This window comes from Streptomyces aurantiaciflavus (genome assembly GCF_049808595.1).
Lineage (GTDB): Bacteria > Actinomycetota > Actinomycetes > Streptomycetales > Streptomycetaceae > Streptomyces.
In genome coordinates, this window is the sequence record NZ_JBNCAQ010000001.1 from 115,343 (window position 1) to 173,013 (window position 57,671).

The 57,671-nt window shown below is 70.4% G+C and carries 40 protein-coding genes and 2 tRNA genes (1 of these 42 cut by a window edge); 9 read left to right on the forward strand and 33 right to left on the reverse strand.

All coding sequences use genetic code 11. From position 1 onward, the window contains the following. Positions 1–139 precede the first annotated feature (139 nt). A complete protein-coding gene (gene rpmA, locus ACPT94_RS00470; RefSeq protein WP_189937709.1) occupies positions 140–394 on the reverse strand; it encodes a 50S ribosomal protein L27 in 255 nt (84 codons plus the stop codon). Positions 395–408: 14 nt separating this feature from the next. Beyond that, a complete protein-coding gene (gene rplU / locus ACPT94_RS00475; RefSeq protein WP_004931419.1) occupies positions 409–729 on the reverse strand; it encodes a 50S ribosomal protein L21 in 321 nt (106 codons plus the stop codon). Positions 730–991: 262 nt separating this feature from the next. On the opposite strand from rplU, the gene ACPT94_RS00480 reads away from it, so the two are divergent. From ACPT94_RS00480 to ACPT94_RS00495, 4 genes are all read left to right on the forward strand, one after another. Next, a complete protein-coding gene (locus tag ACPT94_RS00480) occupies positions 992–1,594 on the forward strand; it encodes an acyltransferase (RefSeq protein ID WP_360340853.1) in 603 nt (200 codons plus the stop codon). A 212-nt stretch (positions 1,595–1,806) separates the two neighbouring features. Then, the gene (gene wecB, locus ACPT94_RS00485; protein ID WP_360340850.1) at positions 1,807–2,910 is read left to right on the forward strand and encodes a non-hydrolyzing UDP-N-acetylglucosamine 2-epimerase; all 1,104 of its coding nucleotides are present in this window, start codon (positions 1,807–1,809) and stop codon (positions 2,908–2,910) included. Positions 2,911–3,104: 194 nt separating this feature from the next. Then, entirely contained in the window at positions 3,105–4,349 is a 1,245-nt protein-coding gene (locus tag ACPT94_RS00490) for a glycosyltransferase (protein ID WP_360341003.1), read from the forward strand. After that, the gene (locus tag ACPT94_RS00495; RefSeq protein ID WP_425244774.1) at positions 4,346–6,490 is read left to right on the forward strand and encodes a glycosyltransferase family protein; all 2,145 of its coding nucleotides are present in this window, start codon (positions 4,346–4,348) and stop codon (positions 6,488–6,490) included. Before ACPT94_RS00490 ends, ACPT94_RS00495 begins: the two co-directional genes overlap by 4 nt. Before the next feature lie 108 nt (positions 6,491–6,598). Here the strand turns inward: ACPT94_RS00495 and galE are convergent, their stop codons facing one another. The 19 genes from galE to ACPT94_RS00590 form a co-directional block, all read right to left on the reverse strand. Then, a complete protein-coding gene (gene galE, locus ACPT94_RS00500; protein WP_425244775.1) occupies positions 6,599–7,576 on the reverse strand; it encodes a UDP-glucose 4-epimerase GalE in 978 nt (325 codons plus the stop codon). 83 nt (positions 7,577–7,659) lie between these two features. After that, a complete protein-coding gene (locus tag ACPT94_RS00505; RefSeq protein WP_425244776.1) occupies positions 7,660–8,943 on the reverse strand; it encodes a nucleotide sugar dehydrogenase in 1,284 nt (427 codons plus the stop codon). A gap of 9 nt (positions 8,944–8,952) precedes the next feature. Next, the gene (locus ACPT94_RS00510) at positions 8,953–10,665 is read right to left on the reverse strand and encodes a glycosyltransferase family 2 protein (RefSeq protein ID WP_425244777.1); all 1,713 of its coding nucleotides are present in this window, start codon (positions 10,663–10,665) and stop codon (positions 8,953–8,955) included. A gap of 110 nt (positions 10,666–10,775) precedes the next feature. Continuing rightward, on the reverse strand, positions 10,776–11,795 hold the full coding sequence (locus ACPT94_RS00515; RefSeq protein WP_360340835.1) for a Gfo/Idh/MocA family protein: 1,020 nt from the start codon (positions 11,793–11,795) through the stop codon (positions 10,776–10,778). Further along, the gene (locus ACPT94_RS00520) at positions 11,792–12,907 is read right to left on the reverse strand and encodes a DegT/DnrJ/EryC1/StrS family aminotransferase (protein ID WP_360340832.1); all 1,116 of its coding nucleotides are present in this window, start codon (positions 12,905–12,907) and stop codon (positions 11,792–11,794) included. The genes ACPT94_RS00515 and ACPT94_RS00520 overlap by 4 nt, the downstream gene beginning before the upstream one ends. Before the next feature lie 464 nt (positions 12,908–13,371). Further along, the gene (locus tag ACPT94_RS00525) at positions 13,372–17,619 is read right to left on the reverse strand and encodes an Rne/Rng family ribonuclease (RefSeq protein ID WP_425244778.1); all 4,248 of its coding nucleotides are present in this window, start codon (positions 17,617–17,619) and stop codon (positions 13,372–13,374) included. A 273-nt stretch (positions 17,620–17,892) separates the two neighbouring features. Continuing rightward, positions 17,893–18,702, reverse strand: a complete 810-nt coding sequence (locus ACPT94_RS00530; protein ID WP_360340826.1) for a TIGR03936 family radical SAM-associated protein — start codon at positions 18,700–18,702, stop codon at positions 17,893–17,895. A gap of 48 nt (positions 18,703–18,750) precedes the next feature. Beyond that, positions 18,751–19,854: a hypothetical protein gene (locus ACPT94_RS00535; protein WP_425244779.1), complete on the reverse strand. Its 1,104-nt coding sequence runs from the start codon at positions 19,852–19,854 to the stop codon at positions 18,751–18,753. Between the two features lie 128 nt (positions 19,855–19,982). Beyond that, complete coding sequence (locus ACPT94_RS00540; RefSeq protein ID WP_425244780.1) at positions 19,983–21,932, reverse strand: TIGR03960 family B12-binding radical SAM protein; 1,950 nt, start codon at positions 21,930–21,932, stop codon at positions 19,983–19,985. An 85-nt stretch (positions 21,933–22,017) separates the two neighbouring features. Further along, positions 22,018–23,598, reverse strand: coding sequence for a CYTH and CHAD domain-containing protein (locus ACPT94_RS00545; RefSeq protein WP_425244781.1), 1,581 nt, complete (start codon positions 23,596–23,598; stop codon positions 22,018–22,020). 291 nt (positions 23,599–23,889) lie between these two features. Beyond that, positions 23,890–25,089, reverse strand: coding sequence for a rod shape-determining protein RodA (rodA, locus tag ACPT94_RS00550; RefSeq protein WP_360340782.1), 1,200 nt, complete (start codon positions 25,087–25,089; stop codon positions 23,890–23,892). Further along, the gene (mrdA, locus tag ACPT94_RS00555; RefSeq protein ID WP_360340779.1) at positions 25,086–27,356 is read right to left on the reverse strand and encodes a penicillin-binding protein 2; all 2,271 of its coding nucleotides are present in this window, start codon (positions 27,354–27,356) and stop codon (positions 25,086–25,088) included. The genes rodA and mrdA overlap by 4 nt, the downstream gene beginning before the upstream one ends. Before the next feature lie 248 nt (positions 27,357–27,604). Then, the gene (gene mreD / locus ACPT94_RS00560; RefSeq protein ID WP_360340776.1) at positions 27,605–28,273 is read right to left on the reverse strand and encodes a rod shape-determining protein MreD; all 669 of its coding nucleotides are present in this window, start codon (positions 28,271–28,273) and stop codon (positions 27,605–27,607) included. A 13-nt stretch (positions 28,274–28,286) separates the two neighbouring features. After that, complete coding sequence (gene mreC / locus ACPT94_RS00565) at positions 28,287–29,228, reverse strand: rod shape-determining protein MreC (protein WP_360340773.1); 942 nt, start codon at positions 29,226–29,228, stop codon at positions 28,287–28,289. 163 nt (positions 29,229–29,391) lie between these two features. Beyond that, complete coding sequence (locus tag ACPT94_RS00570) at positions 29,392–30,411, reverse strand: rod shape-determining protein (protein ID WP_030779466.1); 1,020 nt, start codon at positions 30,409–30,411, stop codon at positions 29,392–29,394. A 1,010-nt stretch (positions 30,412–31,421) separates the two neighbouring features. Continuing rightward, positions 31,422–31,835, reverse strand: coding sequence for a nucleoside-diphosphate kinase (gene ndk, locus ACPT94_RS00575; RefSeq protein WP_189941963.1), 414 nt, complete (start codon positions 31,833–31,835; stop codon positions 31,422–31,424). A 64-nt stretch (positions 31,836–31,899) separates the two neighbouring features. Further along, complete coding sequence (locus tag ACPT94_RS00580; RefSeq protein WP_360340769.1) at positions 31,900–32,265, reverse strand: DUF4233 domain-containing protein; 366 nt, start codon at positions 32,263–32,265, stop codon at positions 31,900–31,902. Between the two features lie 8 nt (positions 32,266–32,273). After that, positions 32,274–33,794 carry a bifunctional tetrahydrofolate synthase/dihydrofolate synthase gene (gene folC / locus ACPT94_RS00585; protein ID WP_425244782.1) on the reverse strand — a complete coding sequence of 507 codons (1,521 nt, stop codon included), beginning with the start codon at positions 33,792–33,794 and terminating at the stop codon, positions 32,274–32,276. A 139-nt stretch (positions 33,795–33,933) separates the two neighbouring features. Further along, positions 33,934–36,558, reverse strand: a complete 2,625-nt coding sequence (locus ACPT94_RS00590) for a valine--tRNA ligase (RefSeq protein ID WP_425244783.1) — start codon at positions 36,556–36,558, stop codon at positions 33,934–33,936. A 136-nt stretch (positions 36,559–36,694) separates the two neighbouring features. Here ACPT94_RS00590 and ACPT94_RS00595 point away from each other — a divergent pair, with 136 nt between their 5' ends. Continuing rightward, the gene (locus ACPT94_RS00595) at positions 36,695–37,663 is read left to right on the forward strand and encodes a hypothetical protein (RefSeq protein WP_360340760.1); all 969 of its coding nucleotides are present in this window, start codon (positions 36,695–36,697) and stop codon (positions 37,661–37,663) included. 65 nt (positions 37,664–37,728) lie between these two features. On the opposite strand, the gene clpX is transcribed toward ACPT94_RS00595, so the two are convergent. From clpX to ACPT94_RS00620, 5 genes are all read right to left on the reverse strand, one after another. Continuing rightward, positions 37,729–39,018, reverse strand: a complete 1,290-nt coding sequence (gene clpX / locus ACPT94_RS00600) for an ATP-dependent Clp protease ATP-binding subunit ClpX (protein WP_189941968.1) — start codon at positions 39,016–39,018, stop codon at positions 37,729–37,731. 193 nt (positions 39,019–39,211) lie between these two features. Then, positions 39,212–39,892, reverse strand: a complete 681-nt coding sequence (locus ACPT94_RS00605; protein WP_360340756.1) for an ATP-dependent Clp protease proteolytic subunit — start codon at positions 39,890–39,892, stop codon at positions 39,212–39,214. A 52-nt stretch (positions 39,893–39,944) separates the two neighbouring features. Next, positions 39,945–40,553 carry an ATP-dependent Clp protease proteolytic subunit gene (locus tag ACPT94_RS00610; RefSeq protein ID WP_055623941.1) on the reverse strand — a complete coding sequence of 203 codons (609 nt, stop codon included), beginning with the start codon at positions 40,551–40,553 and terminating at the stop codon, positions 39,945–39,947. 502 nt (positions 40,554–41,055) lie between these two features. Next, positions 41,056–42,459 carry a trigger factor gene (tig, locus tag ACPT94_RS00615; RefSeq protein WP_360340753.1) on the reverse strand — a complete coding sequence of 468 codons (1,404 nt, stop codon included), beginning with the start codon at positions 42,457–42,459 and terminating at the stop codon, positions 41,056–41,058. A 192-nt stretch (positions 42,460–42,651) separates the two neighbouring features. Beyond that, positions 42,652–42,728: transfer RNA gene (locus tag ACPT94_RS00620), tRNA-Pro, on the reverse strand. A 167-nt stretch (positions 42,729–42,895) separates the two neighbouring features. Between ACPT94_RS00620 and ACPT94_RS00625 the strand changes: the two genes are divergently transcribed. Continuing rightward, a tRNA-Gly gene (locus ACPT94_RS00625) sits at positions 42,896–42,966 on the forward strand. A gap of 90 nt (positions 42,967–43,056) precedes the next feature. Here ACPT94_RS00625 and ACPT94_RS00630 read toward each other — a convergent pair. Continuing rightward, entirely contained in the window at positions 43,057–43,251 is a 195-nt protein-coding gene (locus tag ACPT94_RS00630) for a hypothetical protein (RefSeq protein ID WP_073491582.1), read from the reverse strand. 410 nt (positions 43,252–43,661) lie between these two features. Here ACPT94_RS00630 and ACPT94_RS00635 point away from each other — a divergent pair, with 410 nt between their 5' ends. Then, positions 43,662–44,804 carry an acyltransferase family protein gene (locus tag ACPT94_RS00635; protein WP_360340749.1) on the forward strand — a complete coding sequence of 381 codons (1,143 nt, stop codon included), beginning with the start codon at positions 43,662–43,664 and terminating at the stop codon, positions 44,802–44,804. Positions 44,805–44,880: 76 nt separating this feature from the next. On the opposite strand, the gene ACPT94_RS00640 is transcribed toward ACPT94_RS00635, so the two are convergent. From ACPT94_RS00640 to ACPT94_RS00655, 4 genes are all read right to left on the reverse strand, one after another. Then, complete coding sequence (locus tag ACPT94_RS00640) at positions 44,881–45,159, reverse strand: hypothetical protein (RefSeq protein WP_360340746.1); 279 nt, start codon at positions 45,157–45,159, stop codon at positions 44,881–44,883. A gap of 71 nt (positions 45,160–45,230) precedes the next feature. Beyond that, positions 45,231–51,341 (reverse strand): DNRLRE domain-containing protein, encoded by a 6,111-nt coding sequence (locus tag ACPT94_RS00645; protein ID WP_425244784.1) that lies wholly within the window; start codon positions 51,339–51,341, stop codon positions 45,231–45,233. Positions 51,342–51,914: 573 nt separating this feature from the next. Then, positions 51,915–52,367: an HD domain-containing protein gene (locus ACPT94_RS00650; protein WP_425244785.1), complete on the reverse strand. Its 453-nt coding sequence runs from the start codon at positions 52,365–52,367 to the stop codon at positions 51,915–51,917. A 19-nt stretch (positions 52,368–52,386) separates the two neighbouring features. Next, positions 52,387–53,571, reverse strand: a complete 1,185-nt coding sequence (locus tag ACPT94_RS00655) for a SpoIIE family protein phosphatase (RefSeq protein ID WP_360340737.1) — start codon at positions 53,569–53,571, stop codon at positions 52,387–52,389. 163 nt (positions 53,572–53,734) lie between these two features. Between ACPT94_RS00655 and ACPT94_RS00660 the strand changes: the two genes are divergently transcribed. Continuing rightward, positions 53,735–54,997, forward strand: a complete 1,263-nt coding sequence (locus tag ACPT94_RS00660) for a GNAT family N-acetyltransferase (protein ID WP_360340734.1) — start codon at positions 53,735–53,737, stop codon at positions 54,995–54,997. A 25-nt stretch (positions 54,998–55,022) separates the two neighbouring features. Here ACPT94_RS00660 and ACPT94_RS00665 read toward each other — a convergent pair whose 3' ends face one another. Together ACPT94_RS00665 and ACPT94_RS00670 are read right to left on the reverse strand one after the other, a co-directional pair. Beyond that, positions 55,023–55,832, reverse strand: a complete 810-nt coding sequence (locus ACPT94_RS00665) for an Fpg/Nei family DNA glycosylase (protein WP_360340731.1) — start codon at positions 55,830–55,832, stop codon at positions 55,023–55,025. A gap of 301 nt (positions 55,833–56,133) precedes the next feature. Further along, positions 56,134–56,619 (reverse strand): ribose-5-phosphate isomerase, encoded by a 486-nt coding sequence (locus tag ACPT94_RS00670; protein WP_360340728.1) that lies wholly within the window; start codon positions 56,617–56,619, stop codon positions 56,134–56,136. A gap of 228 nt (positions 56,620–56,847) precedes the next feature. Between ACPT94_RS00670 and ACPT94_RS00675 the strand changes: the two genes are divergently transcribed. After that, a protein-coding gene (locus ACPT94_RS00675; protein ID WP_425244786.1) for an amino acid permease crosses the window boundary here: on the forward strand, positions 56,848–57,671 show its 5' portion. Its footprint extends 631 nt past the window's final position; only the first 824 of its 1,455 coding nucleotides appear in the window; it begins with the start codon at positions 56,848–56,850; its stop codon lies beyond the right edge, outside the window.

Below are 57,671 nucleotides of genomic sequence, written 5' to 3' on the forward strand. Positions count from 1 at the left end.
TGGGGGAGTACGGGTGTTACTCGGTTACTGCCGGGTCGACAAGCGAACGTACTGCTTGCTCAACAAGCGAAAGGCGGACCCGCCTTCCCGGAAGGGAAGTGAGGTCCGCCTCGCGAAAAGATCGAACGACTCGCTCGGGTCAGGCGACCGGAACGATGTTCACGACCTTGCGGCCACGGTGGGTACCGAACTCCACCGCACCGGCCTGCAGCGCGAACAGCGTGTCGTCGCCGCCGCGGCCCACGCCGGAGCCCGGGTGGAAGTGGGTGCCGCGCTGGCGGACCAGGATCTCACCCGCGTTGACGACCTGACCGCCGAAGCGCTTCACGCCGAGCCGCTGGGCGTTGGAGTCGCGACCGTTCCGGGTGGACGATGCGCCCTTCTTGTGTGCCATGTCTCCTCAGTCCCTTACTTCGCAGCCGCGGGGATCTCAGTGACCTTGATCGCCGTGTACTGCTGGCGGTGGCCCTGACGACGGCGGTAGCCGGTCTTGTTCTTGTAGCGCAGAATGTCGATCTTCTGGCCCTTGTGGTGGTCCACGACCTCGGCCTGGACCTTGATGCCGGCCAGCACCCACGGGTCGCTGGTCACAGCGTCGCCGTCGACAACGAGCAGGGTCGAGAGCTCGACCGTGTCGCCAACCTTGGCGGTGGAAATCTTGTCAACCTCAACGATGTCGCCGACAGCAACCTTGTGCTGGCGACCACCGCTGCGCACGATGGCGTACACGCGGATCTCACTCTCTCGCTCGGGAACGGCACCCCCGCAGTCCAGCCGTCCGGGACGAACACGGACGGCCTCTCCCAGCCACCGAGGTACCCGGGAGGAAGAGGTTTACGGGGATGTGGCACGTCTGTGGACACGCCGACGGTCAAGGTTACGGGGCGGGTGTTCGGGGGTCAAACCGGGCCGGAGCCCGCTGCCCCGCCGGGCCGGCGCCCCCCTCCCCCGTATGCTCGCGGGGCGAAGCCGTACTGCGGAAGGCGAAGAAGTGAACTACAGGGTCCAGCCCAGCGCCCAGGTCGACGAGAGCGCCGAGATCGGCGCCGGGAGCAGCGTCTGGGACCTCGCACAGATCCGGGAGGGCGCCCGGCTGGGTGAGGGCTGCGTGATCGGCCGTGGCGCGTACGTCGGCTCCGGTGTGCGCATGGGCGACAACTGCAAGCTGCAGAACTACGCCCTGGTCTACGAGCCGGCCGAGCTCGGCGACGGTGTCTTCATCGGTCCCGCCGTGGTCCTCACCAACGACCACAACCCGCGCTCCGTCGACCCCGAGGGCAAGCAGAAGCGCGGCGGCGACTGGGAGGCCGTCGGTGTGAGGATCGCCGACGGGGCGTCGATCGGGGCGCGGTCGGTGTGCGTGGCGCCGATCAGCATCGGCCGCTGGGCGATGGTCGCCGCGGGCGCCGTCGTCACCAAGGACGTGCCGGACTTCGCGCTGGTCGTCGGCGTCCCCGCCCGTCAGGTCGGCTGGGTCGGGCACGCCGGTGTCCGTCTGGTCGAGCGGGAGGGCGAGCCGGGTGTGTGGGAGTGCCCGCAGACCGGGTCGCTGTACGTGGAGAAGGACGGGGTGCTGGTCGAGCGCTCCGCATAGAGCGTCCCGATTTCCCCCGAACTAAACACAAGATTCACGAAAACGTTATGCGGTGGCCCGAACAAGGGTTCCTGCCCCTCTGACCACGGCGTAAACACGGCATGAACACGTCCCGGCCCCCGCAGCCGGCCCGGCCCGCGGGCCTGGTCGGGGCCGCCCGTTGCCTACCATTCCCTTTACCGAGCAAGCCCCACCGAGAAGAAGAGTGCTCAGTGAAAGTCATCAGCATCGTCGGAGCCCGACCTCAACTGGTGAAGCTCGCCCCCATCGCGGCGGCCTTCGCGGAGACTGAGCACGAGCACGTGATCGTGCACACCGGGCAGCACTACGACGCCGACCTCTCCGACGTCTTCTTCTCGGGCCTCGGCATCCCCGACCCCGACGTGCACCTCGGCGTCGGCTCCGGCAGCCACGGCGTGCAGACCGGGGCCGTGCTCTCCGCGCTGGACCCGGTCCTGGAGCGCGAGCGGCCCGACTGGGTGCTCGTGTACGGCGACACCAACTCCACCATCGCCGGCGCGCTGTCGGCCGTGAAGATGCACCTGCCGGTCGCGCACCTGGAGGCGGGCCTGCGCTCCTTCAACCGGCGGATGCCGGAGGAGCACAACCGCGTCCTCACCGACCACTGCGCCGACCTGCTGCTGGCCCCCACCGAGGAGGCCGTGCGCCACCTCGCGAGCGAGGGCCTCGCCGACCGCACCCGCCTGGCCGGCGACGTGATGGTCGACATCTGCCTGCGCATCCGCGACCAGGTGCGGGCCGGCGAGTTCCCGGCGCCCGAGCTGCCCGAGGGCATCGACCCGGCGCAGCCCTTCCTGCTGGCGACCCTGCACCGCCCGGACAACACCGACGACCCCGAGCGGCTCGCCGCGATCGTCGACTCGCTCGCCAAGCTGCCGGTGCCGGTGGCGCTGGCCGCGCACCCGCGGCTGGTCGCCCGTGCCAAGGAGCACGGCATCGAGCTGGCCCAGGGCAACCTGCACGTCGGCCGCCCGCTGCCGTACGCGAGCCTGGTCGCCGCCGTGCTGGCCTCCGTCGGTGTGGTCACCGACTCCGGCGGGCTGCAGAAGGAGGCGTTCCTGCTGGAGCGCATCTGCACCACCATCCGCCCCGAGACGGAGTGGGTGGAAACCGTCGACACGGGTTGGAACGTCCTTGTACCCGACCCGCACACGCTGTCGCCGCAGGAGTGGGCCGAGACGGTGACCCGTCCCGTGCCGACCGCCGACCCCGGCACGCCCTACGGCGACGGCCGTGCCGCGCACAACGTCGTCCGGCTCATGGAGGAGTGGAAGGGGGGCAGCCGGCCCGCCTGACGCGGTCTTCGAGGTCGTGGCCGTCCGCCTGGCGGGCGGCCACAAGCGACCCACAGTCCGCGCATGTCAGCGTGCTAGCGTCAACTGCTATGTCATCGTCTCCCCCGTCCGGTCCGCCTGCGGAAGGCAAGCGGCCCCACGTCATCTACCTCGCCATCGGCTTCCCGCCGGCCGCCAAGAGCTCCACGTATCGGATGCGTGAGACCGCCAACCAGTTCGTCAAGGTCGGCTGGGACGTCACGGTCGTCAACATCGCCCGGGAGTCCTGGGAGCTCGACTCCGGCATCGACCTCTCCCTGCTGGAGCAGGTCGACCCCCGGGTGAAGATCGTCGAGCTGCCGCTGGCGCGCGAAGACCTGGAGACGGACATCCGCCTCTACGACGAGGCGCGTGCCCTCGACCCCAACGGCTGGGTCGCCAAGCTCCGCCGCCGCCAGACCAAGACCTTCCCGGAGCCCAACTTCGGTGAGTGGCGCGGCGACCTGGAGCAGGCCGTCCTGCGCATCCACCGGGAGCACCCGGCGGACCTGCTGCTCGCCAGCTGCGTGCCGTACGTGAACCTCGCCGCGGCCTGGAAGCTGTGGGAGGACGAGAAGGTGCCGTACGCGGTGGACTTCCGCGACGGCTGGTCCATCGACGTCATCGACGGCGTCGAGGCCTTCGCCCGGGACTCCGAGGAGGGCCGCTGGGAGCAGAAGGTCCTCGACCACGCGGTGTCCCTGTGGGTCGTCAACGACCCGATCGCCGAGCACTACCGCAAGCGCTATCCCGAGTTCGCCCACCGCGTGCACGTCGTACGCAACGGCTACGACGCCGACAGCTCGCCGGGCCGGGTGCACAAGCCGGACCGCGAGTCCGGTCTGGTCTTCGGCTACCTCGGCACGGTCAACTTCACCATCCCGCACCTGGAGACGGTGCTGAACGCCTGGCGTGCGGCCCGTGAGAAGGAACCGCTGCTGGCGAACGCGCGCTTCGAGCTGCGCGGCCACATCGGCAACGGCGCCAACCGCGGGGCGAACCGGCACGCAGAGGTCCTCAAGGAGGCCGAGGCCGACGGCGTCTTCTTCGGCGGCCCCGCCGCGAAGGCCGAGGTCGCGTCGATCTACGCCGGCTGGGACGCCATGGTGCTGATCCTGATCGGCGGACGGTACGTCACCTCCGGCAAGGTCTACGAGTACATGGCGACGGGCCTGCCCATCGTGTCGGCGCACGCCGTCGAGCACGACGCCTCCAACGTGCTGAAGGGCCACCCGCTGTGGACGGGCGCGCCCGGCCTCGACGTGGAGGGCCTGACCGAGTCGTTCATCAAGGCCGCGCACATGGCGGTGGAGACGACCGACGAGGAGCACGCCGAAGCGATGGCCCACGCCGACCAGTTCACTCGTGAGGCGCTGATGTCCGTCGCCGTCAAGAACCTTGTCGAGGAGCTCGCCAAGTGACCGAAGTCCTGCTCGTCGCCACCGACCGGCCGCAGTTCGGCGTCCTGGCCTCCACGGTGCGCAAGTTCGAGGCCCTGGGTGCGCGCGTCTACCTGGCGGGCAGCTTCCATCTGGAGGCCGAGGGCATCCCCGAGGAGCTCGCCAAGGTCGGGCTGGCCGGCCTCCACCAGCTGCCGCGCAGCCTCAAGCACCGCAGCCAGGCGCTGCGCCGCCGGATGGGCAAGTCGCCGCGCGGGCTGCGTCTGTGGATGCAGATCGGCCGCGACTCGTGGCTGCGCTCCCGGGCCCGCAGGGCCGACGTGCTCGTCGCCCTGGACCCCTCCGCCGTGTACACGGTGTGGCGGCTGGCCGAGTACAACCGGACCGCCCCCGCCAAGTTCGGGCTCGCGCCCGCGCTGAAGGCCGTGGAGGAGCTGAAGGAGCAGGGCAGCGCCGCCGCCCGCCGTTCCTCCGTCCTGCCGCCGCTGCACGCCATCACCCGCGATGTGCGCCGCAGCGTCGACAACCTGCCCGCGCAGCTGGTGCGGGCGGCCACCCCGCGGCCCGTGATGCGGTCCGGCGTCGGCGCCCGTCTGTGGCGCTCGGCGGTGACCGCGCCCGGCATGCCGATAAGGGTGCGCGCCGCGACCTCGCGGTACGTCGCCGAGGGCATGCAGTGGGCGGGCCGCACCAGCGGTGCCGCGCTGACCCTGGCGGACGCCGCCGCGAAGATCCCGGACCTGAAGCTGCGCTCGGACCTCTACTACGAGGGCGCCATGCAGGAGATCCGCAAGGGTCTCAGCCCTCGCAACCTCTCCAAGGCGGTCGCGGCCCATCTGGCGTACGCCGACGCGGAGTACGCCAAGGGGCGCACCGACGAGGCGGCCGAGGCGATCAACCGGGCGCTGTTCCTGCACTTCCACCGGGTGCTGCACATCGACCAGCTGTCCTCGCCGCTGGCGAAGGACGCCGACGGATTCGTCGCCCCGCTGTACGCCTCCAAGGCGTACCAGGCGCTCAGCCGCCCGCGCGGCCGCAAGGTGCCCGCGGCGCCCGCGCCCACCGACCGCCCGCTGCGGCTACTGGTGGCGACGAGCGCCAACGACAACTTCCTGCACCTGATCAAGGAGCACTTCGCCGACCACCCCGGCGTCGAGCTGCGCTACCTGGACCTGGCCGCGAACAAGCACCTCAAGCGGATCTCCTGGGCGGCCCCGAGGATGCTCAAGGACCGGCTGGCCGACGGTGCGAGCGACTACCAGGAAGAGGTGGACCGCCTGATGCGCCCCTACCTCGACTGGGCGGACACGGTCTTCCTGGAGTGGGCGGCGGGCCCGGCTGGCATGCTCACCACGATCGACCCGGGCGACACCCGGATCGTCGTACGCCTGCACAGCTACGAGGCGTTCACGCGCTGGCCGCACATGACGGACTTCTCCCGGGTCGACGACCTCGTGTACGTCGCCCCGCACGTGAAGGACCTCACCACCTCGCTCGTGCCGATGCTCCGTGGTGAGCAGGCCCCGCGTGTCCACGTCCTGGACAATGCGATGGACCTGTCGGGCTTCAACCGGCCCAAGCCGTCCGAGGCCCGCTTCAACCTGGGTCTGGTCGGCATCAGCCAGGTCGCCAAGGACCCCAAGTGGGCCGTGGACGTCCTGGAGCGGGTCCGCAAGCACGACGAGCGCTACCGGCTGATCCTGGTCGGCGGCGACATGGACCCGAAGACCAGCCAGGCCACCCGCGAGTACCGGCGCGAGTTCGACCGGCTGATCGCCCCGCTGGAGGAGTCCGGCGCGGTCGTGAAGCTCGGTCCGACGGACGACGTCCCCTCGAAGCTGGTCGAGATCGGTACGATCCTCAGCTCCTCGGTGCGCGAGGGCTGCCACGTCGGCCTGATGGAGGGCGCGGCCAGCGGTGCCGTCCCCGTCGTGCGCGACTGGCCGTTCTACGCCGGCAAGCCCAACAGCGCCCGCACGCTGTACCCGGAGGGCTGGGTCGTCACCTCCCCCGCGGAGGCGGCCGAGCGGATCCTGAAGGTCACGGCCACGGAGGAGGCCTGGCGCGCGGCGGGCAAGCTCGCCACCGAGCACGCGCTGACGGTGTGGGACTGGCCCGTGGTGCAGAAGCACTTCGAGAAGCTGTTCCTCGAGGACCGCTGACCTCCGCACCGGCCGGTGAAACAAGGCCCATGAGGAAGGGCCCCCGGAACATTCCGGGGGCCCTTCCTCATACGCGCTTCCTGCGCTTGACGCGTCTTCTCGACGCGCTTACGGCGCTTCCGGGTGCCGCAGCCGCCACCCCGCCCACGCCGACTCCACCATCTCCCGCACACCCCGCTGCGCGCTCCAGCCGAGCTCCTCGCGGATCAGGTCGGCGGAGGCCACCACGCGAGCCGGGTCGCCGGGGCGGCGCTCGCGCACGCGCGGCTCGACGTCGGTGCGGCCGGTGACGTCCTGGATGATGCGGACCATCTCGGCGACCGAGACACCTTCGCCGCGGCCGATGTTGAGGACGAGCCGGGCCTCCGGGTCGGCGGCGAGCCGACGGGCGGCGGCAACGTGCGCGGTGGCGATGTCCTCGACGTGGATGTAGTCGCGGATGCAGGTGCCGTCCGGGGTCGGGTAGTCGTCGCCGAAGATCCACGGCGACTCCCCGGCGTCGAGCCGCTCGAAGACCATCGGGACGAGGTTGAAGACGCCGTCGTCGCCGAGCTCGGGCGTGGCCGCGCCCGCCACGTTGAAGTAGCGCAGCGCGGCGGTCGCCATCCGGTGCCGGGCGCCGACGGCCGCCACCAGCCACTCGCCGGCCAGCTTGGTCTCGCCGTACGGGTTGATGGGCGCGCACGGCGTCTTCTCGGTGACGAGGTCGACGTCGGGCATGCCGTACACCGCGGCGGACGAGGAGAACAGGAACCGGCCGACGCCCGCGGCGGCGGCCGCGTCGAGCAGGACGCGCAGGCCCTCGACGTTCTCGTGGTAGTAGTACAGCGGCCGGGCGACGGACTCGGCCACCTGCTTCTTGCCGGCGATGTGCACGATGCCGGTGACGGCGTGCTCGCGCAGCACCCGGTCGACGGTCTCGCGGTCGAGGACCGTGCCGGTCTCCAGCGCGACCCCGTCCGGGAGCCGCTCGGCGCGGCCCGTGCTCAGGTCGTCGAGGACGACGACGGACTCACCGGCGTCGGCCATCGCCTTCACCACATGCGAGCCGATGAAACCGGCCCCGCCCGTGATCAGCCAGGTCATGAGAAACCCTTCCTGCACCAGGGCCCCGCCCCGGGAGACGGGGGCGGGGCCACCAGGTAGTTCGTACGAGCGTCCAGCCGTCCTCAGCCGCCGATGACGACCCGGCGGACGCCCTTCCAGGCCTCCGGGTCGGTCGTACGGCGACCGTCGACCAGGACCGTGACGTCCGGCAGGTCGGCCGGGGTCAGCGTGCGGTACTCGGCGTGGTCCGCCTGGAGGATCGCGGCGGTGACCTTCTCGCCGTTGTGCGGGGTCAGACCGTGCGCCGCCAGCTCCTCGGCGGTGTACATCGGGTCCGAGACGAACGGGACCGCGCCGCGCGCCTTGAGCGCCTCGACCGTCGGGAAGACGCCCGAGAAGGCCGTCTCCTTGACGCCACCGCGGTAGGCGGCGCCCAGCACGAGCACGTTCACGCCGGTCAGGTCGCCGTAGGCGGCGGCCAGCAGGTCCACCGCGTACTCGGGCATCGCGGCGTTCGCCTCACGGGCGGAGCGCACGACGGTCGCGGCCGGGTCGTTCCACAGGTACATCCGCGGGTAGATCGGGATGCAGTGGCCGCCGACGGCGATGCCCGGCTGATGGATGTGGCTGTACGGCTGCGAGTTGCAGGCCTCGATGACCTTCTTGACGTCGATGCCGTTGCTGTCGGCGAAGCGCGCGAACTGGTTCGCCAGGCCGATGTTGACGTCCCGGTAGGTGGTCTCGGCGAGCTTGGCCAGCTCGGAGGCCTCCGCGGTGCCCAGGTCCCACACGCCGTTGGGCTGCGGCAGGTCGGTGCGGTCGTCGAAGTCGAGGACCTGCTCGTAGAACTCCACACCGCGGGCCGTCGACGCCTCGTCGATGCCGCCGACCAGCTTCGGGTAGCGGCGCAGGTCGGCGAAGACCCGGCCGGTGAGGACGCGCTCCGGGGAGAACACCAGGTGGAAGTCCTCGCCCGCGGTCAGGCCCGAGCCCTCGGCCAGCATCGGCGCCCAGCGGGTGCGGGTGGTGCCGACCGGCAGCGTGGTCTCGTACGAGACGAGGGTGCCGGGCTTGAGGCCCTGGGCGATCGCCTTCGTCGCGGCGTCCATCCAGCCGAAGTCCGGCACGCCCTCGGCGTCCACGAACAGCGGGACGACCACCACGACGGCCTCGGACTCGGCGACCGCGGACGCGGTGTCCGTCGTCGCGCTCAGCAGCCCGGCGTCGACGGCCTGCTTCAGCTTGACGTCGAGGTCGTGCTCGCCGGGGAACGGCTCGACACCGGCGTTGACCAGCTCGACGACCTTCTCGTTGACGTCCGCGCCGATGACCCGGTGGCCCTTGGAGGCGAACTGCACCGCCAGCGGAAGCCCGATCTTGCCGAGCGCTACTACACAGATGTTCATGGAGGGTCGCTACTTCCTTTTGGAACCGGTCGGCTTCTTGGCACCGTTCGGCTTGAACTTCTTGGCGGCCGCCCGCAGCACGCGGACGGCACCGGACTTCGGTTTGCTGAACAGGCGCCCCAGCGCCCGCAGGACCAGTGTCCTCTTCGGGGGATTCAGCTGGGCCGTGTCGATGACCACACGGCCCTTGTCGTTCACCACGGCCGACGCACGGTACGGATCCGCGTCCGGCCCCCACAGGCGGGCCAGCGGCATGGGCAGCCCCTCGCCGCGCACGGGGATCTCGTACGTCCGGCCGACGAGGTCCAGGTGAACCCGGACGCCTCGCTTGGCGGTGATGTGGTCCAGCGGCACACGCGCGTGCAGCACGCTGGCGGCGCCGTCCGGCGCGGGCTCCACCCGCATCTCGCCGACGACCGGCGACGGGACGTGCCCGGCCTTGAGCCGGCGCCCGCCCGGCTTGTCGGCCGACTTGGGCATGGCGCCCTTGACGAGCCGCAGCGCGATCCGGGCCGCGTCGGTGTCACCGACGACCGGCACCCGTACGGACGCCGTGTAGGTGAGCCCGTCGCCCTGCTGCTCCCAGCCGGAGGCGAGCAGCTCGGTGCCCCCGGCGAGATGGCCGGGGACGGACTCGTCGAACAGCTGGTAGACGCGGTCGGACAGGCCTATGCGCGGGTCACGGAAGCCCGGGTAGCGGGCGTAGACGTGCTCGCCCTCGACGACGAACGGCGTGGTCCCGGGCTCCTTCTCGGAGGTGATCGCCTCGCACAGCTCGTCGATCGCTCCCGCCTGCGCCAGCGCGATCCGCACCCGGCGCTTGACGTCCATGGCGTCACGGATGCCGTCGGTGAAGTAGGTGTCGGCGAGCCGCGCGATGCCCGCGCAGAGCTGCGCCTGCAGCTCGCGGTCCAGGCCGGGGAAGTCGTCCTGGATGAGCTTGGCCAGCTCCCAGGTGAAGTGCCGGCGCAGCACGGCGTCCCGCTCCGGGCCCGCCTCGATGAGGCCGGCCGTGAAGTCCATGATCTCCGCCGCGCACCGCAGCCGCGCCAGATGGTCGGCGCGGTAGGTGATGTTGCTGGCGTCGCCGCGCTTGACGGCGAAGTAGCAGATGTAGTCGGCCACCACCGAGATCTTCCGGGCGCGCACGCACGCCTCGATGGTGAACGGCTGGTCGCTCCCCACGGGCATGTGCTCGGGGAAGCGCAGCTTGTACTTCTCGACCAGGTCGCGCCGGAACAGCTTGGTGTTGGCCAGGGTGAACGGCAGCGCGGAGTCGTACAGGCTGATGTCCGAGGCGCTCTCCTTGTAGAGCGCCTGGTGGACGTAGCGGCCGTTGGTGCCGACCATCTTGCCGACGACGACGTCCGAGTCGTACTTGTCGGCGCACTTCACCATGCGCTCCAGGGCTTCCTCGCCGAGGTAGTCGTCGGAGCCTATGAAGTACACGTACCGGCCCGTGGCCACCTCCAGCGCCCGGTTGCTGGGCGCGGCGGGGCCGCCGGAGTTGGGCTGGTGAATCACCTTCACGGTGTCCGGGTACAGCGCCGCGAACCGGTCGAGTTCGCGGCCGCTGTCGTCGGTGGAGCCGTCGTCGACGGCGACGATCTCCAGGCGCTTCCGGCCGATGCTCTGTCCGACGAGGGAGTTCAGGCACTCCGTCAGATAGGGCATCGTGTTGTAGACGGCGACGATGACGCTGACGTCAGGCGCAGCACTCATTCTCCGGCTCCTGGTCTCCGACAGCCGACGGCCGGCTGGGTCCTGCGGGGAAGGTCTCACAGAACATAGGAGTCCCACCGAGCGCGCACCGTTCCCCCGATGTGTGCCACTCAGCTGCCATGGACGGCCAGATCCTCCGGCTGAAGGGACACGCTGCGGTTGTCCGTCGCCGACTGCAGCACCGCGGCCGCGACCTCGACGGTGCGCATGCCCTGGCGCAGGGTGCAGATGTCCGCGGCCTTGCCGAGCACGGCGTCCCGGAACAGCTCGTGCTCGACCAGGAGCGGCTCCCGCTTCGGGATGGCGTAGCGGATCATGTCGCCCTCGGAGACACCGCGGAAGGCCTGCAGGGCCTCCCACTCGGTGGTCACCGCCGCGTTGGAGTGGAACGTCAGGTCGGCGGTGAGGGTGTCGGCGATGAAACAGCCGCGCTCACCGGTGACCGACGTGAACCGCTCCTTGAGCGGGCTCAGCCAGTTGACCAGGTGGTTGACCATGGTCCCGTCGTCCAGGCGGCCGACCGCGGAGACCATGTCCTCGTGCTGACGACCGCTCTTGGAGACGGTGTGCGCGGCGATGGACACGTACTGGCGGCCCGTCACCCAGCCGGTGAGGTCGATGTCGTGCGTGGCGAGGTCCTTGACCACGCCGACGTCCGCGATGCGGTGCGGGAAGGGGCCCTGACGGCGGGTGACGACCTGGTAGACGTCGCCCAGCTCGCCGGCCTCCAGGCGGGCGCGCAGCGAGCGCAGCGCCGGGTTGCACCGCTCGATGTGGCCGACGCCGGCCACCAGACCGCGCGACTCGAACGCCTCGACGAGACGGCGGGCGCCCTCGACGGTGTCGGCGACCGGCTTCTCGATCAGCGCGCAGACGCCGGCCTCGGCGAGCGCCAGACCGACCTCCTCGTGCAGATGGGTCGGGCAGGCCACGACGGCGTAGTCGATGCCGAGGGCGATGAGCTCCTCGACGGTGTTCAGGATCGGCGCGCCCTGCGCGGCCCCGAACTTGTCGCCCATCGGGTCGACGACGCCGACCAGCTCGACGCCCTCCAGACCGGCCAGGACACGGGCGTGGTGACGCCCCATCGAACCGAGGCCGACGAGTCCGGCCCGCAGCGGCTTGCTCACAGCTGCTCTCCCAGCGCGTTCACAGCGGTCACGATGCGCTCCAGGTCCTGCGCGGACAGGGCGGGGTGGACGGGCAGCGAGACGACCTCGGCGGCCGCCCGCTCGGTCTCCGGCAGGTCCCAGGTGCGGCCGGCCTTCTGGTCCGGCTCCCAGTACGGCTTCAGCCGGTGGATCGGGGTCGGGTAGTACACGGCGTTGCCGACGCCGGCCTCGGTCAGCTTGGCCATGGCGGCGTCCCGGTCACCCCGGATACGCACGGTGTACTGGTGGTAGATGTGCCGCGCGCCCTCGGCGACCTTCGGCGTCACCACGTTCGGCGCGGTGATGTGCTCGGTGAGGTACGCGGCGTTGGCGATGCGCTGCTCGGTCCAGCCGGCGAGCTTGCCGCGCTGGACACGGCCGATCGCGGCGGAGACGTCCGTCATACGGACGTTGGCGCCGACGATCTCGTTGGCGTAGCGCTGCTCCATGCCCTGGTTGCGCAGCAGGCGCAGGGTCCGGGCGACCTCCGCGTCGGCCGTGCTGATCATGCCGCCCTCGAGGCTGTGCATGTTCTTCGTCGGGTAGAAGCTGAAGGTGCCCGCGGAGCCGAAGGCGCCGACCGGCGTGCCGTTCAGTGCGGCGGCGTGGGCCTGGCAGGCGTCCTCGACGACGGCGAGCCCGTGCTGGGCGGCGATCGCCATGATCCGGTCCATCGCGGCCGGGTGGCCGTACAGGTGGACCGGCATGATGGCCGCGGTGCGCGCGGTGATGGCCGCCTCGACGGCCGCCGGGTCCAGACAGAAGGTGTCGGCCTCGATGTCGGCGAAGACCACGTCGGCGCCGACCAGCCGGACCGCGTTGGCGGAGGCCGCGAAGGAGAACGACGGCACGATGACCTCGTCGCCGGGGCCGATACCGAGCGCCATCAGCGTCAGGTGCAGCGCGGAGGTGCCGGAGTTGACCGCGACGCAGTGGCGCCCGTCGACCAGCTCCGAGAACTCCTCCTCGAAAGCGGCCACCTCGGGCCCCTGGACGACGCGGCCGCTGCGCAGCACGCGCACCGCGGCCTCGATCTCCTCCTCGTCGATCACAGGCTTGGCGGCCGGTATGAACTCATGGGCGTCGGTCATCGACATCCCCTCCTCTACGGCGACCTCGAAGGCGCGTCGTGGTGCTCGGTCGGGAAGGAACCGCGTCGAACCCGGCACGGCCGCATCCCTGAGTGTTCACCGCTGCCTGTAGGCGGGCGAACGGCTTGTACACAGGACCCCGCCCCCGAGGGTTCCTTGCGGGAAGACAGCCGTATCCGGACTGGAGGACCGGACGTGCAGTTCGGCTGCGGTCACGGTGCGCATGGCTGTGGCCACCGAGACCACAGTTCACGTTACCAGCAAGGAGTTGGCGATTTTCCCCAGGGTTACCACACAGAAACCCTCTCGGCGGGTGCGCTCGATCACAAGCGAAAGACAGCGAAACAAAGGGTAACGCGCGCCATAACGCCCGGCGACGCGAGCGGCGGCGCGGGGCTCCCGGGGGGAAACCGGGTGCCCCGCACCGCCGATGTCGCACTCACCCACGGGGGTGACGGAACCGGTCAGTCCTCCGCCGTGGCCGAGACGGACGGGGTGTTCTGCTGCGCCGCCGCCGTCTTCTTCGACACCGCCTTCGCGGCCTTCTTGGCCGTCGTCTTCTTCGCGGCCGTCTTCTTCGCGGCCGTCTTCTTGGCGACGGTCTTCTTCGTGGCGGCCTTCTTCGCCGTGGCCTTCTTGGCGGTCTTGCGGGCCGCCGCCTTCTTGGCCGGAGCGGCCTGCGCCGACTCCTCGGCGGCCTCCACGGCCTCGTCGGCGTCGGCCGCGGGCGCCTCGGCCTCCGCCTCAGCGGGAGCCGGAGCCTCCGCCGACGCTTCCGTCGCAGCCGACGGGACGACCACGACGGCCGTCTCCTCGGCCGCGGTGGGCGCGGTGGCCTTGCGCACGGCCCGGCGCCGCGGACGGGCCGGAGCCGCGCTCTCGACGACGGGCTCGGCCGGGGCCTCGGCCTCGGGCTCGGCGGGCTGCTCCACCGGAGCCTCCGCCGGCGCGGACTCGGCGACCGTCACCACGGCGGCCTCCGCTCCCGAGGGCGAGCCGGCCGGCGCGGACACCTTCCGGGTGGCCCGACGGCGCGTACGGCCCTTGGGCGCGGCCTCCTCGGCGGCCGGAGCCTCGACGACCGGGTCCTCGACGGCGACCGGCTCGGCGTGCGCCGCGACGGCCTCGGCCGGCTGCACCGGACGCCCGGCCTCCTCCTCGGCGGTGACGTCCTGGGCGGTGGGAGCCTCGGCGGGGGCCTCGGAGACGGCCTCCGTCCGCGCGGCACCGCCCCTCGGCGCACCCGCCGGAGCCGACACCCGACGGCTCGCCCGGCGACGGCCCCGCCCGCGCGTGGCCGCGGCCTCCGCCTCGGCGACGCTGCTGTACAGCTCCTCGTCCGGCGCGAAGTCGGGAGCCGCCAGCGCGACCGGCTCGGCCACCTCGGCGGAGACCTCGGCCTCGCTCTCGGCCTCCTCCTCGACGCTCAGCACCGTCTCGACGGCCCCGGCCTCGGTCTCGTGGACATGCCCGTCCCCGATGCGACCGCGCTTCTTGCGCTTGCCACCGCCGTTGGCCGACGGCTGGTCCAGATGGACGATGACACCGCGGCCGTTGCAGTGCACACAGGTCTCGGAGAACGACTCCAGCAGCCCCTGTCCGACCCGCTTACGGGTCATCTGCACGAGCCCCAGCGAGGTCACCTCGGCGACCTGGTGCTTCGTACGGTCCCGGCCCAGGCACTCCAGCAGGCGCCGCAGCACCAGGTCCCGGTTGGACTCCAGCACCATGTCGATGAAGTCGATCACGATGATGCCGCCGAGGTCGCGCAGCCGCAGCTGACGCACGATCTCCTCGGCCGCCTCCAGGTTGTTCCTGGTGACCGTCTCCTCGAGGTTGCCGCCCTGACCGGTGAACTTGCCGGTGTTGACGTCGATGACGACCATCGCCTCGGTCCGGTCGATCACCAGCGAGCCACCGCTGGGCAGCCAGACCTTGCGGTCCAGCGCCTTGGCGAGCTGCTCGTCGATCCGGTACGTGGCGAACACGTCGACCTCGGAGGTCCACCGGGACAGCCGCTCGGCCAGGTCCGGCGCCACGTGCGACACATAGCCGTGGATGGTCGACCAGGCGTCGTCGCCGCTGACGACGACCTTGGAGAAGTCCTCGTTGAAGATGTCGCGCACGACCCGGACGGTCATGTCCGGCTCGCCGTACAGCAGCGTCGGAGCGTTGCCGCTCTTGGCCTTCTTCTGGATGTCCTCCCACTGCGCCTGGAGCCGCTCGACGTCACGGCGCAGCTCGTCCTCGCTCGCGCCCTCGGCGGCGGTGCGCACGATGACGCCCGCGTCCTCGGGGACGATCTTCTTGAGGATGGTCTTCAGCCGGGCCCGCTCGGTGTCGGGCAGCTTGCGGCTGATGCCGGTCATCGAGCCCTCGGGCACGTACACGAGGTAGCGGCCCGGGAGGGAGACCTGGCTCGTCAGACGGGCGCCCTTGTGCCCGATCGGGTCCTTGGTGACCTGCACGAGGACCGACTGGCCCGACTTCAGGGCGGACTCGATACGGCGCGGCCCGTTGGCCATGCCCAGCGCCTCGAAGTTCACCTCACCGGCGTACAGGACGGCGTTGCGCCCCTTGCCGATGTCGATGAACGCGGCCTCCATCGACGGCAGCACGTTCTGCACCTTGCCCAGGTACACGTTGCCGACGTACGAGGTCGACTGCTCCTTGTTGACGTAGTGCTCGACGAGCACGCCGTCCTCCAGGACGCCGATCTGCGTCCGGTCGCCGTGCTGCCGGACGACCATGACGCGCTCGACGGCCTCGCGGCGGGCCAGGAACTCGGCCTCGGTGATGATCGGCACGCGCCGGCGGCCCTGCTCACGGCCCTCCCGGCGGCGCTGCTTCTTGGCCTCCAGACGGGTCGAGCCCTTGATGGACTGCACCTCGTCGGACGGCTCGCTCGCCTTGCGCGGCTCGCGGACCTTGACGACCGTGCGCTCCGGGTCGCCCTCGTCCGGCTCGGTGTCGACGGAGGCGTCCCCGGCGCGGCGGCGACGACGACGGCGACGGCGGCTGCCGGCGGTGGAGGCGCCGGTCTCGTCGGCGTGCGCCTCGTCGTCGGCGTCCTCCTCCTCCTGCTCGGCGGTGTCCTCGGCGTCCTGCGCGGCCTGCTCGGCGGCGAGTTCGTCGGACTCGGCGTCCCCGGACTCGCCGTCGGCGGCCTCACCACGACGGCGACGACGGCCACCCCGGCGACGGCGGCGGCGCGAACCGCTCTCCTCGGTCTCGGCCTCGTCCTCGCTCTCGAGGACGTCCTCGGCGGCCTCCTCGGCCTCCTCCGGCTCGGCCTCCTCGTCGGCGGCGGGCACGGTGCTCGGCACGGCCTCGGCGCTCTGCACGGCCTCGGCGCTCTCCTCGCCCTGGCCGGCGCCCCGGCGCCGACGGCGACGCCGCGACCCGGTCGGCTCCTCGGGGAGCTCCTCCACGGGCTCTACGGCCTCGACGGCCTCGACGGCCTCCGCCTCGGCGGCGGCCGCCTCGGCAGCCGCGCGCTCGGGCGTCTGGAACCGCGGCTCGGTGAACACGGGGGCCTGGAACACGGCGACCGCGGGACGTGCCGGACGCCGCGGCGCCTCGGCCTCGTCGCCGGCCGACCGCGCGGGCTCGGAGAACCCGACGGCGGCCTTACGGACGACACGCCTGCGCGCACGACGCGGAGCGGCCTCCTCGTCGGCCTGGGCGGCGGGAACCTCGGCGGCCACCGGAGTCTCAGCTGCCACGGGAGCCTGCGGGGCCTGCGCCTCGTCAGCGCCGGCGGACACCGCGGGCGCCTCGGCCTCGAGGGTCTCGCTCGCAGCCTCGGCGGGCGCGGAGACGCGACGCGTGGCCCGACGACGGGTACGGCGCGGGGCGGCCTCCTCGGCGGCAGGAGCCTCGGCGGGCTCGGCCACCTCCGGGGCCACGGCGGCCTCGGTTGCTTCGGCCTCTACCGCCTCGGCCGGCTCGGTGGCCTCCGCGGTCACGGGGGTCTCGACGGTCACCGTCGCCTCGGTGGCGGCCTCGGCCGCCTTCGGCGCACCGGCGGGCGCGGAGGCCCGGCGGGTGGCACGGCGGCGGGTGCGGGGAGCGGGCGCCTCCTCGGCGACGGGCTCCTCGACGGCCGGCTCCTCGACCGGCGCCTCTGCGGCCGCCTTCTCCTCGGTCATCGCCGGCACCACGATCTCCTCGGCCTCGGCCTCGGCGGGCGCGGACGCCCCGGCCGGCGCGGAGACACGACGCGTGGCACGCCGACGCGTACGGCGCGGAGCGGCGTCCTCGGCGACGCTCTCCTCGGCGGAGGCGCTCGCCTCGGTGGCGGCGACCTCCGCGACCGGCTCCGGCGCCTCGGCGGCCACGGGCACGACGGTCTCGGCGACCTCGGGCGAGGCGGCAGGACCGGCGGGCGCGGAGGCCCGACGGGTGGCACGCCGACGCGGACGCGCGGGCGCGGCCTCGACGGCCTCCTCGGCCTGAGCCTGGACGGTCTCGACGGCCGCGACCGTCTCGTCCGTCTTCTCCTCTTCGCCGGCGTCCGCCAGCAGATCGGCCACGGACTCGGCGGCCGGTATGGCCGGCGCGACGGTCTCGGCCGGGGTGTCGGTCGCCGCGACCGGCGGACCGGCCGGGCGGGAAGCGGCACGGCGCCGACGACGCGGCGGCAGGGTGTCGCTGGGGGTGTTGGATTCGGAGTCCGTCACGGACTCTGTGGGTTCGGTCGGCTCGAGCATGCGGGTGTATCTCCCGTCAGGCTCCCGGGCGCCGCACCTGGTCCGGTATCGACCTCGTCGATCACCGTTGACGTCCGCGGCTCGCGCTGTGCGCGGTGCCGCCGTCCGGGGCGCGGCCGCCGCACGGGAGCTCTCTGTGTCCTGTCTCGCCGGTTCCGTACGCCATGTTGCGTACGGCCTGGCGAAAGTCTTCTGGTCGGTGCGCTGCCCGACCCAGGTGGCTCCCGAGTACGAGGGCGGCGCTACGACGTCCGTCCCTGTGCGGAACCTTCCTTACACCGGCGCCTTCGCGGCGGCAGTCGCATCGGCCGTTGACTGGGCCTCGGCTGCCTCGCGGTCGGGCGCGAGCGGGTCGGTCACCGCGCCGGTCTCTTCATCGAGCAGCCCCTGCGCCAGCCTGGTCACCGCTGCGGGGACCGGCGGCGCCAGGTCGGCCACGGCGCGGAGACCGGACAGGACGTCGTCGGGTCGTACGGCAGGCGTCACGTGCCGAACAACCAGGCGCAGTATCGCACAGGGCTGGTCCGTAGGCCCACCAAGCTGCCCGATGCCGGCCGTTCCGGTGGAGCCGGCGCCTGCGGCGGGCTGTGGAGAGCTCGTTTCCAGCCTTACTACGGCGGAGCGGGCGTCGAACGTGCGGACGCCGTTCTTCATCAGGCGCTGGACCTCGACGGTGTCGGCCGCGTTGAAGGCGGCCACCGCGCGGTCGGCGTCCGCGGGGTCCACGCCGTCCAGGCGCAGTTCCCACACGGAGGCCGTGAGCCGGTCGGCGAGTCCCGGGGTGCGGGCCTCGACCGCCTCGATGACGTCGAGCCCAGTGGGCAACGACTCGTCGAGGAGCTCACGCAGCTTCTGCGGGTCTCGCGCCTCGGTGAGCGCGATCTCCAGATACTCCGCCTCGCTGCCCGTGCCGGTGGGTGCGGCATTGGCGTACGACACCTTCGGGTGCGGCGTGAACCCTGCCGAGTACGCCATCGGTACCTCGGCACGGCGCAGCGCACGCTCGAAGGCGCGCTGGAAGTCACGGTGGCTGGTGAACCGGAGGCGGCCGCGCTTGGTGTAGCGCAGTCGGATGCGCTGCACCGCCGGTGCGGGCGGCGGGCCTTCGGGCTGTCGCTTGCCCAGTGTCGTTCAGTCCTTCGTGAGAGCGGTCGTACTGCTACCAAGAGTACGTGTCTCGCGGCCGGAAGGTTCCCGCCGGACGGCGGCCACCGGCTGCCGCGGCTCCCCGAAGAGCATCCGCCGGACGTCGGCCCGGGCCTGCCGTACGGACTCGCGGGCGGCGGCCAGGGCCTGCCGGGTGGCGCGGCCCACGGCGCGGGCGGCCTCGGCGGCGGGACGCAGGACGACGTCGCGGACGACGTGCCCGACCGGGGTCAGCACACTGCGGTACACCCACCGCACCGGCTCGACGAGGATCCACCGGAAGAGGGTCCCGAGAAACCGCCCGACGGCGAGCGAGATGTGCCCCGCAATCCGCCACGCGTGCCCGAGGGCGTCCCAGACCTCGCGTCCGACGACGGCGAGGACCCGGCCGACGGGCACCAGGACCCAGCGCCACAGCGCGAGCGCGGGCAGGACGAACAGGATCCGGGTGGTCCAGTACAGGACCCAGCCGATCCCCGTGACGAGCAGGGCGAGGAACTGCCCCACGCCCCGCGCGCACCAGGCGATCGCCCGGCCGACGGGCGCGAGGATCCACTCGTGGAACGAGCGGGCGGGGACGACGACCAGGTACCGCGCCAGCCACACGGCGGCCGTGCGGACACCGATGCCGACGGGGGCCAACACGCGCGCGTACAGCCAGAGCAGGACGGCGCCCGTCCCGCGGGCCAGCCAGGCGAGTGCGTGGCCGACGGGGGTGAGGACATGGCGGTGGCACCAGGTCAGGGGGACGACGACCAGCACGTTCCCCAGCCAGGCGAGCGCCCTGCCGGTGGGGACGACGACGTACCGCCACAGGGCGATCAGGGGCCAGACCACCAGAACCTTGCCCAGCCACAGCAGGGCCCGGCCGAGCGGCCGCAGCACCGTGTCGTTCAGGAAGCGGCCGGCGACGACGAGCGCGTCCCACGCCATCCGCACGGGCACGACCAGCACAAGCACGACGATCCGCACGGGCAGCCGGATCGCGACGACAAGACACCCCTCGGGCGTCTGCTGCTCCACCTGCCGGGCGGAGGGCTTGCCGAGGCCCTTGTCCAGGTCGTTGCCCAGGTCGTTGTCGACGTCCATGTCGAGAAGGACGCCGTGGCGGCCCGTGCGGATCCCGTGCGCACTCCCCCGTTTCAGGCGCTCCGACCTGGGCGGACGCGGACAGCACCGAGCCCCCTTCCGCTCGGGAAGGGGGCTCGGTGCTCGGCTCAGTGCGAGTGTCCGGTGCCCGCGGGCTGCTTCACGGACAGCGGCAGCAGCTTCTTGCCGGTCGGACCGATCTGGATGTGCGTGTCCATGGCGGGACAGACACCGCAGTCGAAGCACGGCGTCCAGCGGCAGTCCTCGACCTCCGTCTCGTCGAGGGCGTCCTGCCAGTCCTCCCAGAGCCAGTCCTTGTCAAGGCCGGAGTCGAGGTGGTCCCAGGGCAGGACCTCCTCGTAGCCGCGCTCACGGGTGGTGTACCAGTCGACGTCCACACCGAACGCGGTCAGCGCCTTGTCGGCACAGCTCATCCAGCGGTCGTACGAGAAGTGCTCGCGCCAGCCGTCGAAGCGGCCGCCGTCCTCGTAGACGGCCCGGATGACGGCGCCGATACGGCGGTCACCGCGGGAGAGCAGACCCTCGACGATGCCGGGCTTGCCGTCGTGGTAGCGGAAGCCGATCGAGCGGCCGTACTTCTTGTCGCCGCGGATCTTGTCGCGGAGCTTCTCCAGGCGGGCGTCCGTCTCCTCGGCGCTCAGCTGCGGCGCCCACTGGAACGGGGTGTGGGGCTTGGGCACGAAGCCGCCGATCGACACCGTGCAGCGGATGTCGTTGGAGCCGGAGACCTCGCGGCCCTTCTGGATCACCCGGGTCGCCATGTCGGCGATCTGGAGGACGTCGTCGTCGGTCTCCGTCGGCAGGCCGCACATGAAGTACAGCTTCACCTGGCGCCAGCCGTTGCCGTAGGCGGTGGCGACCGTGCGGATCAGGTCCTCCTCGGAGACCATCTTGTTGATGACCTTGCGGATGCGCTCCGAGCCGCCCTCGGGCGCGAACGTCAGACCCGAGCGGCGGCCGTTGCGCGTCAGCTCGTTGGCGAGGTCGATGTTGAAGGCGTCCACGCGGGTGGAGGGCAGGGAGAGGCCGATCTTGTCGTCCTCGTAGCGGTCCGCGAGGCCCTTGGCGACCTCGCCGATCTCGCTGTGGTCGGCGGAGGAGAGCGACAGCAGGCCGACCTCCTCGAAGCCGGTCGCCTTCAGGCCCTTCTCGACCATCTCGCCGATGCCCGTGATGGAGCGCTCGCGCACCGGGCGGGTGATCATGCCGGCCTGGCAGAAGCGGCAGCCACGGGTGCAGCCGCGGAAGATCTCCACCGACATGCGCTCGTGGACCGTCTCGGCGAGCGGGACCAGCGGCTGCTTCGGGTACGGCCACTCGTCCAGGTCCATCACCGTGTGCTTGGACACACGCCACGGGACACCCGACTTGTTCGGTACGACACGGGCGATCCGGCCGTCCGGGAGGTACTCGACGTCGTAGAAGCCCGGGATGTACACCCCGCCCGTCTTCGCCAGGCGGAAGAGGACCTCCTCACGGCCGCCCGGCCGGCCCTCGGCCTTCCACTCGCGGATGATCTTCGTCATGTCGAGCACGGCCTGCTCGCCGTCGCCGATGACCGCCGCGTCGATGAAGTCGGCGATCGGCTCGGGGTTGAAGGCCGCGTGGCCGCCCGCGAGGACGATCGGGTCGTCGACGGTGCGGTCCTTCGCCTCCAGCGGGATGCCCGCCAGGTCCAGCGCGGTCAGCATGTTCGTGTAGCCCAGCTCCGTGGAGAAGGACAGTCCGAACACGTCGAACGCCTTCACCGGACGGTGGCTGTCCACCGTGAACTGCGGGACGCGGTGCTCCCGCATCAGGGCCTCCAGGTCCGGCCACACGCTGTAGGTGCGCTCGGCGAGGACGCCCTCCTGCTCGTTCAGGACCTCGTAGAGGATCATGACGCCCTGGTTGGGCAGACCGACCTCGTACGCGTCCGGGTACATCAGCGCCCAGCGGACGTCACAGTCGTCCCAGGGCTTGACGGTGGAGTTCAGCTCGCCGCCCACGTACTGGATCGGCTTCTGCACATGCGGGAGCAGGGCTTCGAGCTGCGGGAACACCGACTCGACAGACATCGGGGGAACTTTCGTGAGCTGACAGGGGTGACCATCTAGCCTAACCCGCTCATGGAGCGTCCCCGTACGCCGAAAAAGCCGGGCCTCAGACCTCCATCGTGGCGCTGATCGTCTGCCACGCCTCGGGCAGCGCCGCCTCCGCCAGTTCCGCCCGTCGCTCCTCCCGGCCGTGCAGCAGCCCGTAGGTGAACGCGCTCTCCCCCGCCGCGTGCGCCTGGGCGGCGAGATCACGCAGGGCCTCCCGGGTCATCACGCTGTCCTGGTGGTCGCCGAGCAGGCCCTGGAGGGACTTCATCAGCCGGACGAGGTCGTCGGCCGGCCCGCCGAGCGCCGGCGCGGCCGCCTCCGCCGAGTAGCGCGTCCGCTTGGCCTTCTTGCGGGCCTCGTGGAGCGCCAGATCGCGCTCGGGCCCGGGCGGCTGCCCGAGCGCCTCCTCCACGAGCGCCGCCACCTGCCCGAAGTCCTTGCGCACGGCCCTCGCGATCACCTTCGCCGGCCGGCCCGCGGCCGCTTCGAGCAGGGGCGGGTCCGCCACGAGCCGGTCCAGCGCGTCGAGCAGCGCCAGGTACCGCCTGCCGTCCAGTACAGCGATCAGGCGCCGGCGCGAGCCGCTGCTGCGCGCCCGTGACCAGGTGCGCAGCCGGTTGCGGACGGGGCCGGTGACCAGCGGGCGCGGCAGCTCGTCGAGGGCGGCCGTCAGCCGTTCCGTGAGGACCTCCTGGTCCCGGTCCACGCCCAGCTCTCCGGCGAGCCACTTCAGCTCCTCGCCGAGCGGGTCGGTGACCTCGCGGTCCAGCACCTTGGCGAAGGAACGGAAGGCGCTGCGCATCCGGCGGGTGGCGACGCGCATACGGTGCACCGAGTCGGGGAGATCCCGGCGGACGGCCGGATCGAGCTCGACGAGGGCGTCGCGCTGGGCGCGGACGTACGCGAGGACGTGGTCCCCGGCGGTCACCGGCTCGGCGGAAGGTTTCGTCACCAGTCCGACGGAGGGTTTCCCCTCCCCCGGCGACTCCCCCTTCGCCCGCTGCCCCTTGCCCTTCCCCTTCCCATTGCCCTTCTTGGGCTTGGGTGCCGTCTCCGCCAGCGCCCGTGCCAGTTTCGACGCCGATCCCGACGGCCGTACGCCCGCCTTGCGCAGCCGTTTCTCCACCTTGTCGAGGAAGGCCGGGTCACCGCCGTCGGCGAGCTCCACCTCGATCTCGCTCCACTGGGCGGAGCCGCCCTCCCCGGTCAGCCGGTCCGCCCGGACGGCGTCCACACTGACCTCGGCGAGCAGCCGGCCCTCCCCGTCGACGAGGCCGCGCACATCACGGGCCGAGCGCAGCCGGACCACCGGCACCAGCTCGGCGTCCCGGACGCGGGAGCGGACCAGCCCCGCGAGCCCGCGCGGGAGGGTGTCGGACAGCGGGGCGCGGATCTCGTCGCGGACGCCCGGGGCGACGGGGAATTTCAGGTGCCAGCCCGCGTCGGAGCCGCCGGTGCGGCGGCGCAGGGTCAGGGAGGCGGCGGCGAGCCGTTCGTCGGCGGTGTCGTAGTAGGTGGCGTCGAGTTCGGCGACACCCTTGTCGAGGACGGCCGCGACCCCGGCGACGCCGGTCAGGTCGGGCAGCCCACTGTCGTCGGATTCGTACTTGCGCTCGATCTCGCGTTTCGTCTCCGCCATGCAGCGAATCTAGTGGCAGCGACGGCGAGATGGCAGGGGCAACTTCCGTCGAACTGACGGCGAACGCCGGGTGGACGGACGCAGATGCGTGCGGCCGCTGAGGACAAGCCGTCGAGGGCAAGACCGCTCAGGCCGAAGCGGGGGCTGGGGGCGGCAGCCGTCGATGCCGGCGCCCCCAGGGATGACGCCCCCCAGAAACGGCGCCCCCGGGGTTGGCGTCCCCAGGAACGGCGCCCCCAGGTACGGCGCCCCCGGCCGAGGGTCCCGCTGGACGACCCAACCGGCGGAGGCTCACGCCGACATGGGTCGCTGGACCCGGATCGACTGCAGCAACCCGACCGCCACCCACACCGCGAACATCGACGAGCCGCCGTACGACACGAACGGCAGGGGCAGGCCGGTGACCGGCATGATGCCCAGCGTCATGCCGATGTTCTCGAAGGACTGGAAGGCGAACCAGGCGACGATCCCGGCGGCGACGATCGTGCCGTACAGCTCGGTCGTCTCGCGGGCGATACGGCAGGCGCGCCACAGGACGACGCCCAGCAGGACGATGATGAGGCCGCCGCCGACGAAGCCGAGTTCCTCGCCCGCCACCGTGAACACGAAGTCCGTCTGCTGTTCGGGGACGAACTGGCCGGTGGTCTGCGAACCGTGGAACAGCCCGGCCCCGGTCAGCCCGCCGGAACCGATCGCGATACGGGCCTGGTTGGTGTTGTAGCCGACGCCCGCCGGGTCGAGGCTGGGGTTGGCGAAGGCGGCGAACCGGGCGATCTGGTAGTCGTCCAGGATGTGCAGCTGCCACACCGCGATCGCGCCCGTCGCGCCCGCGCCGAGCAGGCCGAAGACCCAGCGGTTGGAGGCGCCGGAGGCCAGCAGCACACCCAGCACGATGATCACCATGACCATGACCGAGCCGAGGTCGGGCATGAGCATCACGATCAGCATCGGCACCGCGGCCAGACCGAGGGCCTGCATCACCGTGCGCTGGTCGGGGTAGGGCTTGTCGCCCGCGTCGACCCGGGCCGCCAGCAGCATCGCCATGCCCAGGATGATCGTGATCTTCACGAACTCCGAGGGCTGGAGCGAGAAGCCGCCGCCGAGCACGATCCAGGAGTGCGCGCCGTTGACGGTGGAGCCGAGCGGGGTGAGCACCAGCAGGATCAGCAGGAGCGAGAGCCCGTAGAGGACCGGCACGAAGTTGCGCAGGGTGCGGTGGCCGAGCCAGACCGTGCCGATCATCAGGGCGAACCCGATGCCGGTGTTCATGAGGTGCCGGATCAGGAAGTAGTACGGGTCGCCCTGGTTGATCTCGGTGCGATTGCGGGTGGCCGAGTACACCAGCAGTGAGCCGATCAGCGACAGGGCCGTGGCCGCCAGCAGTATCGGCCAGTCCAGGCGCCGGGCCAGCGAGTCGCGGGCGAAGAGCCGCGTCCAGCCGGCCCGCTCGGGCCCGTACCCGGAGACGGAGAAGCTGTTCACGCCGGTCATGAGCACATCCTCCGGCTTCCTCGGCCGCGCGCCCCGCGCCGTCGTCGCCGCCGGGTGTCACGGTTGTCCGCCTCGGGCGAGGCCACGGTCGCCGCGGGCTGCGTCCCGCCGGCGGCCGGCGCGCCCTCCTCGGTGGCCTTCTGGAAGGCCTGCTGTTCCTTGGCCGGGTCCTTGGAGATCTTCGGGGAGGCGATGGTGCCGTCCGTCTTGATCTTCGGCAGTCCCTGCTGGGGGGTGGGCAGCAGCGCGTTCTTCTTGTTGATCGTGCCGTCGTCGGAGATGCCGTAGAGCGCGTCGTAGATGTTGCGCACGGCCGGACCCGAGGCGCCGGAACCCGTACCACCCTGGGAGATCGTCATCACGATCGAGTAGTCCTTGGTGTAGGTGGCGAACCAGGACGTCGTCTGCTTGCCGTAGACCTCAGCGGTACCGGTCTTGGCGTGCATCTCGATCTTGTCCTGCGGCCAGCCGCCGAACCGCCAGGCGGCCGTACCGCGCGTCGCCACACCGGCGAGGGCGCTGTCCATCTGGGCCAGAGTCTGCTTGCTGACGGGCAGTTTGCCGTGCGCCTTGGGCTGGATCTCCTGGACGGTCCTGCCGTCGGCGCTGACGATGGCCTTGCCGACCGTCGGGTCGTACAGGGTGCCGCCGTTGGAGATGGCCGCGTAGATGGTGGCCATCTGGATCGGGGTCACGAGGGTGTCGCCCTGGCCGATGGAGTAGTTGATCTCGTCACCGGCGCGCATCTTGTTGCCCTCGAGGCAGTTCTCGTACGAGATCCTCTCGACGTAACTGCCGTCCTTCTTGCCCGTCTTGCACCAGGCGTCCTTGTTGGCCTTCCAGTACGCCTGCTTCCACGCGCGGTCGGGGACGCGGCCGGAGACCTCGTTGGGCAGGTCGACGCCGGTCTCCTTGCCGAGGCCGAACTGGTGGGCGGTCTTGAAGAAGTAGTCGTTGGGCTTCTTCTTCGGGTCGATGCCGCCGTCCTTCTGCCACTGGCTGTGCGCGAGCCGGTAGAAGACGGTGTCGCAGGAGACCTCCAGCGCGCGGCCGAGACTGATCGGGCCGTAGTTCGCCGACTCGAAGTTCTTGAAGACCTGACCGCCGACCGAGTACGAGCTGGAGCAGTCGTAGCGGCCGTCGAAGTCGTACCCGGCCTGGACGGCGGCGGCCGTGGAGACCACCTTGAAGATGGAGCCGGGGGCTGCCTGACCCTGTATGGCCCGGTTGAGCAGCGGGTAGTTGGAGGACTTGCCGGTCAACTGCCGGTAGTCCTTGGCGGAGATGCCGCCGACCCAGGCGTTCGGGTCGTACGTCGGGTTGGACGCCATGGCGACGACGCGGCCGGTCTTGGCCTCCATCACCACGACCGCGCCGGCGTCGGCCTTGTAGTTCTCCCCGGTGTTGCGGTCGAACTGCTTGCGGGCCTCCTTCATCGCCTCGTTCAGCTCGAACTCGGCGACGCGCTGGACGCGGGCGTCGATGCTGGTGACGAGGTTGGAGCCGGGTTCGGCCGGGGTGGCCTCGGCCTGGCCGATGACGCGGCCGAGGTTGTCGACCTCGTAGCGGGTGACGCCGGCCTTGCCGCGCAGCTCCTTGTCGTACTCGCGTTCAAGGCCGCTGCGGCCGACCTGGTCGGAGCGGAGGAAGGGCGAGTCGGTGTCCTGGGCCTTGGTGATCTCCTCGTCGGTGACCGGGGAGAGGTAGCCGAGGACCTGGGCGGTGTTGGCCTTGCCGGGGCTCCCGTAGCGGCGTACGGCCTCGGGTTCGGCGGTGATGCCGGGGAAGTCCTCGGCGCGCTCACGGATCTGCAGGGCCTGCTTGGGGGTGGCCTCGTCGGTGATGGGGATGGGCTGGTACGGCGAGCCGTTCCAACAGGGCTGGGGCGTCTTCGCGTCGCACAGCCGGACCTTCTGCATGACCTCCTCGGGGGTCATGCCGAGGACACCCGCGAGCTTGGTCAGCACGGCCTTGCCGTCGTCCTTCTGCTTCAGCAGGTCGGTGCGGGAGGCGGAGACGACGAGCCGTGTCTCGTTGTCCGCGAGGGGCACCCCGCGCGCGTCCAGGATCGAACCGCGTACGGCGGGCTCGACGACCTGCTGGACGTGGTTGCCGGAGGCCTCCTTGGCGTACTCCGCGCCCTCCCGGATCTGGAGGTACCAGAGCCGGCCGCCGAGGGTGCCGAGGAGGGAGAGGACGAGGATCTGGATCACGACGAGCCGGATCTGGACCCGTGGGGTCCGCCCGGTCTCGGGAATGTTGGTCACTGCGGCTGCCTCCCCCTCTCAGTGCGCGGAACGTGCCTGCGTGGACGTGTGCTCGCGGACGCGTGTGCTCACGGATGCGTGTGCCCGGCCGCGTTCGCGGTCGCGGTTGTGTTCGCGGTCGCAGTTGTGTTCGCGGTTGTGTGTGCGTACGAATGATGAACGACGGTCCTGTGAGGCTCCGTTCCGCCGCCCCCTCCCCCGTTCGGGTGATTCATCCCCTGGCGCGCTCCGCGCGCGGGCGCCCGCGCTCACAGCCGCTTGACCCCCTTGATGCGTCCGGCGCGCGCCACCCGTGACCGGGCCGCCTTCATCTTCAGGCCGCCGCGCTGACCGCCGATCCTGAGGCCGGTGCCGGAGGAGAGCCAACCGGAGGAGAGGTCGGCCGTCTTGGCGGAGTTCGTCTCGGCGAGCGGGTCGTTCTCCGCGCGCCGGGCCAGGAACATCACGCCGGGGACGACGAAGGGGGCGAGCAGCAGGTCGTACAGTGCCGCCGAGAACAGCAGGCCGGTGAGGCCGACGTTGCGGGCGGCGGTGTCGCCGACGAGGGCGCCGACGCCCGCGTACAGCAGGGTGGAACCGACCGCGGCGGCGACGACCACGACCATCGGGCCGGTGGCGGACTTGATCTGCCCGGTCTCCGGCTTGACGAGCCCGGCGAGGTAGCCGATCACGCAGAGCACGAGGGCGTAGCGGCCGGCGGCGTGGTCGGCGGGCGGGGCGAGATCGGCGAGCAGGCCGGCGCCGAAGCCGATGAGGGCGCCGCCGACATGGCCGTAGACCATGGCGAGGCCCAGGACGGTGAGGAGCAGCAGGTCGGGGACGGCGCCCGGGAGGTGGAGGCGGGCGAGGACGCTCACCTGGATCACCAGGGCGACGACGACGAGGGGGACGGAGAGCAGGATCCGGTTGACGCGCATGGGTTGTCAGCTCCTACTGCTCTTCCTGGCCGTCGACGGGTTCGTTCGCGTTCGGGGTGACCGTGACGGTCACCGTCGGCGTGGGGACCGGCTTGGGCTTCGCGGGGAGCACGGTGTCGCGCGGATCCTTCTTCGGGGCCTCGACGACGACACCGACGATGTCGAGCTTGGTGAAGCTGACGTACGGCGTGACGTAGAGCGTGCGGGTCAGGTCGCCGCCGGAGGGGTCGACGCGGGAGACCACGCCGACCGGGACGCCGGGCACGAAGGGCTTGTCGGCCTGGGAGCCGAAGGTGACGAGCCGGTCGCCCGCCTTCACCTCCGCCTTGCCGTTGAGGAGTTCCACGCGCAGCGGGCGGTCGCCCTGCCCGGAGGCGAAGCCGAGTTCGTCGCTGGCTTCCATGCGGGTGCCGACGGTGAAGTCGGGGTCGTTGGCGAGGAGGACGGTGGCGGTGTGGGGGCCCACGGTCGTCACGCGCCCGACGAGACCCTCCCCGTTCAGCACGGTCATGTCACGTTTGATGCCGTCGTCGGCGCCGACGTCGATGGTGACGGTCCAGGAGAAACCCTGGGCCGCTCCTATCGCGATGACTTCGGCGCCCTTGATGCCGTACTGCCCCTCGCCGGCGATCTTCAGCATCTTGTCGAGCTGCGCCAGGCGGCTGCGGTTGCGGTCGTCGCTGCCGAGCTTCGCCTTGAGAGCCGCGTTCTCCTGCTCCAGTTCCGCGAGCCGGTCGTGACGCTCACCGGAGTCGCGGACCGCGGAGACGGCGTTGCCGACCGGGTCGACCGCCGAGGACACGCCGTCCTCGATCGGGCCGAAGACCGCGGCCGCGGCCTGCCGGGCACCGTCGACCGGGGAGTCCTCTCCACCGCGGATGTCCACCGTGATCAGCGCGAACGCGACGGCGATCAGCAGCACCAGGAGCAGCCGGCTCTCTCGTGTGTCCCTCACGTGCGGCGGCCGTGCCCTTCCTCATAGGAATTCGGGTAGCCCCTGGGAAACCCGAGGGGCGTGGTATGGGGTGCTTCGAGGCTCTTGAGGATCTTATGCCTCTATACCAACGATCCGCCGCACGAGAGCAGATCATCTCGTACGGCGGAATCGAAGCGTTACGTCATCTGCGGGGCGCGGCGTCCAGAACCTGCTGGAGCGCCTCGAACTCCTCGACGCACTTGCCGGATCCCAGCGCCACGCTGTCCAGCGGATCCTCGGCGATATGGATGGGCATACCGGTCTCGCGCCGCAGCCGCTCGTCGAGCCCGCGCAGCAGGGCGCCGCCGCCCGTCAGCACGATGCCGCGGTCCATGATGTCGCCGGACAGCTCGGGCGGGCACTTGTCGAGGGTGGTCTTCACGGCGTCGACGATCGCGTTGACGGGCTCCTCGATCGCCTTGCGCACTTCGGCGGCGGAGATGACGACGGTCTTGGGCAGCCCGGAGACCAGGTCCCGCCCGCGGATTTCGGTGTGCTCGTCGGAGTCGAGGTCGTACGCCGAGCCGATGGTGATCTTGATCTGCTCGGCCGTCCGCTCACCGAGAAGAAGGCTGTACTCCTTCTTGATGTGCTGGATGATCGCGTTGTCCAGCTCGTCGCCCGCGACGCGGATGGACTGGGCGGTGACGATGCCGCCGAGCGAGATGACCGCGACCTCCGTGGTGCCTCCGCCGATGTCCACCACCATGTTGCCCGTGGCCTCGTGGACCGGCAGGCCGGAGCCGATGGCCGCGGCCATGGGCTCCTCGATGATGTGCACCTGCCGGGCACCGGCCTGGGTCGACGCCTCGATGACGGCGCGGCGCTCGACACCGGTGATGCCGGAGGGCACACAGACGACAACCCGAGGACGGGCGAGATACCGCCGCTTGTGGATCTTCAGGATGAAGTAGCGGAGCATCCGCTCGGTGATCTCGAAGTCGGCGATGACACCGTCCTTCAGCGGACGTACGGCAACGATGTTGCCAGGGGTCCGCCCGATCATCTTCTTCGCTTCGGCGCCGACCGCGAGGATGCCACCGGTGTTGGTGTTGATCGCGACGACGGACGGCTCGTTGAGTACGATCCCGCGACCCCTGACGTACACCAGCGTGTTGGCGGTCCCGAGGTCGACAGCCATGTCACGGCCGATGAACGACATTGAGTTCCCCATCAGGATTCGACTGGCCTTCCCATGAGCTTTTGAGGGCTTTTCAGGTCGGCGCGGTGGGTGCTGTGACGTGAAGGCTTACATCGTAAACGCGCCTCCCCGAACACTGCGCGAGGGTCTTCGCCATTGTCAGCAGATGCCGCGGCGCCTCGCTTCTGGAGACGGTCCATCGGGGGCACGCGTTCCCCCGATCGCCACGCATATGCCAAGCGAGGGCCGAAAAGGTACGAGTGGCCCTGGTCAGCCGGACAAGCGATCTGACGCCGAGTCAGAAAATTTTTTGAAACCTTCGCGCCGACCACACGCGGTTCGCCCCGAGCAGCCCCACGACGAACTCCTGACTGCGCACCGAACGCCGGGCGCGCCGTGGGTCGGCGCCCCGACTTTGGACGAGCACACGGAGAGGCCGCGGCCACGCCGCGAGCACACCGAAGCGCCGGGGTGTCAGTCCTTGGGCGACGCGCACCGGCGGGCCGAGCCGGGGGATGCACCCGGGCTCCCCGAGCGGCGCTCCGGACCGGGTTCCCCGGGCGGCGCTCCGGAGCCCGACGACGAACACGACAGCGCCCGGCCGGCGCACCGAACAAACCCGACGACGGACGCGAGAGGGGCCGGCCGGCGTACCGGACCGACCCCAACCCCGCACGCCGTACCCGGCAGCCCGGCGAAGCCAGTACACGCCGACCGGAAGAGGGGAACACCCCGCGCCGCACCCCGAACAACCCGGCAGAGCCACTAGACCCCGCTCCGAACAACGCGGCGAAACCACTCCCCCCGACCGGAAGGCGAGAACGCGCCGCGCCCCACCCCCGACAACCCGGCGAAACCAGTGCGCCCCCGCCGGCGGGTTGGACGGGCGGGGGCGGGCGGGGGGCGGGATCCGGCCGGTGGGCGTCTGTCGAACGCTGCCTCTTGGCCGGGGAACCGGGGGGCGGGTGGAAGGCTGTGGTGTCAGGCTTCCGTGCGCTCGCGGTGAGGCCGCCCAACCCCTGGGGGCTGCGTTATGCCCGGCCGGGGAAGAAGATCTTCACCTCGCGCTCGGCGGACTCCTCGGAGTCGGAGGCGTGGATCAGGTTCTCGCGGACGATGACGCCGTAGTCGCCGCGGATGGAGCCGGGGGCGGCGGCGATGGGGTCGGTCGGACCGGCCAGCGCGCGGACGCCCTCGATGACCCGCTCGCCCTCGACGATCAGGGCGACGACCGGGCCGGAGGACATGAACTCCACCAGCGGCTCGTAGAAGGGCTTGCCCTTGTGCTCGCCGTAGTGCTGCTCCAGCGTGTCCTGGTCCAGTGTGCGCAGCTCCAGCGCGGTGATCTGCCAGCCGGCCTTCCGCTCGATACGGCTGATGATCTCGCCGGTCAGGCCTCGACGGACGGCGTCGGGCTTGAGGAGGACGAGGGTGCGCTGGCTCACGGGAAGACTCCTTCTACTGCCGGTGTGCGGTGGGATGAGGTTACAGGGCGTGTCCGAGCTCCGGTCACACAGCGTCAGCAGCGTCCGGGGAGTGTGTGTCGGCCTGCGCCGCGAAACGCGCCTTCGCCTCGTCGATCTTGCGGCCGAAGTGCACGGACGCCCACCACAGGGCCCCGAAGAGCACCCCCAGGACGAACATCATCGGGACGAAGAACCCGGAGGCGACGAGGGCGATCTGCAGGGCCCAGCCGAGGGCCACGCCCCCGGGCCGGGTCACCATGCCGCACAGCACCACGCTCAGGAACATCGCGATGCCGCACACCGTCCACACCGTCGACATGGACAGGTCGGGGTCCTTCATGGCGACGAGACCCGCGAAGCCGATGATGAAGAACTCGCCGATCAGGGTCGAGGAACAGAGCGTACGCATCTCAGGCCTCAGCCCTTTCCCAGCAGCAGTCGGGCTTCGCCGACCGTGATGACGGAACCGGTGACCAGCACTCCGCCGCCCGCGAACTCGCCCTCCTCCTCGGCGAGCGTGATCGCCGCCTCCAGGGCGTCGGGCAGCCGCGGCTCGACCTGGACGCGTTCCTCGCCGAACACCTCGACGGCGATCGCGGCCAGCTCGTCGGCGTCCATCGCGCGGTGGCTGGAGTTCTGGGTGATCACGACCTCCGCGAAGATCGGCTCGAAGGCCTCCAGCAGCCCCCGTACGTTCTTGTCGCCGCTGGCCCCGACCACCCCGATCAGCCGGCTGAAGTCGAAGGCCTCGCCGATCGCCTCGGCGGTGGCGCGGGCGCCGGCCGGGTTGTGGGCGGCGTCGAGCACGACGGTCGGGGACCGCCGTACGACCTCGAGCCGGCCCGGCGACGACACGGACGCGAAGGCCTTGCGGACGGTGTCGACGTCCAGCGGCTCGGGCCGCTGGGAGCCGACGCCGAAGAACGCCTCGACGGCGGCGAGGGCGACGGCCGCGTTGTGGGCCTGGTAGGCGCCGTGGAGGGGGAGATACACCTCGGTGTACTCGCCGCCGAGCCCGCGCAGGGTGAGCAGCTGCCCGCCGACGGCGACCTGCCGGGCCACGACCCCGAACTCCAGCCCCTCCCGGGCCACGGTCGCGTCGACCTCGACGGCCTTCTTCAACAGGACCTGGGCGGCGTCGACGGGCTGCTGGGCCAGGATGACCGTCGCGTCCTGCTTGACGATGCCGGCCTTCTCGGCGGCGATCGCGGCGGGCGTCTCCCCGAGCCGGTCGGTGTGGTCGAGATCGATCGGGGTGACGACGGCGACGTCGCCGTCGATGACGTTCGTCGCGTCCCAGGAGCCGCCCATGCCGACCTCGACGACGGCCACGTCGACGGGCGCGTCGGCGAAGGCCGCGTACGCCATGCCGGTGAGCACCTCGAAGAAGGACAGCCGGTACTCCTGCGAACCGTCGACCATCTCGACGTACGGCTTGATGTCGTTGTACGTCTCGATGAACCGCTCGGCGGAGATGGGCGCCCCGTCGAGACTGATCCGCTCGGTGATCGACTGGACGTGGGGCGAGGTGTACCGGCCCGTCCGCAGCTCGAAGGCGCCCAGCAGGGCCTCGATCATGCGGGCGGTGGACGTCTTGCCGTTGGTCCCGGTGATGTGGATCGAGGGATACGACCGCTGCGGCTCGCCCAGCACGTCCATCAGCGCGGCGATGCGGCCGACGGACGGCTCCAGCTTGGTCTCGCCCCAGCGCGTCGCCAGCTCCGCCTCGACCTCGCGCAGGGCCTTGTCGACCTCCGGGTCCTCGGGGCGCGCGGGCACCTCGGTGCTGGGCGGCCCGCCCTGCGTGCGCAGGGTGCGGCTGCCGGCCTCGATGACCGCGAGATCGGGGTCGCGGTCGGTCTCGGCCGCGATGATCTCCTCGAAGGAGTCGAGGGGGTCGGGCTGGTCGTGGTTGCCGTTCGGGGGGAGCTCGCTCACGGGGTCAGTCTACGGAGCGGAGGTGACAGGCGTGGGCGAAGGCCCCCGGAGCTGTGGGTTCCGGGGGCCTTCGGCCACTGTCGCGGGCTTGCCGCTCTCTGTGGGACGGGCGCCGCCCCAGTGGCGCGACGGCCCGCGGCTATGCCTGCGGCAGCCGCTCCAGCTGGGCCTGGATGCGGGCGATGTCCTCGTCCGCCTTGGCGAGCCGCGTCCGGATCTTGTCGACGACCTGGTCCGGCGCCTTGGCCAGGAACGCCTCGTTGCCGAGCTTGGCGCCCGCCTGGGCCTTCTCCTTCTCCGCCGCGGCGAGGTCCTTCGCGAGCCGCTTGCGCTCCGCCGCCACGTCGATCGTGCCGGACAGGTCCAGCGCGACCGTGGCGCCGGCGACCGGCAGGGTCGCCGTGGCCGAGAAGCCCTCGCCCTCCGGCTGAAGGCGCAGCAGCTGGCGGATGGCCGCCTCGTGGGGCGCCAGGGCCGTACCGTCGAGGGTCAGGCGGGCCGGGACGCGCTGGCCCGGCTGGAGACCCTGGTCGGCGCGGAAGCGGCGGACCTCGGTGATCACGGACTGGAGGGTCTCGATCTCCCGCTCGGCGTCGGCGTCACGGAAGCCGCTGTCCGCGGGCCACTCGGCGACGACGACGGACTCGCCGCCGGTCAGCGTCGTCCAGAGGGTCTCGGTGACGAACGGGACGACCGGGTGCAGCAGCTTGAGGGTGACGTCGAGGACCTCGCCCAGGACCCGCTTGCTGACCTCCGCCGGCTCGCCGCCCGCCTGGAACGTCGTCTTGGACAGCTCGACGTACCAGTCGAAGACCTCGTCCCAGGCGAAGTGGAAGAGGGCGTCGGAGAGCTTCGCGAACTGGAAGTCCTCGTAGTACGCGTCGACTTCGGAGACGACGGAGTTGAGACGGGACAGGATCCACCGGTCCGTCGCCGACATGGCGGACGCGTCCGGGAGGGGGCCTTCCACCGTCGCGCCGTTCATCAGCGCGAAGCGCGTCGCGTTCCAGATCTTGTTGGCGAAGTTGCGGGAGCCCTGGACCCAGTCCTCGCCGATCGGGACGTCGACGCCGGGGTTGGCGCCGCGGGCGAGAGTGAACCTCAGCGCGTCGCTGCCGTACTTGTCCATCCAGTCCAGCGGGTTGACCGCGTTGCCGAAGGACTTCGACATCTTCTTGCCGAACTGGTCACGGACCATGCCGTGCAGGGCGATGGTGTGGAAGGGCGGGGTGCCGTCCATCGCGTACAGGCCGAACATCATCATCCGGGCGACCCAGAAGAAGAGGATGTCGTAGCCGGTCACCAGGACGGAGTTCGGGTAGAACTTCGCGAGCGACTCGGTCTGTTCGGGCCAGCCGAGCGTCGAGAACGGCCACAGGCCGGAGGAGAACCAGGTGTCGAGGACGTCGGTGTCCTGATGCCAGCCCTCGCCGGTCGGCGGCTCCTCGTCGGGCCCGACACAGACGACTTCGCCCTCCGGGCCGTACCAGACCGGAATCCGGTGACCCCACCACAACTGCCGTGAGATGCACCAGTCGTGGAGGTTGTCGACCCAGTCGAAGTACCGCTTCTCCATCTCCTGCGGGTGGATCTTGACCTTGCCCTCGCGGACGGCGTCACCGGCGGCCTTGGCGAGCGGTCCGACCTTGACCCACCACTGCATGGACAGGCGCGGCTCGATGGTCGTCTTGCAGCGCGAGCAGTGGCCGACGGAGTGGACGTACGGCCGCTTCTCGGCGACGATCCGGCCCTCGGCGCGCAGCGCGGCGACGATCGCGGAGCGGGCCTCGAGGCGGTCCAGGCCCTGGAAGGGGCCGTGGGCCGTGATGACGGCGTGCTCGTCCATGACGGTGAGGGACGGCAGGTTGTGCCGCTGGCCGATCTCGAAGTCGTTCGGGTCGTGGGCGGGGGTGACCTTGACGGCGCCCGTGCCGAACTCCGGGTCGACGTGCTCGTCGGCGACGACCGGGATGGAGCGGTCGGTCAGCGGCAGCCTGATGAGCTTGCCGACCAGGTGCTTGTACCGCTCGTCCTCGGGGTGGACGGCGACGGCCGTGTCACCGAGCATGGTCTCGGCGCGGGTGGTGGCGACGACGAGCGTCTCGTCGCCCTCGCCGTACTTGATGGAGACGAGCTCGCCGTCGTCGTCCTGGTACTCGACCTCGATGTCGGAGATCGCGGTGAGACAGCGCGGACACCAGTTGATGATCCGCTCGGCGCGGTAGATCAGCTCGTCGTCGTACAGCCGCTTGAAGATGGTCTGGACGGCCTGCGAGAGGCCCTCGTCCATGGTGAAGCGCTCACGGGACCAGGCGACACCGTCACCCAGCCGCCGCATCTGACCGCTGATCTGACCGCCGGACTCGGCCTTCCACTGCCAGACACGCTCGACGAAGGCCTCACGGCCGAGGTCGTGCCGGGACTTGCCCTCCTTGCCCAGCTCCCGCTCGACGACGTTCTGCGTGGCGATGCCGGCGTGGTCCATCCCGGGTTGCCACAGCGTCTCGTAGCCCTGCATGCGCTTGCGGCGCGTGAGGGCGTCGATGAGGGTGTGCTCGAAAGCGTGCCCGAGGTGCAGGCTGCCCGTGACGTTCGGCGGCGGGATGACGATGGTGTACGCGGGCTTCTCGCTCTTGGCGTCGGCCTCGAAGTAACCCCGCTCTACCCAACGCTCGTACAGCGGCCCCTCTACATCGGCCGGCGCGTACTGGGTCGGCAGTTCGGTGTTGGGCGCTGGTGGCTGCTGCTGAGCGTTCTCGGTCACGGGCTCAGTTTAGAGGTGTCACGGCGCCGTCCCGAAACGCGTTTGTTCTGTAACGGTGGGGGCCCCGCCGCCGTGGGGGGACTGGGGTTGAGCCAGGATGTGAAAATCACATAAGCATCTGGAGGGGAACCCAGAGATGAGCTACAACCAGCCGGGCCCGTACGGCGGGCAGCAGCCTCAGCAGCCCGGTCCGTACGGCCAGCCGGGTCCGTACGGCCAGCCGCCGCAGGCGCCCCAGCCCGGCTACGGCTACCCCCAGCAGCCCCCGCAGGGCGTCCCGCCCCAGACCCCTCCGTACGGCCAACAGCCCGGCCCCTACGCCCAGCAGCCCCCCACCCCGCCGTACGGCCAGCAGCCTCCCTACGGCCAGCAGCCCCCGTACGGCCAGGCCCCCTACGGCGTCCCCCAGCCCCCGGTCCCGGGCGGCGGCAAGAAGAAGACCGGCATCATCATCGGCGCGGTCGCGGTCGTGGCGGCGATCGGCGTGGGCGCGTTCTTCGCGATCGGCGGGGGCGGGGGCGGCGCCGGCGGGCTGAAGGACGACGGCCCGCACAAGCTGACCGCGCCGGCCTCCCTGCTGTCCGACAAGTACAAGCGGATGGGCGACTCCAAGGAGGAGGAGGCGAGCTCCAGCGACGAGAAGGACCTCGCCAAGGCCGGCGTCAGCGACCCCACGTCGATCGGCGCGATCTACTCGACGATGGACCTGACCTCCATCGACAGCAGCGACCCGAGCGCGCTGGCGAAGGCGGAGACCGCCGAGAACGTCACGTTCTTCGGCGTCTACGGCAAGGTGGCGGACCCCGAGAAGGCCCTCGACGCCACCTTCACCCAGATGAAGACGGAGTCGGACGACGACGTCAAGCTGATCGGCGACGCCGAGACCGTCGAACCCGACAGCCTGGACGGCGCGGTGATGAAGTGCCAGAAGACGGAGAGCAAGAGCGCCCTCACCGAGAAGACCCAGACGACCTACCTGTGCATCTGGGCGGACTACAGCACCATGGGAGTGGTGCAGCCGACCGCGGGCTCCAAGACCTACTCGCTCGACGAGTCCGCCGAGATCGCGGCCAAGGTCCGCAAGGAGGCCCGCGTCAAGGCCTGACGCCGCCGACACGAGAGGGGCCCCGGTCGGTCGACCGGGGCCCCTCGTCGTCGCGCGGGTGGCGGCTACGCCGTCTTCTGCTCGCCCGGCCCCCGGCCGCCCCGCGCCTCCCGCGGGATCAGGGTCGGGTTGACGTTGGAGTGGACGACGTCCGCGGTGATGACGACGCGGGCCACGTCCTTGCGGGAGGGGACCTCGTACATCACGGACATGAGGACTTCCTCCATGATGGCGCGCAGGCCGCGGGCGCCCGTCTGGCGGAGGATCGCCTGGTCGGCGATGGCTTCGAGGGCCTCGCGCTCGAAGTCGAGTTCCACGCCGTCGAGTTCGAAGAGGCGCTGGTACTGCTTGACCAGCGCGTTGCGGGGCTCGATGAGGATCTGGAGGAGGGCCTCGCGGTCCAGGTTGTGGACCGAGGTGATGACCGGCAGACGGCCGATGAACTCGGGGATCATGCCGAACTTGACCAGGTCCTCGGGCATGACGTCCTCGAACTGGTCCTTGGCCTCCAGCTCCCGCTTGGAGCGGATCGTCGCGCCGAAGCCGATGCCCTTGGCGCCGGCCCGGGTCTCGATGATCTTCTCCAGACCCGCGAAGGCACCGCCCACGATGAACAGGACGTTCGTCGTGTCGATCTGGATGAACTCCTGGTGCGGGTGCTTGCGGCCGCCCTGCGGCGGGACGGAGGCCGTGGTGCCCTCCAGGATCTTCAGCAGGGCCTGCTGGACGCCTTCGCCGCTGACGTCACGCGTGATCGAGGGGTTCTCGCTCTTGCGGGCGACCTTGTCGATCTCGTCGATGTAGATGATCCCGGTCTCGGCCTTCTTGACGTCGTAGTCGGCCGCCTGGATCAGCTTCAGCAGGATGTTCTCGACGTCCTCGCCCACGTACCCCGCCTCGGTCAGCGCCGTGGCGTCGGCGATGGCGAACGGGACGTTCAGCATGCGCGCGAGGGTCTGCGCGAGGAGGGTCTTGCCGGAGCCCGTGGGACCCAGCAGAAGGATGTTCGACTTCGCCAACTCGATGGCGTCGTCGCGGCCTTGGGCGCCGCCGTTCTCACCGGCCTGGACGCGCTTGTAGTGGTTGTACACCGCGACCGACAGGGCCTTCTTGGCGGCCTCCTGGCCGACCACGTAGCCCTCGAGGAACTCGTAGATCTCGCGCGGCTTCGGGAGTTCCTCCCAGCGGACCTCACTGGTCTCCGCGAGCTCTTCCTCGATGATCTCGTTGCAGAGATCGATGCACTCGTCGCAGATGTACACACCGGGCCCTGCGATGAGCTTCTTGACCTGCTTCTGGCTCTTGCCGCAGAACGAGCACTTGAGCAGATCGCCGCCGTCACCGATGCGTGCCACGGTGTGCTTCCCCTTCGCCTGGGAGACGCCTGGACGTCTTTCGAGTCCAGCGGCTCCTGGTGCTGCCTTATGTCGACGGTACCTTGCCGGGCCCCCCGTTCGGGCCCCCCTTGGCACGGTTCACGTCCACTCACTCACGTGCGGACGCGTCACACCGTGCCAAGGGGCGGCAGACGATACTCCCCCTCCCGCGCTAGCGCAGGGAGGTGTTGTTCATCTTCCGGGTCGAGATGATCTGGTCGATCAGGCCGTACGACAGTGCGTCCTCGGCCGTGAGGATCTTGTCGCGCTCGATGTCCTCGCGGATCTTCTCGATCGGCGTGGTGGAGTGCTTGGCCAGCATCTCCTCCAGCTGCGAGCGCATCCGCAGGATCTCGTTCGCGGCGATCTCCAGGTCGGAGACCTGACCGCGGCCGGTCTCGCTGTACGGCTGGTGGATCAGCACGCGCGCGTTCGGCAGCGCCATGCGCTTGCCGGGCGTACCGGCGGCCAGCAGCACGGCCGCGGCGGAGGCCGCCTGGCCCATGCAGACCGTCTGGATGTCCGGCTTCACGAACTGCATCGTGTCGTAGATCGCCGTCAGCGCCGTGAAGGAGCCGCCGGGGCTGTTGATGTAGACCGAGATGTCACGGTCGGGGTCCATCGACTCCAGGCACAGCAGCTGCGCCATGACGTCGTTGGCCGAGGCGTCGTCGATCTGGACGCCCAGGAAGATCACCCGCTCCTCGAAGAGCTTCGCGTACGGGTCGTACTCGCGGATGCCCTGCGAGGTGCGCTCGACGAAGCGGGGGATCACGTAGCGGGACTCGGCGGCCGGGCCCGTGTACTCGGCGCGCGTGCGGTCGTACAGGCCGCTGCCGGGGAAGTCGTTCACTGTCTGTCTCCTAGGGGCTGAGGCGGTCGGCTGGGGGCTTGGCAGGGTGGCCTCAGGCCGCCCCGGTGCCGCCGCCGCCCGGCATGCCGGCGGCCGTGGGGATCACGTCGTCGATGAGGCCGTACTCCTTGGCCTCGAAGGCGTCGAACCAGCGGTCGCGGTCCGAGTCGCGGGTGATCTGCTCGACCGACTGGCCGGTGTGCTGAGCCGTGAGCTCGGCCATGCGCTTCTTGGTGTGCAGCAGCCGCTCGGCGTGGATCTTGATGTCGGAGGCCGAGCCCGCCAGGCCCGCGGAGGGCTGGTGGATCAGGATCTCGGCGTTCGGCAGCGCGAAGCGCTTGCCGGGGGTGCCCGCGCTGAGCAGGAACTGGCCCATCGAGGCCGCGAGGCCCATGGCGATGGTCACCACGTCGTTCTTGATGAACTGCATGGTGTCGTAGATCGCCATGCCGGCCGTGATCGAACCGCCCGGGCTGTTGATGTACAGGTAAATGTCCTTGTCCGGGTCGGCGGCAAGGAGCAGCAGCTGTGCGGTGATCTTGTTCGCGATGTCGTCGTCGACCGGCTGGCCGAGGAAGATGATCCGCTCGTTGAGCAGCCGGTTGTAGACCTGGTCGCCGAGGCCACCACCGATGGAAGGCTCGCCGGCGGCGGAGGGCATCAGATTCGTCACGTATCCACCTGCTCGTCTTACGACGGCGCCGGGCCGTCTCACGTTTCCCTGCTGGGGCTGGAGCCGTTTCGGGGACTCCACTGCCCTCGTATTCATGGACCCTAACGCGCGGGTCCCTTCGGGGAATCCCGGAGAGGTGAGTGTTCGCCGGGGGCGTAGCGGAGGGCTCCGCCTGGCGGCCGGTGCGGTCGCGTGGAGGGCGCCGCGGAAGTCGTCGGGCCGCGGGTACGTCGTGGCTGGTCGCCCCCACCTCCCGGCTTCCCCCCGCTCTGGGCCTCGCCCGAGCGTGCGGGACTCCCCTGCGCGGGGGCACCCCCGTCGCGGCGGAGGCGCGCATCGATGCGGCCCCGCGCCCCTGAGGCGGGCCGACGGGCCCCGGGGCAGGAGTCCCCAGGCACCCCGGCCGGGCTGCCCTCTGGACGAGCCAGAAGGGCCCTGGAGCGTCGTACGCCCCAGGGCCCTTCTGATCACTTCGGAGGCGAAGCGAGGATCAGGCCTCGGCCTTCTCGTCGCCCTCGCCCTCGTCCTTGGTCTCGGCCTGCGCCTCGGCGGTGGCCTCCTCGGCGGAGCCCTCCTCGTCCTCGTCGTCGAGGTCGATGATCTCGCCGTTGGTGTCCTTGACCGTGGCGGACTCCACGACCAGGGCCAGGGCCTTGCCGCGGGCGACCTCGCCGACCAGGAGCGGAACCTGGCCGCCCTCGACGACCGCCTGGGCGAACTGGTCGGGGGACATGCCGGAGGACGCGGCGCGGCGCATGAGGTGCTCGGTGAGCTCCTCCTGGTTCACGTTGAGCTTCTCGCGCTTGACCAGCTCGTCGAGGACGAACTGGGTCTTGATGCCCTTGACCGCGGCCTCACGGGTCTCGGTCTCGAACTCCTCGGCGGTCTTGCCCTGGATCTCCAGGTACTTGTCGAGGGTCAGACCCATCTGGCCGAGCTGGTGGTGCTCCAGGTTGTGCTTGCGGGTGTTGATCTCGTCCTCGAGCAGCTTCTCGGGGACGGGCACCTCGACGAGCTCCAGGAGCTTCTCCAGGACGCGCTCCTGGGCCTGCGTGGCCTGGTCGTACTGCTTCATGTTCACGAGGCGCTTGCGGCTGTCGGCCTTCAGCTCCTCGAGGGTGTCGAACTCGGAGGCGAGCTGCGCGAAGTCGTCGTCCAGCTCGGGCAGTTCGCGGGCGGCGACCTGGCTGACCTTGACGGTGACCTCGGCCTCCTTGCCGGCCGCGGAGCCGCCCTTGAGCTCGGAGGTGAAGGTGGCCTCGCCACCGGCCTCCAGGCCCTTCACGGCGTCGTCGATGCCCTCGAGGAGCTCGCCGGAGCCGATGGTGTAGGAGACGCCCTCGGCGACGCCGTCCTCGAGGACCTCGCCGTCGACCTTGGCCTGCAGGTCGACCGTGACGACGTCGCCGTCCTCGGCGGCGCGCTCGACCGGGGAGGTGGAGGCGAAGCGCTCACGGAGCTGCTCGACCGACTTCTCGACGTCCTCGTCGGTGACCTCGAGGGCGTCGACCTCGACCTCGATGGAGGAGAAGTCCTCGGGGAGCTCCAGGGCGGGGCGCACGTCGACCTCGGCGGTGAAGTTCAGCGTCTCGCCGTCCTTCAGCTCGGTGATGTCGACCTCGGGCTGGCCCAGGACGTCGATCTCGGCCTCGTTGACCGCCTCCGTGTAGAACTTCGGCAGCGCGTCGTTGACGGCCTCCTCCAGCACGGCACCACGGCCGAACCGCTGGTCGATCACCCGGGCGGGGATCTTGCCCTTGCGGAAGCCCTTCACCGTGACCTGCTGGTTGATCTTCTTGTACGCCGCGTCGAGGCTGTCCTTGAGCTCCTCGAAGGGCACCTCGACAGTGAGCCGAACCCGGGTCGGGTTCAGGGTCTCCACGGCGCTCTTCACGGTTCGGTCTCCTTGTGGCTGACTTCTTGGTTTTCGCCGGAGCCAGACAGGTCCGGCGATTCGCCGCCCGGAGGAGTTCGTGGGCCGAGAAGGCCGGGCACGGACACACGGGCGCGCAGCTTGCATAGTAACCGCAGGCACTGAACGGCCCAAAAGACGATCAGCGGCGACGCGCCGACATGATCGCGCAGGTGGTCGGGGTGGCGGGATTTGAACCCACGGCCTTCCGCTCCCAAAGCGGACGCGCTACCAAGCTGCGCCACACCCCGTCTGGTGCGACACGTAGGGTACATGCCCGCAGGCCGTCTGACCGCCGCATTTGCCGAGCCTGTGGGCGGTCGGCGGCACGGACGGGAAAACGGGGTGTGCGGGCGAGGGGGCCGACCCGCTACGATGCCTGCAGTGCCGCGGTCATCTGACCTGCGGCGCGTCCTGTGCGGGCGTAGCTCAATGGTAGAGCCCCAGTCTTCCAAACTGGCTACGCGGGTTCGATTCCCGTCGCCCGCTCTGTTCGGCCCGGGGCCGGGTGGAAGGTCAGCCTTCCGTCCGGCCCCCGGTGTTTTCCGCGGCGGCGTGCCTTGGGCGGAGCACTCCGTGTCAGAAGCTGATCGAGTTGATCGTTTCCGCGAGGGAGTTCAGGAAGCGGTTGATCGACGGCGCCATGCCGGTCGAGGCGAGGAAGAAGCCGAAGAGGATCGCGACGATGGCGGGGCCGGCCTTGATCGACCCGCCCCGGATCAGCACGACCAGGACGATCGCCAACAGCAGCACCACTGACAGTGAAATGGCCACAACTGATCACACCCTCGGTCGGTCCACTCTCCCGGCCCGGGGACGCAACCCCGCGCACCCCCGCCAGAGACCATCGTGCCACCAACCCGGCCTCCCTATGCGGCCGGTGACGCATCCTCCGCGCCGACTGTCCGTTCCCTGTGACGTCGGAGCGCCTTCGGAACACCGCCGGACGACAATTCGGCGGCGTGCTCCACACATGAATTCACAACTGGCGTGCAGGTAATTCGAATTGTGGGCACAGGGTCTCCGACAACACCCCAACAACCGGCGTTATGCACCTTTTAGTCGGGATGAATCGTGACATCCAAGGCACCAGGGAGGGCATCGACTTCGGCTTTTACAGGAATGACATCGCGATGACGAGGAACGTTTTACGGACTGCCACAGACAACGCTAGGGTGCCTCAGATGTTCCACGCCGCTTCGTCTCTCATGCCTGGTCCGCGCTCGTCCCGGAGTCAGAAAGATCAGCACCACCAGTCCCCCGACAGACGGTCCAAGCAGCGTGACGCGTTCTTCGACAACGCCAAGTACATGGCCATCGTGCTGGTGGCCCTCGGACACGCCTGGGAGCCGCTGAAGGGCGACAGCCGGGTGCTCACGGCGGCGTACGTGCTGGTGTACGCGTTCCACATGCCGGCCTTCATCCTCATCTCCGGCTTCTTCTCCCGCAGTTTCGACGGAAGCCCCGCCAAGCTGAAGCGGCTGGTGACGGGCATCGTCGTGCCGTACGTCGTCTTCGAGACCGCGTACCCGCTCCTGAAGACGTACGTCGACGGCGCCCCCCAGGACATCAGCCTGCTCGACCCCTACTACCTGACCTGGTTCCTGTGCGCGCTGTTCATCTGGCGACTGACCACCCCTTTCTGGAAGCTGGTCCGGTATCCCCTGCCGGTCGCGCTGGGCATCGCCATGCTGGCGTCCGCCACCCCGAACATAGGTGACGACCTGGACCTCCAGCGCGTGCTGCAGTTCCTGCCGTTCTTCGTGCTGGGGCTGAATCTGAAACCGGAGCACTTCCGGCTGGTACGCCGGCGTTCGGTGCGCATCGCGGCCGTGCCGGTGTTCGTCTTCGCGCTGGCCTTCTCCTGGTGGGCGGTGCCGCGGATGAACAGCGGATGGCTGTACCACCGCAACTCCGCGCAGGAGCTGGGCGTCCCGTGGTGGGTCGGTCCCGTCATGCAGCTCGCCCTGTTCGGCTGCTCCCTGCTGCTGACCGCCTGCTTCCTCTCCTGGGTGCCGGGCCGCACCATGTGGTTCACGACGCTCGGCGCGGGCACGCTCTACGGCTATCTGCTGCACGGCCTGCTGCTCAAGACCGCCGACTACCGCGGCTGGTTCGACCACCCCGCGCTGCACCGCCCGCTCGGGGAGATCGCCGTCAGTGTCGCCGTGGCGGTCGCCGTCACGCTGATGTGCACCCAGCCCGTACGCCGGGCCCTCCGGTTCGTCGTGGAGCCGAGGATGGACTGGGCGTTCAAGCGGGACGCCGCCGAACTGGCCCGGGAGCGGGAGAAGCAGCGGTCGGAGCGCGAGAAGGTCAGCGCCTAGTGCTCCTGCGCCTGAACGATGACGGGCCGCCGGAGACGATGTCTCCGGCGGCCCGTCATCGTTCAGGTTGCCGTGCTCAGCTCCGGCCCCGCCACAGAAGCGCCAGGCCGATCAGGATCAAGCCGGCCCTGGCCGCCTCGCCGACGGCCCCGCCCGCCGGTGCCCACGACAGGAGCGGGCGGCTCACCGACACGGCGAACAGGCCCAGCAGCGCGATACCGGCACCCCACGCGCGCGGACGGGTCACCGTTCCCTCGAGCCACCCGGGAGCCCGGTTTGTCACGGCGGCAAACATCCCGGCCCCGGCCACGAGGAGGCCGACCACGATGACCACCGCCGAATCGAAGGTTCCCACAGTCTCACCATCTCCTTACAGGCGCAGGAGCGGGCGTACCCCCCGCCCTGGAGCGGGGGGTACGCCGTCCCTCATTCGTGTGTCACGTACGGGTAGCCGAGGTACAGCTCCAGGATGACGCCGTGCGACTGGATGTTCAGCTCGTGCTGGAGCTTGGAGGCGATCCAGCCGTAGTAGCCGGCGATGACACCGAACACGACCGCGCCGACGTTGCTGCCGGGTATGGCTCCGAACAACGCGGCGAGGATCGTGGCCTTGGAGGCGTTGCTCCAGAGCTGGTCGATGACGCTCGTGGTCCGGTAGCGCGTCATGTCGATCTCAAGACCCCACCAGTGCCAGTGATGAGCGTTGTAGTTGCGGTAGCTGGCACCCGTGACGTCCAGTTCCGTGATCGGGTTCTGCGCGGAGTAGTCGTACGCGTTCGCGCTTCCGCCGAAGACGGGGTCGGTCTGGCCGAACCGGCCGGTCGCCGGGTTGTAGACCCGGACGCCCATGAGCATCTGACCACCGGGCGCGGCGGCGGACCGCTGGTACCCGCCGAGCCAGCCGTAGGTGCCCGGGTCGCTGCCGTCGGTCGTGCCGCCGAACTCCAGGTACGTGAAGGTGGCGGTGACCGTGTCGGCGACGGGATCGGCGGTTGCCATCACGTCACCGTGCAGGTTCACCAGCTGCAGGGTGGTGCCGGCCGCGGTGACCTCGGCGGCGAGTCCCGCGGGGCTGTCGATGTTCCGGGTCCAGCCACCGAGGGAGTCGGAGACCCACGTGGGACTGTCGGAGCCGTCGGAGTAGTGGTTGGTGACAGTCACTCCGGTGCCGCTGTCGGTGTAGCCGGCAGCACGCGATCCTTGCGGGTCGAGCTGCCAGTTGAACGTCGAGGAGCCCTGGGTCTGGCTGGCCACCATGCCGTTGGCGTAGTAGGCCGCCGCGAGGTCACCGGCTCCGCCGGCGTCGGCGGAGGGAGTGGTGGTGACGTCCCCCGGCGTGTCGTAGGTGTAGCCGGCGTCGGTGAGCCGGTCCGCCGCGTCGTAGCTGTGGTTGACGGTGGTCGCGGAGCCGGTCTGGCAGCTGCCGTCCGCACTGGGCGCCGCGGTGCTCGCGGAGATCCGGTTGGAGTCCACGTCGTAGCCGTATGTGCGGGTGGTGCACTGGGCGGACTGGACGTCGGCGGCGGAGACCAACCGGTCGGCCGCGTCGTAGGTGTAGGACTGGCTGCTGTTCAGCACCTCCCGGTTCGTCCAGTCCCCGTGCGCGTTGACCTCGATGCTGTCGGTGAGCGGTCCGCTCCAGGCGGGGTTGGTGTAGCTGAGGTCGGTCGCGGTGCCGGTGGAATCGTGGGTGTACGTGCCCACGGTGCCGCCGGGGTAGGTCTCGGTGGCCAGCTTGCCGTCGGCGTCGTAGGCGGCGGTGAACGTGCCGGCCTGCGAGTCCGACTCGCCGGTCATGTCGCCGCTGTGGTCGTTGCCTCCGTTGTAGGTGAGGGTCGTGGTGCCCTTGCTGTCGTTCCGGCTGATACGCCGGCCGGCCAGGTCATAGGTGAAGCTGGTGACGTTGCCGGCCGCGTCGGTGTAGCTGGTGATCTGGCCGAAGTCGTCGTACGCGGTCTTCAGGTGCGCCGTCGCGTTGCCGGAGGAGTCGACGCTCTGGGTGTCGGTGGGCAGGCCGGTCGCCGTGTCGTAGACGTTCTTGCCGGCGGGCACCGCGGCGCCCATGCCGCTGCCGCTGGTGGTGAGGGAGCTGCCGGTGGCCCGGCCCGCGGCGTCGTAGGTGGACGTCAGGGTACGGGTGGCGGTGCCGGCGTCGGCGGCGGTGAACGTCTCGGTCTTGGTCAGCTCCTCCAGGTAGGTGTTGTAGGTGTACTTGACCACCGGCAGGGTCGCCAGACCGGCGGTGCCTGGCTGGGCGGCAGGCTGCGTCTTGCAGACCAGATCGGCCCAGGCCGGCTGGTTGCCGCAGGACGCGTCGGCGCTGTTGGCGCCGGCCGTGTAGTAGACGGTGCGGGTGGTACCGGCCTTCGTGCCGCCGGTGTCGCTGGGCAGCCGGGACTCGGTCAGCAGCGGCTGTCCGCCGTACAGGTTGGCGTTCTGGTTGTAGACCACCGACTTGTCGAGGGCGAGGTGCCCGGTCCCGGGGTCGGTGACGATCTGCAGCGGAGTGTGCAGGGTCCAGCCGCTGGTGTCGGTGCCCCTGCTGTACAGGTTCTGCGTGGTGCGGGCCTCGACGTCCGAGTCACCCGGGACGGCGCTGCCGATGCTGGCGGTCACCGTCTCGGTGGTGACCAGGCCGTAGGGCTGGCCGTCGGCGTCCACGTTCCCGTTGGGCGCGCCCTCGTCGTACACGTAGTGCGAGTGGGTGCGGACCGTCTGCAGACTGCCCGCGGCCATCGCCTCGTGGGCGGGGCCGTAGCTGTCCAGCAGTCGGGTGCCGTCGGCCGAGTACAGGTCCCGGCTGTCCACCTGGCCGGCGGTGGTCACCGGGTCGCTGTCGGCGAGCGCGGTGGCCCGGTTGGCGGCGGTCAGGTCACGCACCTCGTTGCCGTACTGGTCGTACTCGGTGGTGGTGATGTTCCAGCCGTTGTTGTAGACCGCGCTGTTCACCTCACGCCCGTTGGCGTCGTAGTAGAGGACGCGGGCGTACGTCCAGTCGGACGGCGGGGTGCCGCTCGGCGCGTGGTCCGGCGGGAAGATCGCCACTGCGGAGACCGGGTTGTCCTGCTGGCCCCAGGTCGCGGTGGTGGCCGCGTTCATGTTCGCCGGGCCGCCGGCCGCGGTGGTCAGAGGCACGCTGTAGACCACGGCGGTCTTGGCGGTGCCGCCGCCGTGCGCCTGGTCGTGGGTGCGGGTGACCGAGAGCAGCTTGCCGTAGTCCGGGCTGCCGGCCGTGCTGTTGTAGGCCAGGTTCCACGGCGCGAGCGTGCCGGGGGTGGACTGGGCGGGGCTGATCGAGGTGAGGCGTCCGAAGTCGGCGTCGCCGCTGGTCTCGTCGTAGGTGTAGGTGCTCTTCAGCGCGGGGCTGATGCGCGGGTCCCACTCCGCGGTGAGCCGGCCGGAGGCGTCGTAGGTGTACTGGGCGACGGCGGTCCGGGTGAGCGTCGTGCCGTCGGAGGTGACGAAGTTGATCTGGGAGACGTTCTTCGTCGTGTTGTCGTAGACGAGCTCGAGGGCACGGCAGCCCGCGTCCCAGGTGCTCGCCGACGGCGGGTTGGGGCAGGCCGTGGTGCTGGGGGTGCCGGCGGACGCGTTGGCGTCCGGGGCGACCACCAGGATCGGCTTGCCGTAGGCCGCGTCGGTGGACGTGGCGTCGTACACGTAGCCGGTGGCCCTGGCGCCCGCGGGCGGGGTCACCGTGGAGGGCAGGTACTGACCGGTCGCGCCGCCCGCCGGAGCGGTGAACGCCACCTGGTTGCCCTTGGCGTCGGTGAGGGTGAAGGTGCCGCTCTTCTTGGTCAGGTTCAGGCCCGCGGTGACGGCCGGACCCTGCGGGGTGTACGACGTCACCCCGCCGGCGTCGGTGCTGCCGGTGGCGAAGGTCAGCTTGGAGCCGTCCGCGTCGGCCAGCACCGTGTACGTGGTGGCGTCGGTGAGCGACGACCAGGACGCGCCGGTTCCCTGGACGGGCAGGCTGGTGGTCCAGCCCGGGCCGAAGATCGACGGTGCTGCCGGGTTCAGGGAGTTGAAGGTGCGGGTGGCCGCGAGGCCGCTGCCGAAGGCGGCGATCGACACGTCCGTGGCGCTCACGGACGCGTTGCCCGACTGGAGGCCCACCGTGACCGGTCCGGCCTGGGTGGTGCCGAAGTCGACACCGGTGCCGACCCGGTCGAGCGTGACGTTGACCGCAGGCGTGGTGATCGGGTTGTTGCCGGAGGAGTCCGTGAACACCGCCTGGATCTGCAGCAGGCCGTCATTGGCGACCGTGTGCGTGACGCTCCAGGTCAGCGCCGGGGACTGGACGCCGCCGGTGACCGTGTTCACCGCGGTGGGCCAGGTGACGGCCGATCCGCCGTTCGTGACGTCCCCGGTCGGAATGGTCGTGAAGGAACCGCTCGTGCCCTTGCGGTACTGGAAGGTGACCTTTGCCGAGCCCGGCGGAGCGTTGGACTGCAGGGTGAAGGTGGTGGACGTGGTGTCCTGGTCCCTCGGGGAGGTCATGCCCGCGGTGCCGACACCGAAGGAGAACGCGGTGACGGTGGACTGGTTGTAGGAGTCGTCGAAGGACTTGGCGTACAGCGTGTGCCAGCCGTTGGCCGGGTTGACCGTGACCGTGAGCGGGTCGCCGCCGGTGCCGTCGGGGTCGGCCACCTTGGTGGTGGGGTTGGCGTTGTCCAGCGCCCAGTAGTAGCCGGCGCCGTCGGTGGACGTGGTGTCCACGGTGCAGACTTCCGAGCCGGTGTGCGCGGACCATGCGCCGGACGTGTAGTCAGGGCAGCTGATGGTCGGTGCGGACGGCGGGGTGATGTTGAAGCCGAACTTGTTGTAGCCGGACCACGCGGACGTGTCGGTGCCGTCGGAGGCCTGGACCCGCCACTGGATGTGCGGCCGGGTCGAGCCGATCACCGTGGACGGCATGGTCACCGAGCCGGACGTGCCCGAGGCCACCGTCTTGGTCCCGGTCCACATCACTCCGGTGCCCTCGGAAGGGTAGGCCGGGTCGTGGGAGACCTCGAAGGTGAGGGTGACGTTTCCGCCGTCGGCGTCGGTGGACTTCGCCGTGAACGTGGGCGTCGCGGACGTCGACTTGACGGTGCCGACGGTGGTGGTCACCAGGGGCGAGGCGGACAGGGCCGTCGGGGTGCTCGGGGTGGAGTTGTAGGTGACCGTCAGGTGCGGCTCGGCCGAGTTGTCACCGGAGACGTAGTTCGCGGAGCGGAAGCGCCGCCAGGTCAGGGAGTCCGTCTCGGAGGCGCCACGAACCTGGAACCCGTAGTTGGTCGAGGCGCCGGACGTCCAGGACTTGACGATGTTGTCGACGTCCCAGTGCATGTTGCCCGCGGGGCACGACGAGTCGTAGCCCAGGGCAGCGGTGTTGGTGATGGCGTCGGTGGTCGTCGTGGTGGGCTGGGCGCCCCATGTGATGCTGGAGGAGTCCCAGTTCGACGTGATGCGGCGCACCTGCACACCCGCGCCGGTGGTGGCGCAGGTGGATGAGTAGTACGAGTAGAGCTGCAGGTCCGTGTCGAGGATGTGCTTGCCCGCGAACTTGGACACGTCGAACTTCAGGTACGAGCGGGCGACGTCCGAACCGCCGTCGTAGGTACCGGCCTTCAGTTCGGGCGAGGAGATCTGGGAGTCCGGGTAGTCCGGGTTCTGCACCCAGGTGTCCGTCGTCACCGCGAGTGTGGTGGCCGGGTCGACGATGACCGGATAGGTCAGATCCTTGGTGGCGAAGAACGACGCGGCCGGGGACAGCTCCAGTGAGCTGTCACCCGCCTTCTTGCCGGCCTTCACCTGGGTGGGGATGGTGGCCTCGTGCTTGGGTTCGCCCGAGCGCCGGTCGACGGAGGAGTCCCACATCGCCGGTGCGGGCGCGGAGGCGACCAGCTTGCCGGCCTTGTTCTTCAACCGCAGGTGACCCGACGTGTCCTGGGACAGTTCCATCCCGGAGGTGCGGGTGGGCAGCGCGAACTTCAGCGGCTGGGTGGGGGCCTGTCGGATCACCAGCACATGGGAGAAACCGGTCGGCAGGGCCGTCACCCTGAGGTCCACGCCCGGCTGGACGTTCTCGTACGTCGCGGTGTTCCCGGCCACCTTCGGCTTCGGCAGCTTGCCGGGCCAGGAGACCCCGTACGAGCGCCCCGCGTCCTCGATCGAGGCGAACGAGTCCGTGCCACCGTCGGATATGCGCAGGTCGGCCTCGGCCCACTTCGGGTGCCAGGCACCCTTGGCGTCCTGCACGAGCGTCGTGTCGATCGGGTGCCAGGCGCCCTTGGCATCCTTGACCCGCACCGGACCCGGGTACTGGCTCGACGTCCACGACCCGTCGGGGTTGGCGAACGTCTGCGAGGTCTCCGTCCGCTCGGACATCACCTCCACCCGGGTGTGCTGCTTGCGGGCCGCCATCATGGCCGACAGAGCGTCAGGTCGCTCTGTCACCGACTGCGCCGGAGCCTTGCTCTTCTCGGACGCGGCCTGGGCCGGCGACGCCACGGCCGTACCCAGCATGCTGGACAGCAACGCGGTGGTTGCCACCGTCGCCGCCCATCTCTGTATGCGGGAGTTGATCAACCCGCCTGCGAATTCACGTGCGAACACGCTTGTACCCCTCTGACCAGCGCGTGAGCTGTGCACTGATGGGCACATTCCAAGATCACGTCTGGGCGCAGGGGAGCATGGCACGTTGCCTGCGCGGCCGACTCGCCGCGCGTTCACGGAGTCAAGGGTTCAAGCCTCACTCACTCAAACCGGGGTCAAATTCCGCCCTCCGGTGGCTGCAATCGACTTGGCCAAGCTGTCCGTTTTGTTACTCCACACCCCAATGCGCACGCGCACACCGATCCTGGCCAACCTGAAAGCCGTGTGATGATATTGCTTGATTTTGAAGGAATACCGACGCAATCCGATACCAGTGGAAGAAACCGCTCCGGTTGTCGCGGGCGGCCATGACGGCCGGCCGGGTCCACGGAGCCGGTCGTGGCGCGCCCGCCGCCTCAGGAGGAGAAGTACGTGCCCCGGCCGGCACCCTGCCGGACTGCCGGGAACCCTCCACCCGACCGCGGGCAAGGTGGCCCGCCGTACCACGTGCGGGATGCCCGGCCGTGTCCGTCAGGTGCCGGTCGTGTCCATGAGACCGAGAAGTGCGCGCATCCGGGTGTACTTCTCGGTCAGCCGGGTGCGGGTCGCCGCGTCGAGGACGGCCAGGCGGGCCGGGTCCGCGTTGTGCGCCAGGTCCGCCTCCTTCACCAGCAGTGCGCCCGGGGTGGCGAGGATGCGTGCCGCGTACGCCTCCGGCGCCTCCCCCGCCCGCTTGGTGACGGCCAGGACGATGGCCTTCGTACGGTCGCTCAGCGCGGCCTCGCGCAGCCAGGCCTCGGTGAGGACGTCGTCCTCGACGGCGTCGTGCAGCCAGGCCGCCGCGATCTGGTCCGCGTCGCCGCCCCGGGACCGTACGCCCTCCGCGACCGCCCTCAGGTGTTCGGCGTAGGGGCGGCCCGCCTTGTCGGTCTGGCCCTCGTGGGCGGTGCGGGCGAGGGTCTCGACCTCGGTCGGGGTGAGCATGCGGCTGCCTCCGTCGGGCTCAGTGGACCGGCATCGCCTGGGCCGTGGGGCCCTCGCGGCAGATCAGCAGCAGGGCCCGGTCGTCGTTGACGTCCTTGGCGACCGCTTCGATCAGGTGCCAGGCGGCGCCCTGGAAGCCGCCGGCGACATAGCGGTCGGCCTCGCCGGTGAGGCGGTCGATGCCCTCGACGATGTCGCGGTCGGAGGTCTCCACCAGGCCGTCGGTGAAGAGCATCAGCACGTCGCCGGCGCGCAGGGAGCCCTTGACCGGGTCGAACTGCGCGCCCTCGTACACCCCGAGGAGCGGGCCCTCCGCGGCCTTCTCCTCCCAGCGGCCGCTGCCCGCGCTGAGCTGGAGGCCCGGCGGGTGCCCGGCGGAGTACAGCTCGTAGTCGCCGGAGTCCAGGTCGAGGACGAGGTGGATGGAGGTCGCGAAGCCCTCTTCCCAGTCCTGGCGGAGGAGATAGCCGTTGGCGGCGGGCAGGAAGGCGTGCGGGGGGAGGCTGCCGAGCAGGCCGCCGAAGGCGCCCGACAGCAGCAGGGCGCGGGAGCCGGCGTCCATGCCCTTGCCGGAGACGTCCGTGAGGACGACCTCCAGGGTGCGGCCGCCGTTCGTCCGGGCCGCGACGACGAAGTCGCCGGAGAACGACTGACCCCCGGCGGGCCGCAGCGCCATCTCGCGGTGCCAGCCCTGCGGCAGCTTCGGCAGCTTGCTCTGCACGCGGATGCGTTCGCGCAGGTCGAAGAGCATGGTGCCGCCGCGCCGCCAGGGCACGCCGACCCGGCTGCGGAACTGGGCGATGAGCAGGCCGAAGAAGCCGCACGCGGCGACCACCAGGACCACGCCCGGGGTGACCCGCGACGGGCCTTCGGTGTACGGGCCGAGCTGCACCGACTCCACGATGAGCGCCGTGGCCGCCGCCGCGTACAGACCGAGCAGGCTCGCCGGGCGCAGCAGCAGACCGCCGGCGACGATCGGCAGGACCAGGGCGGCCGGTGAGCACCACACCGAGTTGGCGAGGGTGGTGGCCGCGATGAGCGGGACGGTGAGCAGCAGGCCGGCCAGCGCGATCCAGTCCGAACCGTCGCCGCGGAAGTAGTCCACGGCGCTTTTGCGCACGCCGGTGCGGACCCGGTGCATCAGATGCTTCAACCGGGCCGTGAACGTCTCGGCTTCCGAGCGCCGCTGTCGTCCTGCTGCCATTAGTTCGGGACCCTATCCATCCAACCCACCGCTTGGCACGGGAGGTCCCACTTGTCCCCCGTCCGAGGCTCGACTTCACAGTGAACGGCACGGAAAGCGCTCGCGCCGTACAGAGGGAGAAATTCCCTGGCTCGTCCCGCATTGGGCTGCTAGGCATGGATCCATGACGACTGAGGCGACGGGCCGCGAGGGTTCACCGGCGGCCGATCTGCGGGTGCTGCGGCCGGAGGACTGGGATCAGTGGTACGACACCCTGCTACGCGCCTTCGGCGGGGTCGGCGAGTCGGAGGAGGAACGTGCGCTGTGGAGGCGGCTCACCCCGTGCGAGCGTTCCCTCGGGGCGTGGGACAGGGGCGAGTTGGTGGGGACGGCCGGGGCGTTCGACTTCCGGTTGACGGTGCCCGGCGGGGCCTCGGTGCCGGCCGCCGGCGTGACGATGGTCGGCGTGGTCGCGACGCATCGGCGACGCGGAGTGCTGACGTCCATGATGCGGCGGCAGTTGGACGACGTACGGGAGCGGGGTGAGCCGCTGGCGGTGCTCACCGCCTCCGAGGCCGCGATCTACGGGCGGTTCGGGTACGGGGCGGCGACCTTCGGACTGACCGCCGAGATCGACACCAGCCGGGTGCGGCTGTCCGTCCCGGCCGGCACGGACGACGTACGTCTGCGGTACGCCCCACCCGTCGACGTCCTCGACCTGTGCGAGGCGTTGTACGCGCGGAAGGTGCCCCTGCGGGCCGGGATGCTGGCGCGGCGGCCCGGGTGGGAGGGGCTGGGGGTGCTCGACCCGGAGGGTGATCGGGGCGGGGCTTCGGCGCTGCAGTGCGTGATCGCCGAGCGCGACGGGGAAGTTGTCGGGTATGTGCGGTTCCGGGTGCGTCCGGAGTGGACGGACACCGGGCACAACGGGCAGGTGGAGTTGCAGGATCTCGTCGCGGTGGATCCGGTGTCGGAGGCCGCGCTGTGGCGGTTCCTGTTCGGGATCGACCTCACCACCTCGCTGAAGGTGCGGGGGCGGCCGCTCGACGAGGCATGGCAGTACCTCGTCTCCGACGTACGACGGTGCCTGCTGCGGGTGCGGGACGGGTTGTACGTGCGGCTGGTGGACGTCGGGGCCGCGCTGGAGGCGCGGACCTATCAGGTGCCGGTGGATGTGGTGTTGGAGGTGGAGGACGCCTTCTGCCCCTGGAACTCGGGGCGTTGGCGGTTGACCGGGGACGCGAAGGGGGCGAGTTGTGCACGCACGGAGGACGCGGCCGACCTTGCCCTGTCCGTACGGGAGTTGGGGGCGGCGTACCTCGGGGGTGTGAGCCTTGCCTCGTTGGCGGCGGCCGGGCGGGTGCGGGAGCTGCGGCAGGGGGCGTTGGGGGAGGCCTCGGTGGGGTTCGGCAGCACGCCGGCTCCCTGGCTGCCGCACGGGTTCTAGACCGGCCCGCCGGACCGGATCGGCGTCAGGTCCGCTGGCAGGTGGGGCACCAGAAGAGGTTGCGGGCGGCGAGGTCGGCGGTGCGGATCTCGTCGCCGCAGAGGTGGCAGGGCTGGTGGGCGCGGCGGTAGACGTAGACCTCGCCGCCGTGGTCGTCGACGCGGGGTGGACGGCCCATCGCCTCCGGGGTGTGTTCCGGGCGGACGGTGTCGATGCGGTTGGTGCGGACGCCCTCGCGCATGAGGGTGACCAGGTCCGACCAGATCTCCTTCCACTCGGCCGGGGTGATGTCCCGGCCCGCGCGGTACGGGTCGATGCCGTGACGGAAGAGGACCTCCGCGCGGTAGACGTTGCCGACGCCGGCGATGACCTTCTGGTCCATGAGGAGGGCGGCGATCGTCGTACGGCTGCGGGAGATGCGGTGGTAGGCGGTGTCCGGGTCGGCGTCCGCGCGCAGGGGGTCGGGGCCGAGGCGGTTGTGTATCGCCTGCTTCTCGGGGTCCGTGATCAGGGCGCAGGTGGTGGGACCGCGGAGGTCCACGTAGGCGGTGGGGCCCGCGAGGCGGAGGCGGACGGTGTCGGTGGGCGGGGGTGCGGGGGCGTCGCCGAAGGTGACCTTGCCGAAGAGGCCGAGGTGGATGTGGACCCAGGTGTCGTTGCCGAAGCCCAGGAAGAGGTGTTTGCCGTGGGCCTCGGTGTGGGTGAGGGGGGTGCCGGTGAGGAGGGCCGCGGCGTCGGAGAACTTGCCCTGGGGGCTGGTCACGTGCGGGGCCCGGCCGGTGAAGCGGGCGGCGTAGTCCTGGGCCAGGCGGTGAATGGTGTGACCTTCTGGCACGGGTGCCCTTTCCTCAACGGTTCTTCGTCCACCCACCCGACTCGCTCGGCCAAGAGGTGGACCTCACCCTGGGGGTCCGCCCCGGACCCCGGCAGGGGCTTCGCCGCCTGCGCCCCCGGGGTGCTCTTCACTCGCAGCCCCACCCGGTTGGGTGAGCGGGAGAGCGTCGCTCCCCGGGGCTCCGCCCCAGACCCCCGCTGGAGCTTCGCCCGGCGCCCCCGGAGGCGTCCTCAGCGGCTGCCCCCTCGGCGGCGCCGAGCCGCGCCCGAGCGCCGCCGAGGGAACCCCGGTCGGTGGTCGCCTACTGCTGCGGGTGGTGGGCCGGGATCGGCGGGAGCTGGCCCGTCGCCTGGTAGGTGGTGAGCATGTCGATGCGGCGGATGTGGCGTTCGTCGCCCGAGAAGGGGGTGTTGAGGAAGGTCTCGACGAACTTCGTCGCCTCCTCCTGGGTGTGCATGCGGGCGCCCACGGCGACGACGTTGGCGTTGTTGTGCTGGCGGCCCAGGGAGGCCGTCTCCTCGCTCCAGGCGAGGGCGGCTCGGACGCCCTTGACCTTGTTCGCGGCGATCTGCTCGCCGTTGCCGGAGCCGCCGATCACGATGCCGAGGGAGTCGGGGTCCGCGGCCGTCTTCTCGGCGGCGCGGAGGCAGAAGGGCGGGTAGTCGTCCTGGGCGTCGTAGATGTGCGGGCCGCAGTCGACCGGGTCGTGACCCGCCGCCTTCAGCCATTCGACGAGGTGGTTCTTGAGTTCGAAGCCGGCATGGTCCGAGCCGAGATACACGCGCATGGGATGAGTGTGACACGCGTGTCGCCGGGTAGCAGCGCCGGGTGGTGTGCCCGAAAAGTGTGAGCCTCACTACAGAACCTCAGGAAAAGCTCAAGTAACGATCCGGAATCAAAGGTTTCCGAATTAATACACCTCGGATTCACTGGACCGGCTCGTACACCACCCCGGTAGAGCCCGTACACCGCTCGTACGGGAGACACCCCACGCGGCGCAAAGGAAATCCGTCCCATGACTTCGCAGCCGACTCTGACAAAGGCCGACGGCGGCCCGGGAGGCCCCGGAGAACCCGGTTCCGGCCTCCAGGCAGGTCTCAAGAACCGACACCTCTCGATGATCGCCATCGGCGGCGTCATCGGGGCGGGCCTGTTCGTCGGATCCAGTTCCGGTATCGCCACCGCCGGCCCCGGCATCCTTCTCTCCTACGCCCTCGTCGGCACGCTCGTGGTGCTGGTGATGCGGATGCTGGGTGAGATGTCCGCCGCCAACCCGACCTCCGGTTCGTTCTCCGCACACGCCGACCGCGCGCTCGGGCCCTGGGCCGGGTTCACCATCGGCTGGCTGTACTGGTTCTTCTGGGGCGTCGTCCTGGCCGTCGAGGCGACCGCCGGTGCCGCGATCCTCGAGTCGTGGATACCCGCCGTTCCGCAGTGGGGGTGGGCGCTGATCGTGATGGTGGTGCTGACCGCCACCAACCTCGTCTCCGTCGGCTCCTACGGCGAGTTCGAGTTCTGGTTCGCCGGCATCAAGGTCCTCGCCATCGGTGCGTTCATCGTCATCGGCGGGCTCGCCGTGTTCGGCGTGCTGCCCGGGGCCGACAGCGACAAGGCCGGCATCGGGAACCTCGTCGACCACGGCGGGTTCCTGCCCCACGGTCCCGGCGCCATCCTCACCGGTGTGCTGCTCGTCGTCTTCTCCTTCATGGGAAGTGAGATCGCGACCCTGGCCGCCGGTGAGTCCGAGAACCCGCAGCGGGCCGTGACCAAGTCGACCAACAGCATCATCTGGCGTGTCGCCGTGTTCTACCTGGGGTCGATCTTCGTCGTCGTCGCCCT

Bases quoted from the DNA above. Each gene is read 5' to 3' on its own strand.
- ACPT94_RS00520 (WP_360340832.1), bottom strand. From the start codon at position 12,907: ATGACCGACGCCCATGAGTTCATACCGGCCGCCAAGCCTGTGATCGAC.
- ACPT94_RS00650 (WP_425244785.1), bottom strand. From the start codon at position 52,367: ATGCTCACCCCGACCGAGGTCGAGACCCTCGCCCGCACCGCCCACGAG.
- rpmA (WP_189937709.1), bottom strand. From the start codon at position 394: ATGGCACACAAGAAGGGCGCATCGTCCACCCGGAACGGTCGCGACTCC.
- mreD (WP_360340776.1), bottom strand. From the start codon at position 28,273: ATGCGCGTCAACCGGATCCTGCTCTCCGTCCCCCTCGTCGTCGTCGCC.
- ACPT94_RS00580 (WP_360340769.1), bottom strand. From the start codon at position 32,265: ATGCGTACGCTCTGTTCCTCGACCCTGATCGGCGAGTTCTTCATCATC.
- ACPT94_RS00610 (WP_055623941.1), bottom strand. From the start codon at position 40,553: ATGCCCTCCGCCGCCGGCGAGCCTTCCATCGGTGGTGGCCTCGGCGAC.
- ACPT94_RS00535 (WP_425244779.1), bottom strand. From the start codon at position 19,854: ATGGACGTCGACAACGACCTGGGCAACGACCTGGACAAGGGCCTCGGC.
- ACPT94_RS00505 (WP_425244776.1), bottom strand. From the start codon at position 8,943: ATGAACATCTGTGTAGTAGCGCTCGGCAAGATCGGGCTTCCGCTGGCG.
- ACPT94_RS00670 (WP_360340728.1), bottom strand. From the start codon at position 56,619: ATGCGCGTGTATCTCGGCTCGGACCATGCCGGCTTCGAACTCAAGAAC.
- ACPT94_RS00540 (WP_425244780.1), bottom strand. From the start codon at position 21,932: ATGTCTGTCGAGTCGGTGTTCCCGCAGCTCGAAGCCCTGCTCCCGCAT.
- ACPT94_RS00525 (WP_425244778.1), bottom strand. From the start codon at position 17,619: ATGCTCGAGCCGACCGAACCCACAGAGTCCGTGACGGACTCCGAATCC.
- ACPT94_RS00595 (WP_360340760.1), top strand. From the start codon at position 36,695: ATGAGCTACAACCAGCCGGGCCCGTACGGCGGGCAGCAGCCTCAGCAG.
- ACPT94_RS00660 (WP_360340734.1), top strand. From the start codon at position 53,735: ATGACGACTGAGGCGACGGGCCGCGAGGGTTCACCGGCGGCCGATCTG.
- ACPT94_RS00570 (WP_030779466.1), bottom strand. From the start codon at position 30,411: ATGTCGTTCATCGGCCGTGACATGGCTGTCGACCTCGGGACCGCCAAC.
- ACPT94_RS00490 (WP_360341003.1), top strand. From the start codon at position 3,105: ATGCGTGAGACCGCCAACCAGTTCGTCAAGGTCGGCTGGGACGTCACG.
- rodA (WP_360340782.1), bottom strand. From the start codon at position 25,089: ATGACCGGCGTGAACAGCTTCTCCGTCTCCGGGTACGGGCCCGAGCGG.
- ACPT94_RS00510 (WP_425244777.1), bottom strand. From the start codon at position 10,665: ATGAGTGCTGCGCCTGACGTCAGCGTCATCGTCGCCGTCTACAACACG.
- ACPT94_RS00545 (WP_425244781.1), bottom strand. From the start codon at position 23,598: ATGGCGGAGACGAAACGCGAGATCGAGCGCAAGTACGAATCCGACGAC.
- ACPT94_RS00635 (WP_360340749.1), top strand. From the start codon at position 43,662: ATGTTCCACGCCGCTTCGTCTCTCATGCCTGGTCCGCGCTCGTCCCGG.
- ACPT94_RS00655 (WP_360340737.1), bottom strand. From the start codon at position 53,571: ATGGCAGCAGGACGACAGCGGCGCTCGGAAGCCGAGACGTTCACGGCC.
- galE (WP_425244775.1), bottom strand. From the start codon at position 7,576: ATGACCTGGCTGATCACGGGCGGGGCCGGTTTCATCGGCTCGCATGTG.